Below are 51529 nucleotides of genomic sequence, written 5' to 3'. Positions count from 1 at the left end.
GCCTGCCTTGTCTCGGGGGCTCGGAGTGGTGTATAAGACACCGCCCCGGAGCCCGCCCCTCCCCCATGCCGCCGTTGACCAGGTCCTGCCAGACAAGCATGCCCAGCCGGTCGCAGTGGTGGTACCAGCGCAGCGGCTCGATCTTGATGTGCTTGCGCAGCATGGTGAAGCCGAGATCCTTGGCGGTCTGGATGTCGGACACCATCGCCTCATCCGACGGAGCCGTGTAGAGCCCGTCCGGCCAGTAGCCCTGGTCCAGCAGGCCCAGGTGCAGGTATGGCTTGCCGTTCAGCAGGAGCCGCCGGTGGCCGGCGGAATCAGTCCCGGTGCCAAAGGTGCGCAGCCCGAAGTACGTCTGGACTTCATCGGTTCCGAGCCGCACACGGACGTCATACAGGAACGGATCCTCTGGGCTCCACAGCCGCGGCGCGGGAAGGCCAATCCGGGTTGGTTCGCCCGGAACGGGCGCGGCCGCTGCCACTTCCGCGCCGTCTGCGAAGACCGTTACATCAGCCCGCAGGCCCCCGCCGGCGGCGTCGCCGCCGCTGGCAGCACCACCGGGTACTACGGTAATTTCGACGCCGTCGAGGGAGTCCAGCGGTGTCAGCACCACATTCCCGATCCAGGTTTCAGGAACCCGCTCCAGCCAGACGGTCTGCCAGATGCCGGACTGCGCCGTGTACCAAATGCCGCCGCGTTCAAGCTTCTGCTTGCCCCGGGATGCCCCGTTGGTGTCGGTCGCATCCAGCACCCGGACCACAAGTTCCTGCTCTGCCGAACCGGCGTCCAGCAGCGCGGTGATGTCCAGGGTAAAGGGTAGGTAGCCGCCGTCGTGCGTTCCTGCCGGCCGCCCGTTGACCGTCACGGTGCAGGATTGGTCCACTGCCCCAAAGTGCAGCAGCACGCGTCCTTCCGGTCCGTCCGGAACCGGAAAGGTGCGCCGGTAAAAGAGTGCCTGGTCCGGCTGCAGCTGGCGTTCGACGCCGGAGAGCGGCGCCTCGGGTGAGAACGGCACCAGGATCCGGCCGTCCCAGGACTCCGGCGGATCAGGTTGGCTGGCGGAGGTGATGGCGTAGTCCCAGTATCCGTTGAGGTTCAGCCAGTTCCGGCGGACCAGCTGCGGCCGGGGGTATTCGGGCAGGACGTTGTCCGGGTCCAGGGCTTCGCCCCAGGCTGTCAGCAGTGCCATGAAGGCGTCAGTCTCCAATTCCGATGGCGGATCCGAACAGGGCGAACCCCACGAACCCGGCGATGTCCACGAGGGCATGGGCAATAACCAGCGGCATCACACGCTTGGTCTTGTAATAGGCGTAGCCGAACAGCAGGCCCATCAGGAAGTTCCCGATCCCGGGGCCGATCCCCTGGTACAGGTGGTAGCTGGCCCGGATGAGGGCGCTGGTGAGAATCATGGCCGGCACGGACCAGCCCAGCGCACGCAGCCTGGTGAAGAGGTAGCCCACCACGATGACCTCTTCCAGGACCGCGTGCCGCATCGCAGAGAGCACCAGGACGGGAAGGGTCCACCAGTAGGTATCCAGGGCGGCCGGAACAATTGCGGTGGTAATGCCCATCGCGCGGCCCGCAGCGTAGACGCCGAGCGTCCCCACGCCGATCACGGCGGCCAGGGCAAAACCGAGCCCGAAGTCCAGCGCCGGCCGGGAGAACGTAAAGCCAATGCGGCGGAACGCCGACCGGCCCGGCTCGGTGAGCAGGAAAAGCACCAGCGCCACCGGGACAAGGGAGAAGAAAATGCCCAGCAGCTGGTACACCAGGTCAAAGACGGGACTCTCGTCCAGCACCGGGTTCAGCGTGGTGGTCTGGCCCTGCAGCGGCCCCTGGGTCATCTTGTCGAGCAGGCGGACGACGGCGTACACGCCTGACTGCCCCAGGGAGAGTCCCAGCACGATGAGGATTTCGGCTATCAGCCTGCGCCGGGTTCCGGCATCAGGGGCGGAGGCGGCGGAAGCGGAGCGCATGTGCCTATTGTGCCTGATCAGGCTCCCCGGGCGGGTTGTCGCCACTTGCCAATAAGCGTCCGGTGCATTTCACTGGTTGAAATGCCGATACCACTGTGCGGCATTCACAGTGCGCCGGCAGGTCAGCGCGGACAGCGAACAGACAGGATGACGGTCTTGGTTCTTTCTTCTCAGGGTTCCACCTCGGTTTTGACGGTAGAGGTGGGCACAGGCCCCCTGGAACCGGAAGCGGTCCTGGCCGTCGCACGGTCAGGCGCCCCGGTGGCCCTGGCCGCAGGTTCCGTGGACGCCATGCAGGCCTCCCGTGCCGTCATCGAATCGCTGGCCGCTGATTCCAAGCCCCACTACGGTGTCTCCACCGGATTCGGGGCCCTGGCAACCAAACAGATTCCGCCCAGCCAGCGGACCGTGCTGCAGCGTTCACTGGTGCGCAGCCACGCGGCGTCGTCCGGGCAGGAAGTGGACCGCGAGGTGATCCGCGCCCTGATGCTCAACCGGCTCTCCACTCTGGCCACCGGCCGCACCGGCGTGCGTCCGGCCGTCGCCTCGGCCTACGCAGCACTGCTCAACGCGGGCATCACGCCGGTGGTCGGCGAGTACGGCTCACTCGGCTGTTCCGGTGACCTGGCTCCGCTCTCCCACTGTGCCCTGGCCCTGATGGGTGAAGGCCGGGTGCGCGACGCTGCGGGCCGGGAACAGGACGCGGCCACGGCCCTCGCAGCAGCGGGCCTGGAACCCCTGGAGCTGCAGGAGAAAGAAGGACTCGCCCTCATCAACGGGACGGACGGCATGCTGGGAATGCTGACCCTGGCCATTGCCGACCTGCACCGGCTGCTGACCACCGCGGACGTTGCAGCGGCCATGAGCGTTGAAGGCCTGCTGGGGACCGACGCCGTGTTTGCAGCAGACCTGCAGGCCCTGCGCCCGCAGCCGGGTCAGGCTGAGTCGGCGGAGAACATCCGAACAGTCCTGCACGGATCTGTCCTGGTGGAGGAGCAGAAAACCGGTGCGTTCACCCGCGTCCAGGACGCATACTCGCTGCGCTGCGCCCCTCAGGTCCACGGTGCCGCCCGGTCAACACTGGCGCATGCGGAGCACGTAGCGGCCTGCGAGCTGGCGTCCGCCGTAGACAATCCCGTGGTGACCCCTGACGGCAGGGTTGAATCCAACGGCAACTTCCATGGGGCGCCGGTCGGGTATGTCCTGGATTTCCTGGCCATCGCCGTCGCGGATGTCGCGTCCATGAGTGAGCGCCGCACCGACCGGTTCCTGGACCGCAACCGCAGCCACGGGCTGAACGCATTCCTCGCCGATGATCCGGGAGTGGACTCCGGCCACATGATTGCCCAGTACACCCAGGCGGGCATTGTCTCCGAGCTGAAGCGGCTGGCGGTTCCGGCTTCGGTGGATTCGATTCCGTCCTCGGCAATGCAGGAAGACCACGTGTCAATGGGCTGGGCGGCCGGGCTGAAGCTGCGCCGGGCCCTGGACGGACTGGCCCGGGTACTGGCAGTGGAAGTGCTTACCTCGGCGCGGGCCCTGGATATGCGCGACGGCGGCCTGGCCACCGCCCGCAGTGCGCCGGTCTCCACGGCCGTCCGCTCGGCGGTCCGTTCCGTGGTGCAGGGGCCTGGGCCGGACCGGTACCTGGCACCGGAAATCGAGGCCGTTTACCGGCTGGTCTCCGGCGGTGAGCTGATTGCGGCGGCCAACAGTGTGCTGGATAAACCCCTGCATTAGGCTGCAGGCATGAATTCGCCCAGCCAGCATGCCGGATCAGCCGGCAGGTCCGGAGAAGATGTCCGCGTTACGGCCGTGGTCCGCGGGGTGGTGCAGGGTGTTGGGTTCCGCTACCGGGTCCTGCGCCAGGCGCTGAAGCTGAACCTGACCGGCTCGGTAGTCAATATGCCGGACGGATCCGTGGTGATCACCGCTGAAGGGCTGCCGTCGGCACTGGACGGGCTGCTTGAATGGGTGCGCTCTCCCTCGGCGCCGGGCGTCGTGGAAAGCGTGGAAGAACACCACTCCCCTGCCACCGGCGAATTCAGCGGCTTCGACGCCGGCTAGGTTCCCGTCGCACCACCGGCGAGCCCGGCACCACTGGCGTTCCCGACACCACCGGCGAGCCCATGCGGCGGAAGCCGGCCCGGGGAGCCAGCACGCGAAAAGGCGCCAGCACGCAAAAAGACCCCGGACATGAAGAACGCCGGCAGACTGTTTGGGTTGGTTGGGGGGAACAACCCTAGTCTGCCGGCGCCGGATAGTTCACTACGCTATCCATTCATCACTCGCACCCTTATGAGGTAGTAACTACGTTAGGACAGCGGTCTGGAAAGCTCCTGTCAGCAAGCTGGCAACTTCCTGAGAGTGAGGCTAGGCCGCGCGCTTCAAATTCTGGCCAGTCGGTCCTGGCTTGCCCTGCGTGGCAGACAGCTGCCCGGGCTTGCCGGTCTTCTTTTTCTTGGCGGACGCTTTCTTGTTGACCACCGATTTGGTCACGACGGGCTTTCCCGCTGACGGCTTGTTTGCTGCGTTTCCTGAAGCTGCAGGTGCACCGGCGGAGGACTTCGGTTTGCCGGTTGAGGTCAGCACGCCAGCCGGAGCAGATCCGGTCTGGCCCCCGCGAGCCGCCTTGTCTGCCGGAGCCGCCGGAGCCGCCGGAGCTGCGGGAGCTGCCGGAGCTGCCGGAGCCACCTTGGCTGCCGGGGCATCTCGAACGGGTTGCGGGGCTCCCGGCTCCCGGAGCACGGGGACCACAGCGGCACGCCGCTCAGCTCCGGCGGTCCAGGGTGATGAAACGGGAGCGCGTCCGGCACGCGCAGGACTCAGCGCGGCACGGATTTCTTCAGCCGCGAAGCGCGTGGCATCCACGAATGCCGCCGCTGCTGCGTCCTGGGGAGCAGACTCGATCCGACGCACAGCCGAACGCTTCACCAGCCGGTACAGGGCGGAGGCCACAACCAGAATCGCCATGCCGGTGCCGTACATCAGCGCGAGGGACAGTGCCAGGGACGTCGTGCCGCCGGAGAAGGACCCATACCCCGCCACCGCCAGGATCAGCCACAGAACACTGACGGCTGTGATGACGGAACGGGCTTTGACGTAGAAGGGACGCTGCTGCACACCGGCAAGCTGCGGCGGCATGATTTCTGGCACTGACGAGACCTCTCAAAAGCACAAAACAGCAGGCCTGGAATAGGAAGTTGGCCGGAGCCGGCCTGCCCTTCAACTCTAGGTTTACCGGGGAGTTCCTTCGACCATTCCCGCGCCGTTTGACCGATTCGTTACACCGCGGGGATGAGAGATTGGTCACAGCCCTGTGCGGGCGGGTGAAAGGGCTTCAGAGACGTCCAGTACGGGCCGTGTTCCGAGCAGCTGGGCAGCGGCCAGCTCGGCAATTCCGGAGGATGTCTGGAACCCGTATCCGCCCTGTCCGGCGAGCCAGAAGAAGCCGGGAACGGCGTCGTCGAACCCCACCACCGGCACCCCGTCCGCTGCCTGCGTCCGCAGTCCCGTCCAGGCGCGCAGGGTACGGCCCAGCTCGAGGCTGGTCAGTGAATTGACCAGCGCCACCAGCTCAGCCACATCCTCCGGCCGGTGCCGTGCATCCTCGGCCGGGCTGGGAACGGCCTCCGACGGGGAGATCAGGACACCTTCCAGGTCCGGCCGGTAGTAGAAGTTGTCCAGGGCTCCGGCCACCATGGGTCCGTCCGCTGCGGGCGGGTTCCCTGCCTCCACGATGGCTGCTGTCCGGCGGTAAGGCTGCAGCCCCCGGGGGCGTGCGCCGAACAGGCCGGCAACGGGGTCAGCCCAGGCACCGGCGGCGTTGACCACTGTCCCGGCGCTCCAGGTTTCGCCTCCCGCGGTCAGGGCCCAGCGTCCTTCGGGGGTGCGGGCCGCGGAATCCACCCGTCGTCCGGTGAGGATGCGGCCGCCGTCTGCTTCGATCCGGGCCCGGTGCCAGCTCATCAGGATGTCCGTGTTGCAGGAGACCGAGGTGGTGTCCAGCCCGGCGGCTTCAAAGTCCCCCGCTGCCAGTTCAGGTGCCAGGCCTACGGCCTCAGCCATGGTGATCGGGTGCATGTGTCCGCTGGCGCGGTCCCGGACGTCTTCCTCCCGGCCCACGAGCATAAAGGACCGCGGAACCAGGATCGGCTCTGGAAGGCCGGCTTCGAGTTCCCGGATCAGGGCCAGGGTTCGCACCGTGAGGTCCTGGACCACGGGCGGACCGTAGCTGGGGATCAGCTGCCGCGCTGAGCGGGAGGACGTGTGGTAACCGAGTTCGTTCTCAGCTTCCAGGAGTACGACGCCGGTGTGCCCGGCCAGCCGGGAGGCCAGGGACAGTCCCGCGATGCCTCCGCCAATGATCAGGACGTCTGCTGCAGTCTCAGGCACCGGGCACCACCGTCAGGATGGTGGCGTCGTCGGCCTTTTCGCCGGCGGCTGCCTGCCGCTCCCGCAGTTCAAGGAGCAGCTGCTGCGCCCCAACGGGCGTGGACGCTGCCCGCAGGAAACTGCAGGGACTGTCCACCAGGCCCAGGTCCACGGCGCGCCACGCGCCGTCGGATGCAAGCACCACGCGCCGCGGCGCGGGCAGGCGCACCAGGTGGGCGTGCTCTACCGCTTCCGGCTCCCGCCGGGCCACCCACAGGCGGCCGGGGGTGTTGCGCAGTTCCCGGTCCCGGCGCAGCAGCTCCCGTGCCTGGTCCGGGTCTGCCGGGTGTTCACGGTGGACACGCAGGTCAGCGGGTTCACTAGTTACGTGCACGACGGATCCGTCCTCCAGTTCCACTGCCGCGTGGCAGTCGGCCAATACCAGCACTTCAACTCCGCCCGCAGTGAGCTGCGCCAGGGCAAGGACTGCACTGGGGAATCGGGTTCGTTCCGCACCGGCGCGTTCCTCTGCCACCCGGTCAACCCGGCGCAGCGCTTCGGCCAGCACACTGCCTGCCTCGGAATCCGTTTCCGGCAGGGCAGGGGCGCTGGCGCTCTCGGCGAGCAGCAGGTCCATCGTCCTGGCGTACCAGGACGGGTTGGAAGCTCCGGGCAGGTCCAGCTCCGGCAGCAGCGACGTGGCGCCGTCGATTACCCAGGCGCTGGCTGCTGCGAATCCGCAGCTGTCTTCGGTGACGTGCCCGTCCCCTTCGGTTTGTACGCGGACCGAGTGTCTCCAGGAGAAGGGCATAGCCCATTCTGGCATGCCGCCTAGAGCCAGGAGAGGTCATCGGTGAGGATCTCCATAAGTGTCTCCGAGCCCACCAGATACAGTCCGGGATGCCGCCGAGCACCGGCCAGCAGGTTCGAAGCCATGCACAGCGCCCAGCCGCGGGCCCGCAGCCAAAGGTATGGATCGGCGTCGTACCGGGTGTCCAGCGCACTGCGGAAGGCACGCCGCCCTGCCGGCTCGAACACCAGCCAGGCTGCGGCAAGGTCAGCGGCGGGGTCACCGGCGGTGAGGTCCCCAAAGTCGATGATGGCCTGGAGTGTCCCATTTCCGGCAATCAGGTTGGCCGGGTGCAGGTCCCCGTGCAGCCACACCGGCGCCGAGTTCCAGCCGGGCACTTCCACGGCCTCGGCCCAGAGCTCCCCTATCCGGGCCGCGTGGGGCACCATCCCGGCATGCAGCCGTTCCTGGACCGCCGGATCCCGTGCTGCCAGCGGCCCGCCCACCAGGGGGTTTGCCGGGTAATCTTCCGGCGCAGGTGTGTGGAAGGCGTTAAGGAACTGTGCAAGCGGCGCCGCCAGGGCCAGGTTCCGGCCCCTGGGCTGCAGGGAAACATCCAGTCCGTCATACCAGGCGCTGATGCTCCAGGGGTACGGGTAGGGCTCCTGCGGAAGCCCGCAGTACAGGGGGACCGAGGTTGCCGTGGGCAGCCCTGCAGTGAGCACGGGCAGCCACTGCTGTTCCTTGGCCATCAGCGCGGCGGCTTCCTCGCGCCGCGGCAGCCGGACGGCGTAGTCGCTGCCGAGCCGGAACACGCAGTTGACCCAGCCGTCACCGACCTCCACAAGCGTCTGGTACGCCAGCTGCGGCTGCTGGGCCTGCAGCAGGCCGCGCACCAGCTCCGCATCCACTCTGAGCTGGGACGGCACGCTAGCCATGCCTTGCACCCTACCCTGGCGCCAGGTGTTCGGGCAGGGCGGTTAATGCCGAACGGCCCCGGATCCGGCGCATCAGGTCAGTTGACCGTCAGCACCGGGTCCGGGGCCGGAGCAGGCTAAACGCAGCTAGGCGGAGACGCCCAGGCGTTCCAGGATCAGCTCGCGCACGCGTCCGGCGTCGGCCTGTCCGCGGGTCGCCTTCATAACGCCGCCGACGATCGCGCCCACGGCCTGGATCTTGCCGCCGCGGATCTTGTCCGCAACGTCCGGCGCTGCAGCCAGTGCGGCGTCGATGGCTTCGAGCAGGGCTCCGTCGTCGGAAACCACAGCGAGGCCGCGCTTCTCGATGACTTCCTCCGGAGAGCCTTCGCCGGCGAGCACGCCGTCGAGCACCTGGCGGGCCAGCTTGTCGTTGATCTTGCCGGCCTGGACCAGACGGTCCAGTTCAACGATCAGTTCCGGGGTGACGCCGGTATCCACCGGATCCACTTCGGCTTCCTTGGCGCGGCGGGCAACTTCACCCATCCACCACTTGCGTGCCACCTGCGCGGAGGCACCGGCTGCGATGGTCTCCTCGATGGCTTCCATCACGCCGGCGTTGACCACATCGCGGAACTCGGCGTCGGAGTAGCCCCAGTCTGCCTTCAGGCGCTTGCGGCGCTCGGCCGGCGGCTCGGGCAGGCGGGAGCGCAGCTCCTCGATCCACTCTTCCGTGGTGACCACGGGCAGCAGATCCGGTTCCGGGAAGTACCGGTAGTCATCGGCGTCGGACTTGGGCCGGCCCGAGGTGGTGGACCGGGTGTCCTCGTGCCAGTGACGGGTTTCCTGGACAACCTTCTCACCCGAGTCCAGCACCGCAGCGTGCCGCTGGATTTCGAAGCGGACGGCGCGTTCGACGGCGCGCAGCGAGTTCACGTTCTTGGTTTCCGAACGTGTGCCGAACTTTTCCTGGCCGTGCGGGCGCAGGGATACGTTGGCATCGCAGCGGACGTTGCCGCGCTCCATCTTCGCGTCGGAGACACCCAGGTTCTTCACGATTTCCCGGATGGCTGCCACGTAGGCCTTGGCGAGTTCGGGCGCACGGGAACCGGCGCCCTCGATCGGCTTGGTGACGATTTCCACCAGCGGAACACCGGCACGGTTGTAGTCCACCAGGGAGAAGTCGGCACCCTGGATACGTCCGGCAGCGCCGCCCATGTGGGTCAGCTTTCCGGCGTCCTCTTCCATGTGCGCGCGTTCGATCTCGACGCGGAACACGGTTCCGTCTTCCAGCTCAACGTCCAGCCAGCCGTCGTACGCAATGGGGTCTTCGTACTGGGAGGTCTGGAAGTTCTTGGGGGTGTCCGGGTAGAAGTACTGCTTCCGGGCAAAGGTGCAGGATTCGGCGATCTTGCAGTTCAGCGCCAGGCCGATCAGGATCGAGTACTCCACTGCCTTCTTGTTCACGACCGGCAGCACACCGGGCAGGCCAAGGTCCACGGGGGTGACGTTGGTGTTCGGCACATCACCGAACTCGTTCGGGGCGTCGGAGAACATCTTGGTCTTGGTGTTGAGCTCCACATGGACCTCGAACCCGAGTACCGGATCGTACTTCTCCATGGCCTCGTCAAAAGGCACGGTTTCTTCCATGGTGTGCACGGACATTACTTCACTCCTCCGAGTACGGGTGCCGAGGCCAGCAGCGGGCCGCCCCACTTCTGCTCCAGCAGGCCTTCAAGTGCCGCGCCGGCACGGTAGAGGCGCACATCTTCACGGGCAGGTGCCAGGAACTGGATGCCCACCGGCAGACCGTCGGCCAGGCCGCCGGGGATGGAGATGCCGGGGACGCCGGCCATGTTGGCCGGGATGGTGGCGACGTCATTCAGGTACATGGCCAGCGGATCGTCCAGCTTCTCGCCCAGCTTGAACGCGGTGTTCGGCGAGGTCGGGGAGATCAGCACGTCAGCCTGCGCAAACGCGGCGTTGAAGTCGCGCTGGATCAGGGTGCGGACCTTCTGGGCCGAGCCGTAGTAGGCGTCGTAGTAGCCGGCGGAGAGGGCGTAGGTGCCCAGGATGATGCGGCGCTTGACCTCGTCGCCGAAGCCGGCGGCGCGGGTGGCACCCATAACGCGCTCAATGGTGAGCGGCGGGTCGGCGGGCAGGCGGCGCATGCCGTAACGGACGCCGTCGTACTTCGCCAGGTTGGAGGAGGCCTCCGAGGGCATGATCAGGTAGTAGGCGCCCAGCGCGTACTTGAAGTTGGGGCAGGAGACCTCAACGATTTCCGCTCCCGCGTCCTTGAGCAGTTCCAGCGACTCGTCAAAGCGGGCCTGCACGCCGGGCTGGTAACCCTCGCCCTGCAGTTCCTTGATGACGCCGATGCGCATCCCTGCGACGCTGCCGTTGCGGGCGGCTTCGGCGAGGTTGCCCACGGGGTCGGTCAGGGAAGTTGAGTCGCGGGGGTCGTGTCCGCCGATGACTTCCTGGAGCAGCGCAGCGTCCAGCACGGTGCGGGAGACCGGGCCGATCTGATCCAGCGAAGAGGCCATGGCGATCGCGCCGTAGCGGGAGACGCCGCCGTAGGTGGGCTTCACACCCACGGAACCGGTGACGGAGGCGGGCTGGCGGATTGAACCGCCGGTGTCGGTACCAAGGGCCAGCGGTGCTTCGAAAGCGGCAACGGCTGCTGCCGAACCGCCGCCGGAGCCGCCGGGAATGCGGTCCAGGTCCCACGGGTTGCGGGTGGGGCCGTAGGCGGAGTGCTCGGTGGAGGAACCCATGGCGAATTCGTCCAGGTTGGTCTTGCCGAGCATCGGCATGCGGGCGGCACGGATCCGGGAGATCACGGTCGCGTCGTACGGGCTCATCCAGCCTTCGAGCATCTTGGACCCGGCGGTGGTGGGCTGGCCCACCGTCACAATGAGGTCCTTGATGGCGATGGGAACGCCGGCCAGGGTGTGCAGCTCTTCGCCGGCAGCGCGGGCCTTGTCCACGCCGGCGGCAACTTCGAGCGCTTCATCGGTGTTGACGTGCAGGAAGGCGTTGATGTCCCCGTCCACGTCGGCGATCCGGTCCAGGTGCGCCTGGGTGACTTCGACTGCGGAGACTTCGCGGGAGGCCAGCTTGTCTGCCAATTCGGCAGCGCTGGAGGTAATCAGTTCACTCATGGAAGTCTTTACTCCTCATCCAGGATGGCAGGGACCTTGAAGCGGCCTTCGGCGTTGTCCGGCGCACCGGACAGGGCCTGCTCATTGGTCAGCGTCTGCCCCACAACGTCCTCGCGGAACACATTCGCCAGCGGGATCGGGTGGGAGGTGGCCGGGATATCCTCACCGGCAACTTCGCTTACGGATTTGATCGAATCCACGATGACATCCAGCTCGCCGGCCATTTTGTCCAGCTCGTCATCGGTCATCTCAATGTGGGCCAGCCGCGCCAGATGCGCCACAGCCTCACGATTGATCTCAGACATGAGTCTCCCATGCGTCTTATGCAGTATTTTCGGCGTACGCCGGTATCCGTACCAGTCTACGGCGTTTGGGCTCCCGGTTCGGGTGGCCGGGACATACAGCGCACGACTGCCGCACTGCCGCTCCGGGAGCAGAGTCCGACGCCGGTGTGCGCCTTCCTCCGGCAGCTAGAGTTCCAGCCGGAAGACCCACAGCACGTAGTCCTCGCCGGGAACCGTCCAGTCCCGTTCGGGGACCCGTTCAAAGCCCAGGGAAAGGTACATGCTGTGCGCCCCGAGCATGCTGGTCATGCTGGTAAGGGACACGGCATGGATTCCCTCCAGGCTGCGCGCATGCTCAACGATCGCGCTGACCAGGGCCCGGCCCACTCCCCCGCGCTGGACGGCAGGATCAACGGCCAGCATGCGGAATTCGAGCTCACCTTCGACGGCGATGTCCGTGTAGGGCTGGCCGGCGAACGTCACTGCCGCGGAGCCTGCGACCACGCCGTCCTTCTCCGCCACCCAGAGCTCGGCGTGCTGGTCACGGTGTTCGACGTTTTCAAGTTCCTGCACATAGGGATTGTCAGCCTCAATGAACCCGGCCTTCAGGTACGCGTCACGGGTGATCCGGCGGATGTCTTCATAGTCAGCCGGTGTTGCCCGCCGGACGGTGATGCTCATTGGTGTTACGAATCCTTACGTGGGGGTTGATTTCCACGCTCGATTCTAGCCGCGTCGCACCCTGCCGGGACGCCATGGGTGACGGCGGGCACGTTCGGATTCCTGCGCGGTGCAGCCGTGGCCGCCGGGCCGCCTCAGCGGCGGCGGGCCGCTGCGGCGCAGGCGACGCAGAAACGGGCTTCCGGCCGAATTTCCAGCCGTGCCTCTGGGATGGGATCCCCGCAGCGCTCGCAGATTCCGTAAGCGCCGTCGTCGAGCCTCACCCGTGCGTCCAGGAGTTCCACGAGCGAAGCCTCCAGCGTTGCCAGCATGGAGACCTCATTGGCGCGTTCAGCGGAGACTGTGGTGCCTTCCGGGTCATGCTCGTCGTCAGCGGGAGTGTCCTTCGCGGCGGCCGTCACTTCCCGGATATCCGCCAGGACCGTGTCGATTTTCGCGCGGGCCTCATCAATGTGCTCATCAATAAGGGCGGCAAAGCGGGCGGTATCCAGGTCTTTGGGCGTTTCCGGCTTCGGTTCCCGGACACGTGCTGTAACGACGGGGGCCAGCTTGCGCGATGCCGCTGTGACTTTACGTGGCATGGTGCGTCCTTCCGGGTCCATGAATCTCGCTCAGTTCCACCAATTATCCGCGCGGCACCCGCGAAAAACTGCACCCGCAGAGCGCGCTTTCCTCAGGGCTTAAAGGTCCCGCTACGCACGTGGACCATGGGAACAGAGGTGCCCGTGGGCTTTGCGGTACTGCCCCGGGCAGACCCGCCGCCGGGTCAGTGGCCCGACGGCGGCACCAGCCACGCCGTGGTCACGGCGGCCAGCCGCTCGGCGTCGTCCATTCTGCGGTCCGGCGAGCCGGGACGGCGAACCGTTAGGCCCGCTTCCTCGGCGATAAGCGCGCCGGCGGCGAAGTCGTGCTCGTTCAGTCCCCGCTCCACATAGGCGTCCAGCGTTCCGTCAGCCACCATGCACAGGTCCAGTGCCGCCGAGCCGAGCCGGCGCACGTCAGCGTAGCCGTCCATCAGGTCCGCGAGCGCTGCGTACTGTTCGGTGCGGACCTCCGGTTCGTAGGAGAAGCCCGTTCCCAGCAGCTTGCCCGTCCGGTCGGGGTCCGGGCCGTGGAGCCGGCGCAGGCTGCCGTGCTCGGCCAGCCACGCGCCATGGCCCTTCGCTGCCCAGTAGACGCGCACCAGCGCCGGTGCGTGGACTACCCCGGCCAGCCACTCGCCGTCGGCGTTTACCGCGGCCACCGACGTGGCGTAGAAGGGAATGTTGCGGATGAAGTTGGTGGTCCCGTCCAGCGGGTCCACCGACCAGCGGATGCCGGAGGGATCCTCGGGAACGCTGGTTTCCAGCTCCTCGCCGGTGACCGCGTCAAAGGGACGCATCCGGTTGATCACGTCCCGGACGGCGTACTCGGCCTCGGTGTCATAGGCGGTAACCCAGTCTCCGGAGGCTCCCTTGTTCTCGACGTGCAGCCCCGCCTCCGAACGTTTGGCCAGCACAGCGGCTCCGGCGGCGGCAGCCTGCCGGGCGACGTCGAGCAGTTCCAGCGGATCAGGGGCGGGTGCTTCGGTCATGGCGTGGTTTCCTCGTCCTCTGCGTTGTCCGCTGAATCGGTGTCCGCCGAATCTGGCTCCAGCGGCCCGTTTTCCAGCAGCCGGCGGAACCCGTCTTCGTCGAGTACGGGAACTCCCAGCGACTCAGCCTTGTCCAGCTTGGTGCCGGCGTTCTCCCCCGCCACCAGGTAGTCGGTCTTCTTCGAAACGGAGCCGGAGGCCTTGCCGCCGCGGGTGATGATCGCTTCCTTGGCTTCGTCGCGGCTGAAGTTCGGCAGGGTGCCGGTGACGACGATTGTGAGGCCTTCCAGGGTGCGGGGCTGGGATTCGTCGCGCTCGTCGGCCATGCGGACGCCGGCACGTGCCCAGGAGTCGACAATTTCAACGTGCCAGTCTTCGGCGAACCATTCCTCCAGCGCCGCGGCGATGGTCGGGCCGACGCCGTCCACGTGCGCGAGCTGCTCTTCGGTGGCTGCCCGGATGTTCTCCATGGAGCCGAACGCCGTGGCAAGGGCGCGTGCCGCCGTCGGGCCCACATGCCGGATGGACAGTGCCACCAGGACCCGCCAAAGCGGCTGGGACTTGGCCTTTTCAAGTTCTTCGAAGAGCTTACGGGTGTTGGCAGAGGGTTCGGAGGGCTTCTTGGCGGTGCCCTTGGTGTAGAAGTACGGAACCAGTTCAGTACCGACCACTACCCCCTTGGAACGTTTGGGCCGTTCGATCCGGACCTCGGCCAGGTCTTCGACCCTGAGATCGAACAGACCGGCCTCGCTGGTCAGCGGCGGGTTTTCGGGTTCGGCGGGCGAGGTCAGTGCTATGGCCGCTTCCCAGCCGAGGGCTTCAATATCGAACGCGCCGCGGCCGGCCAGGTGGAACACACGCTCGCGCAGCTGTGACGGGCAGGAGCGGGCGTTGGGGCAGCGGATGTCGACGTCGCCCTCCTTCGCCGGCTTCAGCTCGGTGCCGCAGGAGGGGCAGTGGGTGGGCATCACGAAGTCGCGTTCGGAACCGTCGCGGAGTGCGGCGACGGGTCCCACGATTTCGGGGATGACGTCACCGGCCTTGCGCAGGACCACGGTGTCGCCGATCTTGACGCCCTTGGCCTTCACCACGTCCTGGTTGTGCAGCGTGGCCATCTCCACGGTGGACCCGGCTACCTTGACCGGCTCCATGATGCCGTACGGCGTGACCCGGCCGGTGCGGCCCACGTTGACCCGGATGTCCAGCAGCTTGGTGTTCACTTCCTCCGGCGGGTACTTGTACGCCACGGACCAGCGCGGCACCCGGGAGGTGTGGCCGAGCGCGCGCTGCAGCGCGAAGTCGTCCACCTTGACCACAATGCCGTCGATCTCGTGGGCCAGGCTGTGCCGGTGCTCGCCATTGGTGGCAATGAACTCTAGCACCTCGTCATAGGTGTCCAGCACCTTGTAATACGGCGAGGTGGGCAGGCCCCAGGCCTTGAGCAGCTCGTAGGTCTCCGACTGGCTGGCGGCTCCCAGACCTTCCCGGGCGCCGATGCCGTGCACGTACATGCTCAGCGGGCGTTCCGCGGTGACCTTCGGGTCTTTCTGCCGCAGCGACCCGGCGGCAGCGTTGCGCGGATTCGCGAACGGCGCCTTCCCGGCGTCGACCATTTTCTCGTTGAGGCGGGTGAACTCCTTGGATGGAATGAACACCTCGCCGCGGATCTCGACCTCGGCGGGAAGGTTCTCGCCCTGGAGGCGGCGCGGGATGGAGTCAATCGTGAGCACGTTGTGGGTGATGTCCTCACCGGTGCTGCCGTCGCCGCGGGTTGCCGCGCGGACCAGTTCCCCGTTGCGGTACAGCAGGTTCACCGCCAGACCGTCGATCTTCAGTTCGGTCAGCCACCGGACCTTCGACCCCGGCGCGATGGACGCGATGGAGGCTTCGGCGCGCTTCACCCAGGCGTCGAGTTCGTCGAGTGAGAACACGTCTTCCAGGCTGTACATCCGGGACAGGTGTTCCACCGGCGCGAACGCCGCGGACACCTCTCCCCCGACCTCCTGGGTAGGGGAATCGTTCGTCACCAGTTCCGGGTGGAGTGCCTCGAGCTTCTCAAGCCGGCGGTACAGCTCATCGAACTCGGCGTCGGAGACCAGCGGGGCGTCCTCGTTGTAGTACGCGAAGCGGTACTTACGCACCTGGTCGGAGAGAGTCTCATACTCTTCACGCAGGCTGTCGCTGGGCGGTGTGTCCGTGCTGACGGCGTCGACGGCTTCTTCGGGGGATGTCTTGGCTGTGCTCACCTACCCAATCTTGCCGTATGTACGACGGCGGCGGGAGCTATGCGGGACCTGCCGGCTGCCGCGCGTCCCCGGCTCGGGAAAAAATTCCCAATGGCTGTCGATCTCCGTGCGGCCCGTTCGACGGCATAGTAGGAGGCGCACCGAGCGCTCCCCCTAGAGATCAGGAGAATGCCATGAAGTACATGATGATTATGCGGACCACTGATTCGGCCGTTGAAGCTTCCAAGGACATGCCGTTTGAAGAAATCATCAACGCCATGGGCGCCTACAACGAGTCGATGATCAACGCCGGCGTCCTGCTGGCTGGCGAAGGGCTGGCTGAAGCGACGGAGGACGCCAACTTCCTGGTGGACTTCGTCCAGGACCCGCCGCTGATCACCGACGGCCCGTACGGCGAGACACACGAACTCTTCAACGGATTCTGGATCATTCAGGCTTCCTCAAAGGAGGAAGCTGTGGAGTGGGCCAGCCGGTGCCCGCTTGGCCCCGGATCGAAGCTGGAAGTCCGGCGGGTAACCGATGCCTCCGACTTCGAGGATTTCGCGGACAACGAGTACATCCAGAAGGAAGAAGGCTGGCGCGAGCAGGAAGAAAAGCTCCGGGCCGAGAACCCCTAGCGTCATGGCGTCCATGGACTGGGCTGGTGAGGACACCGCCGCGGCGGTCCGCCACCGGATAGACGCCATGTGGCGGATTGACGGTGCGCGGATTGTCGCGGCGCTGGCCCGTGCCACCGGGGATGTCGGGCTGGCGGAGGATGTTGCCCAAGAAGCGGTGGCTGAGGCCCTGGCCCAGTGGCCGGCCGAGGGAGTGCCGCGGAACCCGGCTGCGTGGTTGACCGCCGTCGCCAAGCGCCGCGCGATTGATGCCTGGCGGCGGGCGGAGCGTCTCGAGGAGCATTACGCGGACCTCGGCAGGGAGCTCCGGGACGCGGCCGCCCCGGCGTGGGATCCGCTGCCGGACGACGTCCTGAAGCTGATTTTTGTGGCCTGTCATCCGGTGCTGTCCCGTGAAGCGCAGGTGGCGTTGACCCTGCGGATTGTGGGCGGACTGTCCACTGGGGAGATCGCGCGGCTGTTCCTGCTTCCGGTGGCTGCGGTGCAGCAGCGGATTGTCCGGGCAAAGAAGACCCTGGCCGCCGCCCGGGTTCCTTTCGATGTACCGGAACCGAATGAGTGGCGCGACCGGCTAGGCGGGGTGCTCGCGGTGATCTACCTTCTGTTCACGGAGGGGTACGCTGCGTCCGCAGGGCAATCGTGGATGCGCCAGGACCTTGCTGCAGAGGCACTGAGGTTGGGCCGGCTGCTGTCCCGACTCGTTCCACGGGAGCCGGAGGCTCTCGCCCTGGTGGCGCTGATGGAGTTCCAGGCATCCAGGTTCCGCGGCAGAACGCGTGCGGATGGATCACCCGTGCTGCTGGCCGACCAGGACCGCACGCTGTGGGACCGCGCCCAGATTGAGCGCGGGCGGGCTGCCCTGGCTCAGGCTGATGCGCTGGGGCGGGGCAGGGGTAACTATGCGCTGCAGGCTGCGATTGCGCAGTGCCACACGGTTGCGCCGAGTGTCGAGGGCACGGACTGGCACCGTATCGTGCTGCTGTATGAGGCTTTGGGCCGGCTGGCACCGTCTCCTGTGGTGGAGCTAAACCGTGCCGTTGCGGTTTCCATGGAGACCGGTCCGGCGACGGCGCTGGAGATGGTGGACCGGCTTGCTGCCACGGGTGCGCTCCGCGGTTCATATCTGCTGCCCAGCGTGCGGGGTGAGCTGCTGTCCCGCCTCGGCCGGGTCGAAGAGGCACGGACTGAATTCAGTGCTGCTGCTGCGCTGGCGCGCAACGACCGGGAGCGGGAGGTTTTGGAGGGCCGCGCGGCTGGAATGCCTTAGCGCGTCAGCAGATCGTGCTCGGTCAGGACGACGTCGCTGAGGTCTTCCCAGCGCAGCTTTCCATGATATTCACCCCGTCCGGCAATCGTGATCTCCGGGATTTCGCCGCGGCGAATCTGTTCCTCCTTCGGACCGCCGTCGACAAAGGCATATACCGTTCCATCGATGTATTCCTGGATGCCCACATTGAGACTCCGCCATTTAGCGGACACGAGAACTCGCACCAACCGGTCCAGGTCGCTTTCAGCGACTTTCCTGGACCAGGACAAGGGCCTGCCCTCGTCGTCCGAATTGTCTGACGGATGCCATTGGCCCCCCGGAGATGCTTCGGCAGAAGTGTAAAGAAGCACCCGTCCGTGGCCCAACGGGTTGGCCAGATACCACTCCCGCTGCAAAACGCCATACATACCCGGGACTCGCATCCCGTTGGGCATGAAAAGTTCGAATCTCCTGGGGGTGGGAACGGCCCTGGCATCCCCACGTTCTGAATCAGGGAGAGGGGGCACCAACCGCAATCTAGTCAACGGTTTATCCCCGGAACGCCAGGGACGGCAACCGGTTCTGAACCACCTGAACATCCTGCACCTGCGACGCCGGCACCACAGTCCAATACACGCCGGCATCAGCCTTGTTCAGCCCCAACGCCTCAGCCCGGTCCGCGTTACGCCCGATATAGAACAACCGGTAGACTTGCCCGTCCTCGCCCTGGGCAACGTCGGTGATCCTGAACGGCTCCCCCTGCCACGAACACGTTGCCAGCAGCTCATAGAAGTCCTGGATCTCCCCCAGTCCCACCGTCCGGCGCCAAACCCCCTTCGGGGTCTGCTCAAAACCCTCCACCCCGGGATCCGACGTGGCCGCCACTTCAACGGAACGGCCTTCATCCACCAAATCAGCACGGAACAAGTCCTCCGGCGTCCGCGCATTCACCGCATCCCCGGCGTTCACCACAAACCCCGAAATCTTTCAGTTTTTTGATTAAAGGCTCCCACTAATACTTCGTTTCCGTCCCTGTCGATCCGCCACATTTCCGCACCTGATTCCATTATCACACCCCTGTCGACCTTGAGTTCCGGCACCACAGGCAAAGCGTCAACCCTGCTGCTCGTAAGGCCATGACCGGTGTTCGGCCATTCCGCGCGGTCAGCAAGTGTTCCTGCTCCCGATTCGGTATTCGCGTGTTCCCGGTAGGTTGCAATGTCCTGTTCCGTGAGCCGGATGTCTTCGGGCGTGAGCGTTCCGTCGGCCTCTCTGATCTGCTCTGCAACCCGGTCACGGCGCAGTTCCTCGACGCGGAGATGGTTGGAATAGTCCGGGATGTGGATAGGCGCCGCCTTTTGGGCGTGGAATCGGACCGCATAGACTGCTTCCGTTTCCCCCACCCGGTATGGCATTCCGGCATTGTTGGGAAGGACGTAGTCCAACCGCAGACCCAGGATAATCTCGTCTACTGTTCGCAATAAGGACGTGTCGGACGCCTGCGAGATGAACCCGCCCATGCTGCCTGCATAGAGGTCCTCATTGGCCAGGACAAGGCGGGCATCGTCAGCCCCCATGATCTTCTGGAACGGCTGGCTGATATCCCCACTGCCCAGCAGATGCCGGACGTCGTGGACCATGATCGCCTGCGCATCGATCAGGTCGTAGTAGTAGTAGTAGCGGTCGATTCCGCGCAGCATTCTCCAGCGGGCTGGCACCGAGACGATCCGGTCCGCGGGTCTCGCCGTCGAAAGCCTTCTCCAACAGACCGGCGACCTGCGTCTCCACCACATTCGGCGGCAGCTTGCCGTCCGGGCCGCGCAGCCCGTCCAGGGCCTGGAACTCAGACGGCGAGAGATGGGTCGCAAGGAAACCGTCAGTGTTCTTCCACGTCGCAGGATCCAGGGAACGCTGCAGCTGCGCAATCTGGTCATTCCGCGTCGACACAGTATGGGTGCGGTCCCCGAGGTCCACCTTCTCGACCCGGCCTTCAGCGTCGTAGTGCACAACAGGCTTGGGCGCCGGCGCATCCACGGCATCCAGTCCCTCAGCTGACGCGGGCGAATCAGCATCACCGTTCCGCGGTCCGCCGGCGGCATCGTCAACCGCGGCAGCACCAGCCGCACATCGTCGGCATCGCCTTTCACGCCCGGATGGGCGTCATCGAGGCGGAATCTTTAATCGAGTCCTCTACTACTTCAATAGATCATGCTCGGTCAGAATGATGTCGCTGAGGTCTTCCCAGCGGAACGCTCCGTGATACTCGCTTCGTCCGGCAATGGTGATCTCCGGGATTTCTCCGCGGCGAATCTGGTCCTCTTTCGGGGCGCCGTCGACAAAGGAGTACACCGTTCCGTCGATGTATTTGTGGATACCCAGCCCGAGCCCTTTCCACGTGGCCAGCACTGAGACGGCCACCAACCGGTCCAAGTCGCTTTGCGTGACCATTAGGTGCCATGACAATGGCCGGCCCGCCCCGTCCACTTCGGCTGACGGCTGCCAGTGCTCCCCAGGAGATTCTGTAGCCGGCGTAAAAAGAACCATACGTCCGTGGCCCAATGAGTTAGCCCTAAACCATTCACCTTGCAGCACACCGTACATTCCGGGGACGCGCATCCCGTTGGGCAAGTATCGCTGTGCGCGCCGGTACTCTGACTCGGGTGTCCTCTCCTCGCCTGTATCGGGAAGTGGTGGTACCAGCCGTAATCTAGGCACCGGGTCACCCCCGGAACGCCAGCGACGGCAACCGGTTCTGAACCACCTGAACATCCTGCACCTGCGACTCCGGCACCACCGTCCAATACACCCCGGCATCAGCCTTGTTCAGCCCCAACGCCTCAGCCCGGTCAGCGTTATGCCCCGTATAGAACAACCGGTACACCTGCCCGCCCTCACCAGTGGCGACATCCGTAATCCGGAACGGCTCACCCTGCCACGAACACGATGCCAGCAGCTCATAAAAGTCCTGGATCTCCCCCAGTCCCACCGTCCGGCGCCAAACCCCCTTCGGAGTCTGCTCAAAACCCTCTACCCCGGGATCCGACGTGGCCGCCACTTCAACGGAACGGCCCTCGTTCACCAAATCAGCACGGAACACCTGCCCCTGCCACACTGCGGACCAGCCCATAACGTGCGACGGGGTATGCGCACCAGGCCGGGAAATCCCCGAGGCATCGGCCACACCCCAGCCGGTCGCCACCTCAAAATAGACGGCAATCAGTTCCTCGGGCTGCCCGGCCCGGATACGCCACAGCTCCGCTCCCGGCGGAATGGCACACTCATCCAGGAAATACACCGGCACCACACCACCGGACCACGCCGCGAAACCAGTCCCCGTAAACGGCGGACGGTCCACGAACTCCGGACCCGCAGCATCGTGCACATAAACGGACAACGGCACACGGAACCGCAGCACATCAACGTACCCGGCACTCCGGTCCCACGGCGATCCCGGGAAATCCAGACCATGAACCTCAAACAAGTCTTCCGGGGTTCGCGCATTCACCGCATCCCCGGCATTCACCACAAACCCCGAAACCGTGTCCCCGTTCCCACCCACCAGGAACTCAACCTGCGCCGGACTCAAAGCCTTCTGCAAAAACGCCACAATTATGCCTTACTCCTTGAACGTAAAAGAAGGACGAGGTGCAGTATCAATTCGTGTCCTTACGCCAATAAATTTCAGACGTAACGTTGTTGATCTTTTCAGCAGAGAGCCAACCAAAAACTCCGCTTCTTTCCACGGGTTCGTTATGAAACGTATGGAATCCGTAGTCTTCGATCAAGTCCCATTTCTCCTCCGTCGCAAAGTCATCCCCGGCGACCACCGCAACTTTTCCTTCAGAATCCTCAGCGAGAATCTTCACCTGAAGCCCCGGCTTGAATTCGCCGGTCGCTCGGACAGCGTGGATGTTGGTTACTTCCTCGGCCGGAACTCTTCGCGTGTGCGAGAAGCGGGGCCCAGGGAACTGGCTCTTATGGTCGTGGGTCCGCCAGCCGGGTCCCGGCGCGTTACCCCCCTTCTTGACGAGAGTCAGGGTGCCGTCGTCATTGGGGTCGGTCCCTCGCAGTTCGAACTCCTGCCCTCCCCATGTGCCGTAGTCACCGCTTAGTTTCGTTCCATCCGTTCTCCACATGATTAGAGGCTAATCCATGCCGTGGCATCACGATCGTAGATCCCTACCAACACCTCATTGCCTTCTCGGTCGATCCTCCACATTTCAGCCCCATGGTGCAGCGGTATGCCCTTAGGAGCCTTCAGCTCAGGAATAACCGGGCTGTGGGCCACTCGGCTGCTGGGGAATCCCGAACCGGTGTTCGGCCAGGCTGCGGAGTCACGCCAAGGGTGCCCATCCTTATGAATGACTTCCGCTTCTCGTTTCCAGTCCGCGTCCTGCAGCTCCCAGTCCCGCGTCGTGGAGCTTCCAGCTGCCGCCCGTTGAGCTTCTCCAGCGCGGTCCCGCCGAAGCTCTTCCACGCGGGCATGATTCGAACCGTCCGGGATCACGATTCCGTCGGCATCTTTCCCCGTTGCCATAAAACGCACTGCGTATACTTCCTGTGTTTCACCTGCTTTGAACGGCATGTTTATGGGTTGAATGGCAACACCGTCTCTGTCCAAATTCATGTAGTCCAACCGGAGACCAAGGATGATTTCATCGACGGTGCGGAGGTCTGCTGCGTCGGAGGCCTGGGAGATAAAGCCACCGATACTGCCCGGGTATCTGTCGGTGCCGGCACGGACCATAGCAGCTTCGTCAGCGCTGAGAATCTTCTGGAACGGCTGGCTCGTGTCACCACTGCCCAGCAGATGCCGGACGTCGTGGACCATGATCGCCTGCGCATCGGTCAGGTCATAGTAATAGCGGGTCGGAATCCCCCGCAGCGCGTTCTCCAGCGGGCTGGCGCCGGGGCGAACCGGTCCGCGAATCTCTCCGTCGAAAGCCTTCTCCAGCAGGTCAGCAACTTGTGTCTCCACCACATGCGGCGGCAGCTTGCCGTCCGGGCTGCGCAGCCCGTCCAGGGCCTGGAACTCAGACGGCGAGAGATGGGCCGCTAGGAAACCGTCAGTGTTCTTCCACGTCGCAGGATCCAGGGAACGCTGCAGCTGCGCAATCTGGTCGTTCCGGGTCGAGACCGTATGGGTGCGGTCCCCGAGGTCCACCTTCTCGACCCGGCCTTCCGCGTCGTAGTGCACAACAGGCTTGGTCGCAGGTGCATCCATGGCATCCGGCCCCTCAGCTGACGCGGGCGAATCAGCATCACCGTTCCGCGGTCCGGCAGCATCGTCAACCGCTGCAGCACCAGGCCGCACATCGTCGGCATCGCCCTTTCCACCCGGGCGGGCGTCGTCGACATCCACATGGGTCGCTGGAGCGGCGGTGTCCGTGGTCTTGCCCGACGGCGTGCGGTCTTCCGGCACGGCGTGCCCGGGCTTACCCGACGGCGGCTCAGCACCAGAACCGTTACCCCGTACGGGGGCATCCGATGCAGATGACCGGCCATTACCGGAGGACTCGGGAGCATTCGTACGCACCGGGGCATCCGGCGTCGTAGTCGAATGGGGGACGGTGGACCCGGTACCGGAGCCGCCGCCGGTGCGGGCCGGCGTCGTATCCGGTGTAAAGGCCACGATCCGGGGGCTGCCCCCGCCAGCGCCGGCCAGCGCCGGAGTCCCGAACCGGCCGTGGCCGGCATTGGCCAGTGCGGCATCAACCTTGTTCAGGGCCGAGTTCAGTGCCGCCCGCCCGGAGTCCACCGCGGACTTGCTCGCATCGATCACGAACTGATCTGCTGCCTGCCACGCAGCGCCGACCTTCCCGACCGTCACGCGGGAGGTGTCCACCACCGTGGTGATCGCGTTGATCTTGAACGCCTGCGCGGCGTCGGTGACCTTCACCGTCACCCCGGCCACCTTGCCGATACCGGTGGCATTCACCACGGCCGAGACCTTGCCCGAGGCATTGGCTACATCGCCGATCTTCCCGGCCACAGAACCGACCTTCGCCGTTGCACCGGCACCGGCCGTCAGCAGGATCGAAGCCAGGTCGAACGACGTGGCACCGGCAGCGTATGCAGGATCTGTCTGCCACTCATCCCAGTGGATGGCAGCCTTGCCAACAGCCAGCAGTTCATCCCCCGCCTGCCGAACACGGTCACTGTTGCCGCTGGCGTGCAGGGCAATCTGGACCGCAGGGGTAGTCATGATCACCAGGTTGACCGCGAGGTTTCCCAGGCCCTTCCAGGTCTGTTCGAAGGCCTCCGCACCGCCGAGCCCAACCATGTTGCCGAGCCCCGTGACTGTGCCGGTAACGCCGCTCCAAACACCCTTGCCAAAGGAGGCAACGCCGTCCCAGGCGTCCCGGTACCAGGGTTTGTCCCATTCGGTGGGCTGTCCCCACGGAACGTTGCCCTCCACCGCTGCGGCGTCGAGCTGTTCCCCGCTGAAGCCGAACTCCACCTCGCCGCTCCCGGCGCCCTCTTCCGTTGTCAGGACGTAAGACGGGCCGCCGTAGATCGCGCTGATCGCGTTGGCGCAGACGCGCTGGGCTTCCTGCAGATCCGAATACAGCCGGTTCAGGTCGCCGATGATGTTCTGTTCGGCCTGGATCAGGCCTTCGTCGTCGTCCCAGTCGTCCTGGCTGCGGCCACGGGTGCGGGAAAAGAAGTTGGCAGCGTCGGCTTTAACAGCGTCCAGCCGCAGCTTTAGGGCATCCACGGTATCCGCGTAGGCAAGGACAGCTGTATCGACGGTGCCAACGTCCGAATCGAGATCTGCGGCGGAGGAGGTCACCGGGCGGAAAGCGTTGAACACCACTTCGGAACCGGCGATGTCATACACGTCCGGTGACTGCAGGTGTCCCCACGCGACGGCCGATTCCTCCGCGGTGTCCACGACCTCGCCGACGGCGCTCACCAGCGCCGCGGCCGCTGCGCGGATCACTTCCGGATCCGGCAGCACAGCCTCGAACGCTGCGATGTCGATGCTCAATGGTTTCCCCCGGTTTGAACTGGATACGAGTGCTGCTGGGCCTGCGGCTGGCCTAGACGGCCTGCGGTCCAGGCCCGTAGTGGGCTGCAGGTTCCGGCGCCGGCGGCGGATCGTCCGCCGCAGACTGTGCGGCACGCATGGACGCTTCGCGGGCATCGCCGGCCATCTGCGCGTCGGATTCGAGCAGGATGGCCAACACGTTGTTGACCGCGTTCACGGCGTTCGAGGAGCGCCCGGCAATGTTGGTGAAGGCCGGGTTGATCAGCTTCTCGGTGAGGGCTCCCAGTTCCGCGGCCACCGGCTCAGCCATGCAGGCCGTGGCCAGCTCGCTGATCTTCTCCCCCACCGCAGCGAACTCGGCACCGTATTCCTCCAGCAGGGGTGCTACCTGCTGGAGGACCCCGGAGACGGCACCCGGGTTGACGTTGTAACTCACCTGCTAGCCAATGTTCTGGACAGCGCTCCTGGCGCGGGAGCCGGCGCTGGAAGCGGTCTGGTCGTTGAGGTTCAGCGTCTGCTTGACCAGGGCAATGATGTTGCGGGTCTCGTTGGCGGCGTTGCGGAAGCGGTTCTCCACCGCCTGGTACTCCTCGGAGACTCCGTCGGCCTGGAAGTCGGACATGGCCGCGTTCACGGCCTTCTCCCGTTCCCCGATCAGGGACTCAAGGCGGGCAACAATGGCCTGGATGTCTCCCTGTACGGCAGCGGAAGTATCGGTGTCATAGCTCAAACGGTCCTGGGACATGGCAATTTCCTTCTCTAAGACTGTGTAAAAGGGCGGGAGTTAGCGTGAGGAGCCGAAGCGTGCGGCATCAAAGCTGGCCGCGCCCTGCTGCTGGGCTGCGTTGTCCGCTGACTCCTGGTCGCCCATCTGGAAGGAACGGTCCATTTCCGACTGGCCCATCAGGATCGCCGACAGCGAGCTGTTGAGCTCGTTGGCGATCTCATCGGTGCGGGCCTTGAACTCATCGAAGCGGACCCGGCCCTGGCCGTTGAACTTGCCCTGGAGCGGGGTCACGGCGTCCATGAGGTTGCGGACCAGCTGGCCCAGGTCCTCATTGGAGTGTCCCGTCTGCTGCGTCAGTGTGCCGAGGGTCGAGGACCCCATATCGAATTTCATTCGTCTACCACCTCCGGCACCTGCGTGCCAATCGTCCGGTCATTCCCCCCGCTGCCGTCCTCCGGCCGCCCAAAGCGGCCCGGCTTCCGCGCGGTACCCCCTTATACAAGCCGCACTTCCCGGGGCCCGCAATGGGGAGAACTACCCATGTGGATAACCGCCCGGCCGCGCCGGGAATAGGGCCGGGGCATGTAAGGATATGTAGCGTACTTGTGATTGGGGGAACATGCATGGCAAGCGACTACGACAACCAGCTCATTGAGTCCGTTGCTGTCCGCCGCAACCGGCTGCTCACGGCCCTGCTCTACGGGGGGAACCCCAACGAACGCCGCTGGGCGGACACCGTGAAGCTGTTCCTGTTCAGCGTTGCCGTGGCGGCCCTAATCGCAGCCGTCTGCGTCGGCTACTCCTTTGTCACGAACCTGCTCGAGCAGAACCGGGCCAAGCAGCAACAGCAGCAGCAAAGCACCGCAGCAGGTCCCCTGAACGACGGCGGAAGCGCAGCAGGTGCCGCCGGCAGCAGTCCGGTCACCACACACACAAGCGTCACCGAACACACAATCATTGAACACCTGAGCCACGAGACAGGAGCCTGGCAGCCATGGCGCATGCCTACACACGGGTAACGCTGGTGGGCCGGCAGCGCCATCTGGATCTGCTGCTGCCCTCGGACCAGCCGGTGGCGGCGCTCATGCCGCAGGTGCTGGATCTCCTGGGCGATGAACCCGCCGCGGACGTGGCCGCCAAGGTCCTCGTCACCCCTGACGGATCCGAGCTCACTCCCACGGACACCCTTGCCCAGGCCGAGGTGCTCGATGGCACCGCACTTCAGCTCTGCAATGCTTCGGAGGCCCCGCCCGCTCCGGTCGTCTACGACGTCACCGACCTGGTGGTCGCCGAAACCGAGGCAGTTCGCGGCCGATGGACCAGGACCTGGAAAAACGCCACCGCCGGTATCTTTGCAGCAGCCGGTCTCTGGGCAGGTGCCCAACTGATCATCGCGGCGGTCGCTCCGGAGGCAGCCTGGTGGCTGCTCGCCGCGATCTCAGTGCTGGCCGCGGCCGCAGGCATCCTGGTCTGCCGCCGCAGCCCCTCCTCTCCCGCAGGGCCCGCCGCCATTGGGGCCGCCTGGCTGGCCGGACTGGGCTCCGCCCTCCATGCAGCCGGATTCCTCGGCGGGACCGACGGCGACTACGCGCGCGCCGGACTGCTTCTCGCCGGGTCCACCACGGTGACGCTCCTGGCCCTTGGTGCGGCGAACCGCCGGCCCAAGGCCATGTACACCGGCACACTGGCAACAGCTCTTACTGCAGCGGTCTGGAGTGCCTCGGTGGTTCTTACCGGCACAGCTGTCCAGGCAGCAGCCCTCGCCGGGATCGCCAGCGTACTGCTGCTCGGTCTGCTCCCCGGCCTGGCTCTCGCCGCTTCCGGCTTGGCGGCGCTGGATGACCGCAGGGCCAAGGGCGGCCAGGTGGGACGCCCGGACGCCCTCGAGGCCGTCGCCTCGGCGCACGGCGGACTGGTAGCCGGCACCGCGGCCGCCGCAGCTTCCGCAGCCCTCGCGCTGTGGACCCTCGGCACGGATACAGCCCAGCAGGCCTGGTCCCTTCCGCTGCTCGCCGTGCTCACCCTGGCGGTATTCCTGCGTGCCCGTGCCTTCCCGCTGGCCCCGGAACGGTTGGCACTCTACGCTGCCACCGCCGTCGGGCTGGCGGCACTCGTGGCCGGCAGCAGCCGCTGGTTCACGGACCAGCCCTGGGCCACCGGGGTGGTTGTGCTGGTGCTCACGTCCGCCGTCTGGATCGCATTGTCCCTGGACCTTCCGGACCATGCCCAGGCGAGGTTCCGGCTGGCGGCAAAGCGGCTGGAAACCCTCGCGATCCTCGCCTCCGTCCCGCTCGCGGCCGGACTGTTCGGTATCTTCGCGCAACTGCTGGAGAGCTTCTAGATGACACAGATAACTCCCGGGAACGGTTTCGGGGCGCCTGCCGCAGCCCAGGGCGACGGCTTTGAGTCCACGCCCCAGCGCCTGCGGCGCACGCTGCGCACCCGCCCGGCGGAAGGACCCGCACGCCGGCTGCTGCTGCAGGCGGCGGACATGTTCCGCGGGGACGACTACCCGCAGTCCCTCGCAGAAGCCGCTGCCGGTGTGCAGCGTCCAGTGACAACCGGCCGGCGGATCGCGGTGATGGGTTTCCGCGGCGGTGCCGGACGGACCACGGCCGCAGCCCTGCTGGCACGCACCTACGCTTCCCTGCGCACCGACGCCGCAGCAGCGGTTGACCTGGCTGAAGCCGGAACGCTCGCGCTCCGCCTTGCGGCACCGGAGGCCCCCTCCCTGGACGCCGCGGCAGCCCGCCTGGCACGCACCATCCCCGGTTCGCTCGCCGAGGTGCGGAACGTCGTGGCCTCCCCCGGGCCGGACAACCTGCTGGTTACCGGGCGGCGGTCCGCTGCGGGAACCCAAAAAGCCACGGACGACGACGCCACCCACCTCTCCCGGGTACTCTCCAGGTACTGCCCGGTCACCCTCTTTGACTGCCCGGCGGGTCTCGGAGCCGACGCCGCTCACTGGGCCCTGGCCGAATCCCATCTGGCCCTTTTCGTCACACCGGCCAGCGTGGCAGGAATCGACGATGCCGTGCAGGCCGCCGAGCTCTGGCGCACCAACCAGGCCCTGGCACAGGTGCCCCTGCTGGTGCTGCTCACCCGTTCCTCCCGCAGCCCGTTCAAGCCCGTGGCCGAAGCCCGCAGGCTCGCCCGTTCCGGGATAGACACCGCAGTGCTGGACTATGACGCCCATCTGGCCGCCGGCGTCGAAATCCAGCCCCGCCTGCTGTCCCGCGCCGCGCGCCTGCAGTCCGCCGAACTGGCTGCCCGGGTACTCGCGGCTGCGTCTTCGGCGCCCGGCCGGCCCGGAAAGCCCGCCGCCGCCAGGCAAGCCGAAACCGGTTCCGGGAGGAGGGCCCGGGTATGAGCGTGAAACTGCTGCACCGCCCCGCCCGCACCACTCCGCCGGCCCGCAGTATGGAAGCGTTCACCCTGGACGCGCCGCCCCAGATCGAGGGCGGCAAGGGCGGGATGAACATGATGTCCCTGGTGCCGCTGCTCGGCGCCGGCGTCTCCATGACCGTGATGATGCTCTTCCGCGGCTCGCCGCTCGCTGCCGTCGGCGCGCTCATGATGATCGTGACCATCCTCGCCTCGATCGTGATGATGGTCAGCCAGCGCGGGAAACAGGGACGCGCCCGCCGGGAACAGCGGGAGAACTACCTCGAGTACCTGGAGCGCTGCCGCACCACGCTCCGGGTCCAGGAACAGGAGGCAGCCGCCGTCGCGCGTGCGGCCAACCCGCCGCCCGAGGCGCTCTTCGACATTGTCCGCAACCACCGCCGGGTCTGGGAACGCCGCCGGCATAACGAGGACTTCCTCCGCACCAGGATTGGCACCGGCACCCGGAGCAACCGGGAGATCACGATCATGGATTCGGGGTCGGCGCTGGCCCGCGATGATACCTTCATGACCGCCGAGCTGCAGATCCTCAAGCGGCGCTACGAGGCCAGCCCCGACCTGCCGGTCACCGTTCCGCTGGACGGCGCCGGAACGGTCAGCGTGGTCGGCTCCCGGGAATTCGTGCTCCAGGTCTCGCGCCTGCTGCTGCTCCAGTCCGCGGCGTTCTCCTCACCCGAAGACCTGCACCTGGCGGTGGTCTCCCCCGAACAGACCCGCGCAGACTGGGAGTGGGCCACCTGGCTCCCGCACCTGGCGGACCAGGACAAACCCCACCGCACCGGTCCCGTCCGGCGGATTGCGCCCAGCATGGACACGCTGGCCGACCTGGTCCAGGACGATCTCGCCCGCCGCTCCAACATGGCCGCTGAGGCCCGAAAGAACTTCCTGCGCGGCGGAATCGGCTCAGCACTCCCGCGCCTGCTGGTGGTTTCGGACAGCTACGGGACGCTGCCGTCCGAACTGCCTTTGCCGGACCGGCAGGCCGCTCCGGGCCATCTGGGCATCACCACCCTCCACCTTGCTGCAGACAGAGGACAGGAGCCGGGGGAAGTAGCTGTCCGCATCTCTGAAACCGACTCCGGGTTCCTGCTGGAGAACTACCGCGAAGATCCGGTCCAGCCGCGCCTGGATACCGGCACACTGGATTCACTTCCCGTGGCGCTGGCCGAGTCACTCGCCCGGACCCTGGCTCCGCTGCGGCTCTCCCCCGATTCCCTGGAACACGAGAGCACCGGCAGCTCCGAAGGATTCCTGGACATGCTTGGCCTCTCCCCCCAGCTGGATGAAGCAGACATCCGCAGGCTCTGGCAGCCGCGCAGCGAGGTGGACTTCCTCCGGGTACCGCTCGGGGCTGACGACCGCGGCCGTCCCGCGCTGCTGGACCTGAAGGAATCCGCCCAGTTTGGCCACGGTCCGCACGGCCTCTGCGTCGGCGCCACCGGCTCCGGCAAGTCCGAAATGCTGCGTTCCCTGGTGGTCGGCCTGCTGGCCACACATCCACCGGAACTGCTGGCCATGGTCCTCGTGGACTACAAGGGCGGCGCCACATTCGCGCCGTTCGCCGACGCGCCGCAGGTCACCGGAGTCATCACCAACCTTTCCGACGACGTCAGCCTCATCGAACGCGTCTACGCCAGCCTGTCCGGCGAAATCCAGCGCCGCCAGGAAGTCCTCAAGGACGCCGGCAACCTGGCCAACATCACCGACTACCAGCTGCACCGCAAACACCGGCAGGGCCAGGGCGAAGAGCTCCCGCCGCTGCCGCACCTGGTGGTCATCATCGACGAGTTCGGTGAGCTGCTCACCGCGCGCCCGGACTTCATCGAACTCTTCCTTTCCATTGGCCGCATCGGGCGGTCCATCGGCGTGCACCTGCTGCTCTCCAGCCAGCGGATCGAGGGCGGCAAGCTACGCGGCCTGGACACCTACCTCTCCTACCGGATCGGCCTGCGGACCCTTTCCGAATCTGAATCACGGACTGTCCTGGACACTCCGGACGCCTTCCACCTGCCGCCCGTCCCGGGATTCGGATACCTGAAGGTGGACACCACCACCTACACCCGGTTCAAGGCCGGGTACGTCTCCGGTCCGCTGGAAGACGCAGCAGCCCCCGCAGAGCAGGACGTGGACGAACAGCCGCCGGTGCTTGAAGTTCCCCGCTACGCGGCGTCACTGGAGTCCTCCCGGGACGGCGGCGCTCCGGCACCGGCCTCGACGTCGTCATCCAAACGCACCACCGGACCCACCGTGCTGTCCACACTCATGGACACCCTGGCCCGCTTCCCGCGCGCCGTGGACCCGATCTGGCTGCCGCCGCTGCCCCGCGGCCTGGCCCTGGACACCGCGGCCGGCGGAGTGCTCACCACCAGCCAGGGACTGCGGCTGAACGCCGGCGGGAACCTCTCCATTCCCATTGGCCTGCTGGATGACCCGGCGAAGCAGTGGCAGGGCATCTGGAACCTGGACCTGGCTGCCAACGGCGGGAACGCCGCGATTGTGGGTGGACCCTCCACCGGCAAGAGCACCGCGCTGCGCACCATCGCGGCGTCGCTCGCCCTGACCCACACGCCGTCCGAAGCCGGTATCTACGCCGTGGACCTGCTCGGCAGCTCGCTGCTCCCGCTGGAAGGACTCCCCCACGTGGGCGGGGTGGCCGTGCGCACCAACCGGGAAGTTGTCCGACGGACCGTGGACGAGGTACTCGGCATGCTCACCCAGCGTGAACGGATCTTTGAGAAGCACCAGATCGATTCGCTCGGAACACTGCGCACCCTGCACGCCCAGGGCCGGATTCCCGAGCTTTCCAGCGCGGACATTGTGCTGCTGGTCGACGGATACGGGCAGCTCTCCGACGAGTTCGAGGACATCGAAAAGTCCGTCCACGCCTTGATCTCCCGCGGCGGCGGCTACGGCATCCACGTGGTGGTCACCTGCTCGCGCATGAATGAAATCCGGATTGCGCAGCAGAGCTTCTTTGGGAACCGGATCGAGCTGCGCCTGGCCGATCCCGGCGAATCCGCGCACGGCCGCAAGCTAGCCGAGGCCCTGAGTCCCGGCACGCCGGGCCGGGCGCTGACCGACCGCAAACTGCAGGGCCACATCGCCCTGCCGCGGATCGACGGCGACCCGGATGAGGGCTCCGCAATCCAGGGCACACGGGATCTGGTGGCCGCCGTCGCCGCCTCCACCGACGGCCGGGCGATGGCGGTCCGGGTGCTTCCTGCCGTCGCTCCTGCGGATCCCGCAGCGGTACCGTCCGTTCCGGGCCTGGTGCCGCTGGGACTGCGGGAAACCGATCTGGGCACCGAGAACCTGGATCTCCAGGGCCGCGAGCACCACCTGGTGGTCATGGGCGATGACGCCTCGGGCAAGTCCAACGTGCTTCGAAGCGTGGTTCGCACCCTTGCCGCCCAGCACACCGCCGAGAACATCGTTTTTGCCGTCTTCGACCCCCGCCGTGCCCTGGCCGGCGAGGTCCAGGAAGACTATCTGGGCGGCTACGCGACCAGCGCGGCACTGGCCGAGAAACTGGCCGCCGCCGTCGCCTCCGAACTGGAGAAACGGGTAGGAGCGTCCCCCGAGGAAGTCGCCGCCGCGCCGCGCGTGGTCCTGGTGATCGACGACTACGATGTGCTGACTGCGGGCGGTTCCTCACCGCTCGCGCGGCTGACCCCGTACCTGCCGCTGGCCCCGGAAATCGGACTGCACACTGTCCTCTCCCGCCGGGTCCGGGGCGCCAGCCGCGGCATGTACGAATCCTTCTTCACGGCGCTGCGGGACTCCGGCAGCGCCGCCCTGATCCTCTCCGGCGACCGGACCGAGGGCGGCCTCATCAACGGCGTCCGTGCCCGCACGCTGCCGCCCGGCCGCGCCCAGCTGATCCAGCCCGGACGTCCCGTGCAGATGCTGCAGCTGTTCCTCAATGATCCTGCCGACGCTGTTGCTTCCGTGGGGTCCGGGCAGTGAGTTCGCGGTGGGTAGTGGTGAGCACCGGTGAGCCGGACCGGCGCACCGTGGTCCACGCCCTAGCTGAGACGACGCCGGAGCTAAGCATGCGGGAAGCCGCTGCCGGGGAGGTCCTGGAAATACTGGACGGCGAGCGTGTGCCGCTGGCCATCGAACTCCCCCGCCTCATTCAGCTGCCGGGAGAGATCATGCGGCTGCACCCCGGCGCGGAGGTCAGCGCACCGGCCGGGTCCGCTATTCCGGAGTTCTTCACTGCCGAGGGAACCGGATCCGCTGCACCGTTGTGGTGGCTCGAGGTCTATGCCACCGGCGGGGTGCCCGACGGCGGCAGGCTGGCTGATGCGTTCAGCCACGCGTTGGCGCGGCTGACCGGCGGCGTGGTCCTCATGCCTGACGGGGTGCGGTCCTGATGCACGACTCTGCGTACGACTTCCTCACTCCATCCACCGCGATGGTCTTCTGCGACCAGCCGGTGGCCGGCCTGAGTCCCTGGCTGGCCCGCGCCCACGCCGGAGCGGTGGAGTCCGGCCGCCGGTTTGTGCTGCTGACTCCGTCCACGTCAGCCCTTACCCTCCCGCTGTCCGCCCTCTTCGACGGCGACTCCGCATCCTGGATGGCAACGGGTACCGACGGCGGGTTCTTTGACGCCGTGACCGGTCAGGTCCAGGTGTGGGACGGCGGCACCCTGCAGCCTGCAGGTTCCGTGGCGGACGATTTCCTCGCCGCGGAACGGAGCCCCGGCGCCTACTTCCACGTCCGCGCCAGCGTGCTGCACCCGGCGTCGCTCTCCACCCGGGCCGGAACGTTCACCGAACGTGTCTTTGAAGCCCTCACCGGATCTGCACCGCTGGGCTGGGGACTGTATGAGCCGGTGAGCGAAACGTGGCACACCGCTGCCTTCTCCGACTACTGCTACGGCCGTGCGCCGCTCCCCAGCCGTCTGGTTGTTCTTGGATCCGCACCCGGCGCGCCCGGCAGCCCGGGGTTGGCGGCAGGATCTATCGCCGTCGTCACCGTGGAGCGTACCCGTGCCGGTGTGGTGGAGAGCGTCGAATTGCTGGCCGGAGCACGGGCTCCTCTCGATGACGCTGGGCTGAACACCTTCCTGGCGGCCATGCACGGCGCCCGGGCACGGACGGCAGTGCTGGCCTACGGCCTCGGATACCGCGATCTGCTGCGCCCGGCCCGGTTCACCGGGACTGCTGTTCCCGGTGCAGCCCTCTTCGGTCCGGAAGCCCTAGCCGGACGGCAGGCTTCATCCGTACTGGCCTCAGCCGGTCCGCGGGCGGAGCTCATCGGCACGGTACCGGCCCAGTCCCTCGGCGTGCGCTACGCCCCCGAACCGGTTCCGGGCGAACCGCACCCGCTGGAGGCCTACGCCAGCCTAGCTGTGGAGCTGGCGCCGGGGCAGATTCCCTAGGCGGGGCGTTCCATGTAGCCCCGCATCGCCGAGCGAGGAACGAGCGAGGTAGTGGAAGATCCAGGGCCCCTCTCCGAGCTTGCGAGGAGGAGGGCAGGATCTGTAACGCTAAGGGGCGGCGAAGCGTCCCGTCAGGGACTAGCCGACAGTAAAGTGCCGGTCACCGAAGTAGACGGTACTGCCCGACGGCGCGAGCACGGGGCTGTGCGCGGCGAGGGCTTCGTGCCGGCCGTCCGGAGCCACGATCGAGCTGCCGTTGGTCGAATCGCGGTCTGTCACCCAGAGTCCCGCCGAGCCGTCGGACTGCAGATGCAGGTGGGTCTTGGACACGGACCGTCCCATGTCTGCGAAGTCGATCAGCTGGTTCACTTTTTCACCGATGGCCGGCGCGGGGTTGCGGCCCAGCAGTGCGGTGCCGGTGACCCGGACGGCGGCGCCGTCGTCGAACACCAGGCGGCAGCCTGTCCCCTGCCCCCGGGAGACAATACGGGTCAGCTCAACATCTTCTTCCTCGTCCGCTGCAGCACTGCTCACTGCGGTCTGAGTTGCGGCTGCGCCGACTCCGGGCACGCTGCTGATTGGAGCTGCGGGCGCAGCCGGTGCGGCAGGCGCCGGCGTCGGGGGTCCAGGCACCCACCCGGTGGCTGGCGCGGCGGCCGGGACCGGTGCCGGGGCTGCTGCACCTGCCCAGCGCCCGCCGGTGAGCAGGGGATCCCGGCCTGCGCGGATGTCCACCACGAGGGTGCGGGCGGCCTTGTCATGCCAGCACTGCCTGCGGGTGGGGTGGTCCCAGAGGTTGGAGACCGTCAGGATCCATGGCCCCACCACAGTTACGGCGGAGACGGCCAGCAGCAGGTTTCGAACCAGGACGGCCCCGAAGCCCGGCGCCAGGCCGTCTTCGTTTACGGTTCGCAGTCCGAGCACACGGTTCCCGGGAGTCTGTCCGCTGGCTGCTTCCCAGAGCCAGATCCAGGCAAGGTAGCCCGCAGCACCGGCGGCGCAGAGCAGAAGCGGCAGCTGTCCCGGCACAAGCAGCGCCACCAGCACCAGGGCAAGGAGGGGCACACTGTCCAGCGCACGGGCCGCAAGCCGCTGGCCGGCGGTGGCGTTCACAAGATTCGGGTTTGTTGCCATTACCTCTTCGTTCCTAGCTTCTTCTTCTCGCCGTATGACCGGTGTGCTGATGCCGCCCGGTGTCAGGCGTCGGAGTCCCCGGAAACCTGGTCCAGCAGGGCCAGATCAGCGGCCGTCACCAGCTGGGACGTGACGGCGTGCTCCACCAGCCGGGCCCTGCGGTTGACCGCAAGTTTGCCGGGTCCCCCGCGAAGGCCCGCCACCCCCACCCGGTCGAGCTTGTCGCACACGTTGTCCAGCTTGCGGTTGAACCTGGTCTGCGACCACCCCAGCCTCGCCGCAGCGTCGGCGGAAGTGGGCAGGGCGCTGTAACCCGTACCGTCCCGGCGCAGCATCGGTTCGGCGAGCGCCACGATCACGGCGCGCTGCGATTCGGTGAACACCACCGGCCCAATGGTGGTTTCCCCGGATCCTGAATCGTCCAGCGGATCCGGACGGAACGCCGGGGTCTTTAGGTGCACGTCAAATTCGTAGGTGGTGGGTCCGGCGGTGAAGACCACCCGGGTCTGCTCGAAGACCAGCGGTATCCTGGCCCCCGGCGCCACCCAGGCCTGCATGCCGCCCTTGGAATCGGAAATGGTTGCGGAGATCCGGCTGCCAATGTTGGTCAGCCACCAGATTCCGTGTTCCTGGGAGATGGTCAGGAATTGCCGGTGCAGATAGGGATTGTCATCAATGGCGAGGTCCCCCTCGCGCCCAATCCGGAACACCGTTCCATCTTCCGGCTCATACCACTCCCCGCTGAAATCAATCGCCAGATCCCCCAAGATCCCTCTCCTTCGTAGCGGCTCCGGCGCAACTGCGCAGCGGAACCTTGCCCAAGCAGCACCGCTCCGGCGCTCCCCCGAGGCTCATTATGTCCCATCCCTGCTTCTCCCCCATGCCCGGCGCTCTCTGCGCACCGGCGCGGCTCCTACCCGGTGCAGACAGCCGCAGGCTCCGACGCCCGTCCGTTGGCCCGCGCCACCTGCACCTCAATGCACGTCTGTGTGCCCGTGGCGGGCAGGACCGCCTCGGCCTGAGAGGTTCGCACCAGCTCCCCCTTGCTGGTAGCGGTCACGCTGCGCCAGAGGAAGATGTCCCCTTCCTGCGGTTCGGGGTTCTGCCAGGTGAACACCGCCTCACCGGCTTCCTGCACACCGGAAAGCTCCGACGGCGGCGCCACGGATCCTTCCAGGCCGCCCAGGGCGTTCGACGGCGGCTGGGACGGCGGGACTGCGTCCTGGCGCGGCGCCGGGTCCGGGGCCAGGACCAGCGCTGCGGCTGCGGCAGCCACCAGGGCTGCGCCGGCAGCCCCGGCCAGGATGCGCCCGCGGGGTACCGCTTTCCGTCCCGTGCCGGCCTGGTTCCCGGCCGCTGCTGCATTCTCCGGGACGGGTGCGTCCGGTTCGTTCCCGGGTGGAGCGCCGGTAGCCGGCCCGGGACCGGACTCGCCGGCCACGTAATGCACTGACGGGCTGTCTCCGCGTACAGGGCCGGCAGGCGCGGCCGCTGGCCGCAGCACCGTTCCCTCCGCCGTGTACTCCCCCGACGCCGCATCCGGGGAGACCATGCTCCTCCCGCTGCGGAGGGTGGGCGGGAACGTTGTTGCCGACGGATCAATCGAGACGATCCGTCTCACCCGGGTGCGGTCGCCGTCGTCGTCGGCTGCCTCCTGGCGGCCGGCTTCATCGAGCACCGCAAACTCGGTGACGGACAGGTTCAGCTCGGCCTGGATGCGCTGCAGTGCCAGGGCGAAGGCATAGGCAGAGGAGTACCGTGATTCGGGGCTTTTGGCCATCGCCGTGGCCAGTGCCAGTTCCAGGGATTCCGGCACGTCGCTGCGGCCGGTCGGTGTGAGCTGTTCGGACATGATCCGTGCCACCAGGTCCCGCTGGGCGTTGCTCCGTCCGGGACGCATAAACGGGGACCGCCCGGCGAGCAGTGTGTAGAGCGTGGCTCCCAGTGAATACACGTCGGCGCGGATGCCGTCCACGCGGGCACCGGCCAGGGCTTCAGGCGGCGACCAGGGAATGGACATCCCCACATCACCGTCTTCCTCACTGTCCATCGTGCCGGAGATGCCGAAGTCCGTCAGCGCAGGCCGGTTGTAGTCCGTGGTGAGGATGTTCGCCGGCTTAATGTCACGGTGGGCGATGCCCGCCCGGTGCGCGGTTTCCACGGCGGAGGCCACCTGGACCCCGACGGCGAGCACTTCCGCAAGCGGCAGGCCGCCCTGGCGGTACCGGGCGTCCAGGCTGGGCCGGGAGCAGTACTCCATGGCCAGGTAGGACCGGCCCTCCGCGGTGGTGTCCGCTTCATAGATCGTGACGATGTAGGGGTGGGTGGAGAGCTGCGCCATGAGGTTGGCTTCGGCTTCAAAGCTTGCCCGCGAGGCTTCCTCGCGCAGGTCGGAGAGCAGCACCTTGACCGCTACCCGGCGGCGGGGCCGGTCCTGTTCATAGAGATAGACGTCAGCGAAGCCGCCGGAACCCAGGTGTTCCAGGAAACTGAACCCTGGAATCCTAGGCGGCGGCGCGGGGGGCCGCTTTTTCATGCGAGTCCTTCAAACCGCAGCGTCACACCGTCGCCCAGTTCAGCGATGTCCCCGTCGAGGAGGATCGCAGCCTCGCCCTGCGCCAGGCGCCGCGGCAGGGACCCTTCGCGGATGAGCACCGTACCGTTTGTGGAGAACAGGTCCCGGAGCATCACGTGCCAGCCTTCCAGCCGCACCTCGGCGTGCGAGCGGGAGATGTCTCCGCTGTCGCTGGGAACCTGCACCATCCGGGGCAGGGCAGCTCCGGCCACGCGCGACGCCGAGGGCTGGCGGCCAATCACGATGTTCCGGTCCAGCTCATACACGGCACCGGTGGAGAGCCGCATCAGGCCCAGGCTGGGCCGGGACACGGGACGCGGCTCGCCGGACATTTCGGTGCCGCAGACCCGGCAGGAGGCTGCGGTGGGCGGATTGATGTGGCCCTGCGGGCAGGTGCGGGCCAGGACAGTGGGACCGGTGTCCGGGTTCGGGAGGGACCCCGTTGACGAGCCGCCGGGGGCAGGGACCGCCGGAGCGGAACGGATCGTCTCGCCGTCGTCCTCTTCCGGAGCGGCGTCCGGGACCGTGGGGGCGGGCGCCGAAGCCCCGGGCAGCGGTGTGCCCGGCAGCGCCGTTCCGGGCTGCGGGCGGAATCCCATGACGGTGTGGCCGTCGTGGTCCACCGGAGGAAGGGTCTCGGTGGGTTCACCGCCGTCCGGAAGGCGGTCTGGTTCCTCTTCCTCCGGGAGCGCGGTTTCCGGAGAGAGCGGCGGCGGTGTGAGGTTCAGCCAGGGTATTGCCGCGCTGAGGTCGGGGCCGGGGACAGCAGCAGGTTCGGCCAATTCCCCCGCAGGTTCGGAGACAGCGGCGAGGGGCTCTGCGGCGGGTTCCGCCGGTACCTCGGGAACAGGCGTCCCGGGGGCCGGTGCGGCCGGAGGCTCGCTGGGGACGGGGAGCTCAGCCGGATCCGGCGGAGCGGCGGCGGCAACGGTGTTGGTTTCCGGCAGGGCGGCGGCTTCAGGAACGGCGTCGGCTTCAGGAACGGCGTCGAGATCAATTTCGATGGCCTGAACCGCAGCCATCCCGTCGCGGAGGAACAGCAGCGGCGCGGACGCCGGACCCGACGGATCCGAGGAGCGCAGGGCCAGCCTGCCGGAGGCCGGGAACACCTGTTCGCTCCAGGTCCGCAGGTTCCGTCCGGATGCTGCCGGGGCACCGTCCAGTTCCAGTTCCAGCTCCCCGCGCAGCAGGACGTTGACCTGTCCGTCAACCGAGACCAGTCCGAAGGACGGCAGGCGGCTCAGCGACCCCGCGAGTCCGCCGGTGACGGCGTCGAACACGTCTTCCAGCGAGGGGCTGCCCTGCAGGGAGGTCCACACATCGTCCACCCGCTGCTGGCTGGTTTCTGCCGGCAGCAGCACCACCTTGGTGCCGCGAACCAGCACCAGCCAGTCAGCCCCGGGGCCCTGGCGGTACCGCAGTCCGTCCATCAGTCGATCACTGTCCGTTGTCTGCCGGTCCCGCCGCGTCGGGTCCGGGGCTGCTGCCGTTGGTGGTGTCCGCGGACCCGCCGGACGCGGGGGGAACTGCCAGTCCGGGCAGCGTGATGGCTCCCGAATCCGGGGTCGCGGACCCGGAGTGCGCATCGATCACCAGCACCGTGATGTTGTCGCGGCCGCCGGCGCGCAGTGCTGCCTGCACCAGGGCAGCGCAGGCATCCTGCGGATTGGGTACGGAGGAGAGGACCTGGAAGATGTGGCCGTCGCTCACCTCTCCGGTCAGCCCATCGGAGCAGACCATCAGCCGGTCGCCCGGCTCCACCGGAATCAGCCAGAAATCGGCGTTGGTGTCGTTGCCGGTGCCCAGGGCCCGGGTGACCACATGGCGCCTGGGATGGACCAGCGCCTCGTCAGGGGTGATCTGGCCAAGGTCGACCAGTTCCTGCACCTCGCTGTGGTCAACGGTGATCTGTTCCAGTGCGCCGCGGGACAGGCGGTAGGTCCGCGAGTCGCCCACGTTGAACACCAGCCAGTAGGGGCGGGATTCTTCCTGCACCAGCACGGCGCCGGTGAGCGTGGTGCCGGCACGCCCGCCCGTTGCTTCACGGATCTGCCGATCTGCCTTGGCGAGCAGCTCTTCGATTTCCGCTGCGGGGACCTCGGGCAGGTGCTCACCTACCAGCCGGGAGTCGCCCAGGGTGCGGACGCAGATGCTGCTGGCGATCTCGCCGGCTTCGTGCCCGCCCATGCCGTCGGCCACAGCAAATACCGGATCCGCCGCGATCAGCGAGTCCTCATTCAGTTCCCGCCGCAGGCCGCGGTCGGAGGCATAGCCAAAGACCGCTTCCAGTTCCAGGGGCTCAGATGTTGTTTCGTCGGAGTTCATTCACGCCCTATTCGGAAGCTGCTCACTGTAGTGATCTGTCTTACCTGTTCTCACCATTACCCTAACGGACCTTGCCGGTCTTGAGCAGCGCCGGTGCGGCGGGTCACTTTCGCACCTGCGCGCCGCATCCGCCGGCTTATTCCGGCGGCCCGGGGGCGGGGTTCGCGGGGCCGTGCCGAAAGCCGGTTTTCAAGCCGGAGTGAACGCAGCGAATACCGGGCGCGCTGGCGCTGCCAGAAGCCTGCGGTGCCGGTCAGGGAGACGCGGACGCTTTCCACGTCGTCCCAGTAGCTGCGGACCTCTTCCTCGCTCGGGTCTCCGGGGCCGAAGATCCCGGCGTCGGCCCGGCGGGCCAAGGCGGCGGTGGCAACGGCGCCGACAGGGAAGGCGCGGCCCAGGGCGGCGGCGTCTTCGCGGCGGGTGCGGCGTCCGCTCACGGCAACTCCCAGGTCAGCGGCGGCACCGAGCACTTCGCGCCAGCCGCCGGCAACCCGCTGCGCCGTGCCTCCGGCAGTACGGCGTTTTTTCCGCAGCCGGCGCTTGAGCAGCAGAATGAGCAGCAGCGGCCCGAACAGGACCAGCAGCGGCAGCGAGGCCAGTCCAAGGATGCGCAGGAACCCGGAGACGCTCTCCCAGAGATCCTCCTCCTTCTCGTCCGCGTCCTGCGGGTCGGCGGCAGTGTCCGGCGGCAGCTCCGCGGGTTCCTGCGGCGGTGGTGGAGGCTGCAGCACCTGCGGTTTGGGGGTGGACTTGGGCTGCTGCTGCGGCGGAACCGGCTCGTTGTCCTCATCGGGGGTGGGGAAAAACGGCACCCAGCCAACGCGTTCAAACTCCACTTCCACCCAGGCATGGACGTCGTCACCGGTGATGTCGATCTTCCCCGGAGCTCCTCCCAGCTCATCCCAGTCCGGGTAGAACCCCATCACCACGCGTGCCGGGATCCCCAGCTTGCGGGCCATCAGGGCCATCGCCACCGCGTACTGTTCGTCGTCGCCCACCATCTGCTCGGCGTCGAGCAGGCTGACCATGCGGGCGGCACCGTGCCCGGGCATGGACGGTGTCTGCCCGTCCTTGCCGTTGCTGAAGTAGCCTTCCGTGGCCAGGATCTGCTGCAGCTGGCGCACCCGCTGAATCGGGGTGGTTGCCTCACCGGCGAATTCGGCTGCCTTGGCCCCGATGATCGGCGGATCCTGCTGCAGCCGGGGCATCGCCGTCCGGGCAAACCCGTACTGTGCCAGCTGCGCGTCGTCGTACTCCTCAGGGAAGACGACTGCCGTTTCATAACTGTCCCCGGAGCGCACACCGGACGTGGACAGCAGGGTGCCGCTGCCGGCGTCGTGATACAGCCCGCCGGCGATCTCGCGGGCGCGTTCCCCCGCCGGGCGCAGGGCCCGGACCTCGCCGCCCGAGGGCAGCCAGGCACCGTTGTAGTCCTGGATCTGGAACTGCAGGGTCGCTTCAGTTCCGCTTTCCCCGCCCGCCCCCAGTGTGCCGGCGTCACCCACCCGGGCGAACCCGCCCGCGGCCTGTCCGCTGACGTTGTAGACCACTCCGTCGTAGGCGTCCATGACTGCCAGACGGACCCGCTGGCCTTCCGGCAGCCCCTGAACCGTGAACAGGGTGGTGTCCGCGTTGTCCTTCACGTAGCGGCGGAAGTCGGTGAGCGGGCTGGGAAAGTTGAACAGGTCAACGGGAGGTTCGACGGCGTCGCGGAGCACCTTGCGCTCCGTGTCCGCGCCCAGGAGCGGAGAGACGGCCAGGGACAGGGCTGCGGCCGCAGCGACCACGGCACCGCCATAGAGCCGGCGGCGCAGCCGGGCCGCCTTGGCAGGCGCCGAACTCAATGCTGCCTGGGGTGCGGCAAGCGCTGCCTGCGCCTGGTTCGGGCGGTAGGAGAGGAACACCAGCAGCCCGGCGGCGAGCAGCAGTGCGCGCAGGCCGGGCAGCGGCACCTCCTTGGTCCCAAAGGCAATGCCCGCAGCGAACAGCGCCAGCACCGGCAGGGCCGGCCAGTACGCTCCGCGCGCCCGCCAGCAGAGCAGGCCCGCGGCGAGACCGGCCAGCAGGCTGAGCAGGAACGGAACCACCAGCATTCCGCCTGCGGTGCCCACCGGCGGGGCAACTGTCAGCAGGTCCTTCCAGGCGAAGACCACACCCAGCACCAGGACCCGCAGGGAGGAGAAGGTAGGAAGCACCCCGCCGGCGGCTTCCACCGGGGCGGCCAGCGCCGAGCCCAGGAGCAGGTACGTGCCGGCCATTGCTCCGGCGGTCGTCCACAGTCCCCAGTGGCGCGCCACGGCGGCTCCGGCCAGGAGCAGGCCCAGGACAACGCCGCCCAGGCCTGCGGCCAGGTAGCGGGGGTCACCGCCAAACCCCGGACCGAATCCCAGCACACCGGCTGCCAGCAGGACGGCCAGCGCGGCAGCTTCCAGGAGGCGCCGCAGCAGTGCCGGGCTGATGCCCGCCGGCCGGGTGCCGGGCTGCCGGTTCCGTTCCCGGGGTCGGAGCGGTGTTTCGGTACTCACGCTGTGCCCTTTCGGATCAGCGCGGGAAGGTCATCGAGGCTGCCGCAGGTCAGCACGGTCAGGTCGGCGATGTCCCGCCGGCCGGCCGGTTCGCCTTCGGCGCAGCGGACCGCCAGGGTGCGGATACCGGGCGGAATCGCGGCGGCGGCGGAGCGCAGTTCCGCCGCCGTGGGCACCGTCCCGGTGACCAGGATGACCACGGAGGCGTTGGGCACGGCGTCGGCGGTGAGTGCGGCCAGGTCCCGGGTGCCTTCCCTCCGGTCAGTGTTTTCCACGCGGGTGAGCCCGTCCAGCAGGATGGTTCCGCTGCCGCTGCGCAGCACGCCGTCCTGGGTCAGCATGCTCAGGTCCCGCTGTTCACGCAGGGCCTGCAGGCCCAGGGATCCGGCGGCTGAGACGGCCAGTTCAAAGTCTTCTCCGCTGAGGTAGTCGGACCGCCGGGTGGAAAGGGCTACGGCCAGGTGGGAGCGGCGGGTCTCCTCAAACTGGCGGACCATCATGGTGCCGGTCCGGGCGGTGGTTTTCCAGTGAATGTGCCGGCGGTCATCGCCGGGCACGTATTCGCGGAGCGCGTGGAAGGACACATCCGCTGTGCTGAGGTCCCGGGTGGGCAGCCCTTCGAGGTCCTTAATGAATCCGGTGGCCGATCCCTGCAGGTTCACCGTTCGCGGATGCACAAACAGGTCCACCGGGTCCGTCCACCGCAGCCGCCGTCCCAGCAGGGCAAAGGGATCCCGGCGCACCGATTCGACCGGTCCCACGACAATCACGGCACGCTTGGCGGTCGGAATCCGGAACAGTTCCTCGTGTTCGGACCCCGGTGCCATGCGCGGGAGTTCAAAGACGGCGGTGGCAGCTCCTACCGGAAGTTCCAGCAGCGCCGGCAGCAGCAGCCGCGCGCCGGGGTTGCGGACGGTCAGGGATCCGACGGCGTCGTCCCCCACGGCCACCCGGGTGCGGCTGAGATCCAGGCGAACGGCGTAGGCCTGGCGGCCCAGGACGAACGCGACGGCGGCTGCCAGCACCAGCGTCAGCGTGAGTGCTGCGATCAGCGCCTCGCGCCAGCCCAGCAGTCCCCCGGCCAGCCAGCACACGCCGGCCAGCCCTGCCACGGTCCAGCCCAGCGGCGTGACGGCACGGAAGGCAGCCGCCGGGACACGGCGGAACGCAGCAGGTATTGGGGGTAAACCGGGCACGGGTGCAGTCCTAGGCGTTCACGCGCTGCTGCGGCGCTGCGGTGGAAGCCAGCACCGTCTCGAGTACGGCGGAGGCGGTGGCACCGGAGAATTCTGCTTCCGGGTCCATGACCAGGCGGTGGGTGAACACACTGGGGGCGAGCGTCAGCACGTCGTCGGGCAGCACGTAGTTCCGGCCCTCGGAGGCAGCCCACACCTTGGCGGCCCGGACCATGGCCAGGGCGCCGCGGACGCTGACGCCGAGCCTGGTTTCGGGTGCCTCGCGGGTGGCGGCGGTCAGGTGCGCGATGTATTCAAGCACGGACGTGTCGGTGTGCACGGTGGCGGCGAGGTCTGCCATGTCCCGCACGGCGGCGGAGGTGATGACGGCGCTCAGCGCTGCCGACCGGTCCCGGGTGGCTGACCCGGCCAGCAGCTCCACCGTGGCGGCGTGGTCCGGGTAGCCCATGGAGGTCTTGATCAGGAACCGGTCCAGCTGTGCTTCGGGCAGCCGGTAGGTGCCGGCCTGCTCGATTGGGTTCTGGGTGGCGATGACCATAAACGGGCGTTCCTGCGTGTAGGTGGTGCCGTCCACGGTGACGCGGGATTCTTCCATGACTTCCAGCAGTGCGGACTGGGTCTTGGGCGAGGCACGGTTGATTTCGTCCGCCAGGACCACGTTCGCGAAGATCGGGCCGCGGTGGAATTCGAAGGCCTGGGTTTTCTGGTCATAGATGGTGATGCCGGTGACGTCGGAGGGCAGCAGGTCCGGGGTGAACTGGATGCGGGACGTGGTTCCCTGCACGGTGGCGGCCAGGGCACGGGCCAGCATGGTCTTGCCCGTGCCGGGGGCATCCTCGAGCAGCACGTGGCCCTCGGCGAGCATGGACGTGAGGATCAGCCGGACGGCCTGGGGCTTGCCCAGGACCGCCTTGCCGACGTTGGTGACCAGCTGGGCGAAGGTCTCAGCGAACCAGGCGGCCTGTTCTTCGGTCATGGACATGGTGGTGTTTCCCCTAGGTGGTGCGGACGAGGTGCGGTGAGGCTGGTTCAGCATCGGCCCATCCCGCTGGGCGGGTTGTTGCCGAAGCTGGTGTGGGTGCCCTTAATGTGCAGGCCGTCGTTGATGGCGTCACGGTTGGGCCCGGAGAACTGCCGGTACCAGATCGCGCCGCCGCCGCGCACGATGTAGCAGCGGGTGGTGATCCGCTCACCGATGTAGGCCCAGTGGTTGCCGATGCAGCGGGAACCGGTGTAGTTTGTGCGGTCCGCCGGGTCCATGCAGGTGCGCCTGTCGGACTCATCGAGCTGGTTGCCCACCGTGAGGGTCCAGCTGGACGGCGGCGGGGGCGGCGGTGGCGGCGGCTCGGCGCCGGTGCGGGCCGAGGCTCTGGCATACGACTGCTCGGGGGTAGGCGTCCCCTGCGAGTTCAGCACCCGAACCCGGATACTGTGCGACTCGTCGTATCCGTTGCCGACGCTGCGGCTGCCGGAGACTCCCACGTTCTCCCAGCCTCCGCCGTTGACCGAGATCTGGACCTGCGCGACGTCGTGCGCGTTCTGGTTGGGCGCTGACCAGGACAGTGTGGCGGTGCGGCTGCCCTGTCCGCCGCTGGAGCCCGACGCCGACGGCGTGCCGGGGCTGCCGAACACTTTCACGGCGCTCGAGGCCGCTGAGGCAGGGCTGTCATAGGCGGAACCGTCGGAGTTGACCACGGCTGTGAGCTGTGCGGTGATGTTGGCTCCGTTGCTGAACCCGGTGATTTCCTGGCCGCTGCTGACCATCATGGACCGTCCGTCGCTGAAGCTGGCGCGGTAGCTGATTTCCTCGGCCCGCGCACCGTTGCGGGCGCTGGCGGACAGCGGCGTGAACGTAATGGTCACTGCACGTCCTTCGGCGCCGGTGCGGGAAGCGGACAGGGACGGGGCTGCCGGAGCATCCGGAACGCCGACGGCGCGGCGCGGCGCCGATGCCGGCCCCCATTCGCTCCAGCCGGCCTTGTTCCGGGCCCGGACCGAGTAGGAGTAGTTCTGTTCGGAGTTATCCACCCGGACCGTCATGTTGGAGGCCTTGCCTGCCTCGTGGGTCCGGACGAGGGTGGAGCCGCGGTACTCGCGCAGCTCGTACATGCTGATCTCCGCACCGTTCGGGGCGGCGTCGGGCCAATCCACGGTGAGCTGGCTCTGGACGCCCACCGAGTTGGCCTTCGCCGTGGTGGGGGTTCCGGGCACATCCGGCACACCGGCGGGGATTTCCGGGGAGGAGTAGTCGCTGAACCCGGACGGTTCCGGGGCAGCGTTGCGGGCCTGGACCCGGACCCGGTAACTGGTGCCGTTGGAAAGCCCGGTCCAGGTGGTGCGTGTCATCGACGCCGGAACACTCTTCTGCGCTTCGCCGCCGGGTGGTGCCGGGGAGATCTGCAGGTCGTAGGTCTCGATCGGAGAGCCGTCATTTTCAGGTGCGGTCCAGGTGATGTCCAGCTGGCGGTCGCCGAAGGCCAGGTTCGGCGGTGCGGGCTGTGCCGGCTGCGTGTCCGGGCGGGCGGCGGCGGACTGCGGGGACGGGTCGGAGGTGCCGTTGGCGTTCGTTGCCGTGACAGCGAAGGTGTACTCAACGTTGTTCGTCAGCCCGGTCAGGGTGCAGGTGGTGGCCGGGCATTCCTGGCTGAAGCCGCTGGAGCCGGTGACCGTGTAGCCCGTGATCGGTGATCCGTTGGCGGCGGGCGGATCCCAGGCCAGCACCACCGTGCGGCTCCGGGTACTTTCAACCACCGGGGTAGACGGCGCATCCGGGCGGCCCTGCACGGAAAGCCGGATCTGGGCCGAGGCCTGGCGGTCTGCCTGGCCTGTCTTGTCCTCCACCCGGTACTGCACGCTCATGCTGCCCACAAACTCGGCGTCGGGGGTGACCACCACCGAATCGCCCTGCACTTCCGCGGTGCCGTTGCCGTCAGCGGTGGCTTCCAGGATCCGCAGCGGGCTGTCCGGGAAGGGGTTGTCATCATTGGCCAGCACGTCCACGGTGACCGGGCGGCCCTGCACGGCGTCGTCCACTGAATCGTCCGCGGCGACCGGCAGCGGACGGGTGGATGCGAGCACCGTGAGGTCGACGCGGCCCGGCACGGGGTCGCTGCGGCCGTCGGTGACCGTGACGGCGAGCTGGCCCAGAGTGCCGACGGCGGCGTCGTCGGCGGCGGAGACCTCCAGCACGGTGCCGGAAAGCCGGGCTTCGAACCCTTCCGGCACCGGTCCGGCCAGCGCGAAGCTCAGGCGTCCGTCGTCCTCCGGGTTGGGGTCGGCGGCCAGCGGCGCCAGGTCCAGCGTCACGGCGTCTTCGCCCTTGGCGGCCTCGAGCGAACCGGGGCTCATGGCCGGCGGGAGGTTCTGTTCCGGCAGCGGGGTGACGTTGACCAGCACGGTGAGGGTGGCTTTGAGTCCTTCGGGATCATCGGGGCCGGACCCGTCGGTGACCTCGAACGTGATGGAGCCCAGGCCGGCGTAGTCCTCATCCGCGGTGTAGGCCAGTGTGTCTTCGTCCGCGACCCAGGTGTCCCGGTTGGACGAGCCGATGGCGCTCACCTTCGCGGTCTCGGTGATCCGCGGCGTCCTGCCTTCGCGGACCTCCACCAGATCGCCCAGCTCCAGGTCCAGGGTGTCCCCGGCCTGGACTTCCTGGACGGCGTTGCTGAGCAGCGTCGGGTACTGGGCGCTCAGGCCCGGCACCCAGAGCACGGCGGTGGCCGTTCCGCCGTCCATGTCTTCGACCGTGTAGGGAATGGCCTGCGCCTCGTCGGTTAGTTCCACCCGCACACTGTCCCCCACCACGGAGGCGGTGGTGCGGGAGGGGTCCACGGAGACCTGCAGATCCTCTGCGACGCCGTCCGGGTCCTCATCGTTCTCCAGTACTGCTGCATCCACTGCGGTGCGGCCGCGGATCTCGGAGACTTCCACCCGGTCATCCCGGGCGATCGGTGCCAGCAGTTCGGCGTTGGGATCGGAGACGACGGCGACGTTGCCGTTCGCTGCGCCGCCGCGGTTGTCCTTCACGGAGTACCGGACGTTGTAGGTGCCGGCTTCCGCGGGCACGGTGAAGCGCACCCGCGGCCCGTCAGCACGGGCGTCCATGGACGGTTCCTGGCTGGTCACGCCGTCGGGGTCCAGGGACAGCGGATCGCCGTCGGGGTCTGAGTCGTTCGCCAGGACCGGCACGGCGACTTCGCGTCCCGGACGCACGCTCACGGCGTCGTTCACTGCCACGGGTTTCTGGTTCGCTTCGGCAGCCGGGGCGATGCCCACCCGCACGGTGCCGGTGTTGACCAGGCCCAGCCGGTCCCGGACCGTGTAGGTAAAAGAGTCGGTTCCTGCCCCGGAGGCAGAAGCGGTGTAATCGATGTAGTCGGGGCCCGGAACGGCAGCGCCCTGTACCGGGGCGGCGGCGATGCCGTCCAGGAACACTGAGTCGCCGTCGGCGTCGAGTCCGTTCAGGGGCACCGGAATCCGGACCGTGGTCCCTGCGATGGCGCGGCCCTCCAGGTTCCGGGGAACCGGCGGAGTGTTCTTCTCGTCATCGCGGGGCCGGATGTTGATCCGCACCTGCGCCGAGTCGCTCTGGCCGGTGGAGTCGCGGACCTCGTAGATGGCGTAAACGGTCTTCGCGGTCTCGCCCGCGACGAAGCGCAGCGTGTTTTCGGAGACGAACAGCTGCCCGTCGGCCGGGTCGACACCCTGAGCCAGCACTGGATTCAGCGTCAGTTCATCTCCGGCGGGTGAGGTGTCATTTTCAAGGACCTGGATGTCCACGACGTCGCCCACGCGGACGGTGGCGGTGTCAGCCAAGGCGGAGGGCGGCAGCAGGGTTTCCGGAGGTTCCACGGGCAGCACGCTGACTTCGCCGCTGGCGCTGGCCGTGCCGTTGGAGACGGTGTAGCGGATCGCGCCCTGCTGCTGCATGCCCCGCACGTCATGGATCTGCAGGATGTTGTGGTCCAGTACCTCCACGTCCAGCGGTGAGCCGGCACCGGCGTTGACCGACTGGACCACCAGCACTCCGCCTGTGGGGTCGGTGTCGTTGCCCAGCACGTCCACCAGCACACTGCCGCCGCGCGGAAGGAGTGCGACGTCGCGGACGGCCACCGGGGCTCCCTGGCGGCCGGATTCGGCGGCGTCCACCCGGATCAGTCCGGCGGCGCTCTGCGGCCCGTTGGTCACCAGGTACTCGAGGTAATAGGTCGATGCCGCAGCCGGGGTGAAGGACACCGCACCTGTTTCGTAGTTCGGGACCAGCTCAGAGCCGTCGTCATCCTCAGGATCCACCCGGGCCAGGCTGAGCTGGCCGCCGGCGGGGTCCAGGTCATTCTGCAGCGGATAAAGTGTGACCGCCTCTCCGACCGTGGCCGTGAAGTGGTCGAAGTTGGTGACCGGCGGGAGCACGCCGGACGGACGGACATCGAAGGTGACGGTGCCGGTGGCGGTTTCCGTGCCGTCGGAAACGGTGACCGCCACGTCCTTCACGCCCTGCGTCTTGCCGATATCGCGGAAGGTCAGCAGCCCGTCGGAGCGGGTACGCACCTGGTCGCCGTCGGCGGTCTGCTCGGCGGAGACCAGGACCAGGTCATCGCCGTCGGGGTCCATCCAGTCGTTGAGGATGTTCTGGCTGACAGACTTGCCCTGTTCCACCAGGATCCGGGTGGAACGGCGGGGTTCGGGCGGGGCGTTCTCCCCCGCGGGGCGCACCTGGACTGTGGCAGTGGCCGACGCGGTTCCGCCCCGGCCGTCGCGGACCTCGTAGCTGAACGTGCTGGTTCCCGCGGCCTCGGCCGGCACCACGACCTGCAGCCCGGCACCGTTGTAGATTTCCTGGACCGTTCCTGCCCCGGGCTGTTCCCCGGTGGGCTGGACGGTGAGCAGGTCGCCGTCGGGATCGGTGTCATTGTCCAGGACGTTCAGGATGGTGGTGCGGCCGGCCCGCACTCCGAAGCTGTCGTCGGAGGCAACCGGCGGCCGGTTTTCCCCGGTGCGGTCCGGGAGGGTGTTGACCGGGTTCTCGCTGGCGGATTCCTCTTCGTCGTCGCTGGAGTCCTGCTTGGGCGGAATTACGTCGCCCCAGTTGTCCACGAGCTGCATGTTTTCAAGCACCAGCCACACGTTGCCGCCGTTGATGTCATTGAGGACCACAACGGAGCGGTTAACGCGAAACACCAGGTCGGAGGATGCGCCGATGCCCTGGATCTCTTCGCGCAGGTTGTCCGATTCCCCGGCGCAGTTCCGCAGGTACGTTCCGGCGCCGGCCCAGGCCGCATGCACGCAGCCGTCAACCAGCACCGGCGGTGCGGGGGTGCCGGTGCTGCCGATTTCGGTGACCGTGGCTTCGGAACCGTTCAGCGGCTGCTCGACCAGGGAAGTCGCCGTAGCCAGGGCCACAAAGTCCGCATCCGGTCCGGATTCCTGCAGCCGGGCACCGCGGGTGTCCTCAAGCGTCACGGTGCGTCCGCCGGGGAGCACCAGGGTGCCCGATTCGGCGTCGAACACCACCGGTTTGCTGCCCACCGCGGCGACCTGCACGTCACCGAATCCCGTCAGCTCTTGGGACTCGGTGGTCTCCGGCTCGCCGTAGCTGCCGTCCGGGGCCACCTGGTAGGTATGGATCCGGCCACCGCGAGGGTCGGCGATCACCGCGGTGCCGTCCGGGGAAACACCGGCGGCGGCGCCCGGTGAGTTGTCCAGTGCGGGTTCCAGTTCGGTGTCGCTGAAGAAGGGCAGGGAGCCGGTGCTGGTCAGCCAGACGCTGCCGCCGGCGGGGTCGGTGATGGCCACGGCGGTGCCGCCCTGGCTGAGCACGGCCGACGCCGGCAGCTGCACTTCGGTGCCGCGGGCTACGTTGGCCACGTCCACCGGGGAAACCTTGGACTGGTCCGTGTTGGCGTGGAAGACGGTGCCTTCGTGCTGGGTGATGTCGAAGCGGTCGCTGTTGGCGGCGTAGGCGCCGTCGAGCATCCGGGATGGGTAGTTCAGGTGCCCAACCATGCCCTGGGTCTGGTTGGTGACCCAGACGCCGCCGTCGTTGAGGTCCACGTCCGCGCTGGCGAATCCGGGATACAGGATGGCGGTGGCGACGAGCGCGCCTGCGGCTGCCACGGCGGAGCCGGCCGAGATGGCTTTTCGGTGCGCGCGCAGCCGCGCGGGCACAACCCCCCTCAATGCTGGCACGTGCTTCCCCCTGTTGCGTTCCCCAAAAACTGTGCCGGTTCTCCGCGCCCCTGGTGTGCGGTGTCCAGTCGCACGGCGGCAGCGAACGGCAGGCAGACGGACTTAGTCTCGCATATTGCTAAGCTTCCTGCCCAAACCGTTACTGGTGGCTTCGCTGGGCTGCCGGTCCGGGTGTGTGGCGCGGGTGGGGCCGGGGCGCGGGTGTGGCG

At 67.4% G+C, this 51529-nt stretch carries 43 protein-coding genes; 11 read left to right on the top strand and 32 right to left on the bottom strand.

The window, feature by feature from the left end:
* Positions 1 to 1189, bottom strand: a 1189-nt coding sequence (locus tag TVC13_RS08625) for a glycoside hydrolase family 2 protein (RefSeq protein WP_422400806.1), incomplete at its 3' end; no start/stop codon positions are given.
* Positions 1190 to 1196: 7 nt separating this feature from the next.
* Positions 1197 to 1976, bottom strand: a complete 780-nt coding sequence (locus tag TVC13_RS08620) for a CPBP family intramembrane glutamic endopeptidase (protein ID WP_422400805.1) — start codon at positions 1974 to 1976, stop codon at positions 1197 to 1199.
* A gap of 147 nt (positions 1977 to 2123) precedes the next feature.
* Between TVC13_RS08620 and hutH the strand changes: the two genes are divergently transcribed.
* The gene (gene hutH / locus TVC13_RS08615) at positions 2124 to 3716 is read left to right on the top strand and encodes a histidine ammonia-lyase (RefSeq protein WP_422400804.1); all 1593 of its coding nucleotides are present in this window, start codon (positions 2124 to 2126) and stop codon (positions 3714 to 3716) included.
* Between the two features lie 9 nt (positions 3717 to 3725).
* The gene (locus TVC13_RS08610; RefSeq protein WP_422400803.1) at positions 3726 to 4043 is read left to right on the top strand and encodes an acylphosphatase; all 318 of its coding nucleotides are present in this window, start codon (positions 3726 to 3728) and stop codon (positions 4041 to 4043) included.
* Between the two features lie 306 nt (positions 4044 to 4349).
* Here TVC13_RS08610 and TVC13_RS08605 read toward each other — a convergent pair whose 3' ends face one another.
* The 11 genes from TVC13_RS08605 to ligA all read right to left on the bottom strand — a co-directional run bounded on the left by TVC13_RS08605 (position 4350) and on the right by ligA (position 16008).
* A complete protein-coding gene (locus TVC13_RS08605; RefSeq protein WP_422400802.1) occupies positions 4350 to 5132 on the bottom strand; it encodes a hypothetical protein in 783 nt (260 codons plus the stop codon).
* 153 nt (positions 5133 to 5285) lie between these two features.
* A complete protein-coding gene (locus TVC13_RS08600) occupies positions 5286 to 6371 on the bottom strand; it encodes an NAD(P)/FAD-dependent oxidoreductase (RefSeq protein ID WP_422400801.1) in 1086 nt (361 codons plus the stop codon).
* Positions 6364 to 7176 carry a hypothetical protein gene (locus TVC13_RS08595; protein WP_422400800.1) on the bottom strand — a complete coding sequence of 271 codons (813 nt, stop codon included), beginning with the start codon at positions 7174 to 7176 and terminating at the stop codon, positions 6364 to 6366. The genes TVC13_RS08600 and TVC13_RS08595 overlap by 8 nt, the downstream gene beginning before the upstream one ends.
* Before the next feature lie 5 nt (positions 7177 to 7181).
* Positions 7182 to 8078, bottom strand: coding sequence for an aminoglycoside phosphotransferase family protein (locus tag TVC13_RS08590; protein ID WP_422400799.1), 897 nt, complete (start codon positions 8076 to 8078; stop codon positions 7182 to 7184).
* Between the two features lie 126 nt (positions 8079 to 8204).
* Positions 8205 to 9722: an Asp-tRNA(Asn)/Glu-tRNA(Gln) amidotransferase subunit GatB gene (gene gatB, locus TVC13_RS08585; protein WP_422400798.1), complete on the bottom strand. Its 1518-nt coding sequence runs from the start codon at positions 9720 to 9722 to the stop codon at positions 8205 to 8207.
* Positions 9722 to 11224 carry an Asp-tRNA(Asn)/Glu-tRNA(Gln) amidotransferase subunit GatA gene (gene gatA, locus TVC13_RS08580; protein WP_422400797.1) on the bottom strand — a complete coding sequence of 501 codons (1503 nt, stop codon included), beginning with the start codon at positions 11222 to 11224 and terminating at the stop codon, positions 9722 to 9724. The genes gatB and gatA overlap by 1 nt, the downstream gene beginning before the upstream one ends.
* 8 nt (positions 11225 to 11232) lie before the next feature.
* Positions 11233 to 11529, bottom strand: a complete 297-nt coding sequence (gene gatC / locus TVC13_RS08575) for an Asp-tRNA(Asn)/Glu-tRNA(Gln) amidotransferase subunit GatC (protein ID WP_091606413.1) — start codon at positions 11527 to 11529, stop codon at positions 11233 to 11235.
* A 165-nt stretch (positions 11530 to 11694) separates the two neighbouring features.
* Entirely contained in the window at positions 11695 to 12189 is a 495-nt protein-coding gene (locus TVC13_RS08570; RefSeq protein ID WP_422400796.1) for a GNAT family N-acetyltransferase, read from the bottom strand.
* Positions 12190 to 12323: 134 nt separating this feature from the next.
* On the bottom strand, positions 12324 to 12770 hold the full coding sequence (locus TVC13_RS08565) for a TraR/DksA family transcriptional regulator (RefSeq protein ID WP_422400795.1): 447 nt from the start codon (positions 12768 to 12770) through the stop codon (positions 12324 to 12326).
* A 185-nt stretch (positions 12771 to 12955) separates the two neighbouring features.
* Positions 12956 to 13762 (bottom strand): inositol monophosphatase family protein, encoded by an 807-nt coding sequence (locus TVC13_RS08560; RefSeq protein WP_422400794.1) that lies wholly within the window; start codon positions 13760 to 13762, stop codon positions 12956 to 12958.
* The gene (gene ligA / locus TVC13_RS08555) at positions 13759 to 16008 is read right to left on the bottom strand and encodes an NAD-dependent DNA ligase LigA (protein WP_422400793.1); all 2250 of its coding nucleotides are present in this window, start codon (positions 16006 to 16008) and stop codon (positions 13759 to 13761) included. The genes TVC13_RS08560 and ligA overlap by 4 nt, the downstream gene beginning before the upstream one ends.
* Positions 16009 to 16181: 173 nt before the next feature.
* Here ligA and TVC13_RS08550 point away from each other — a divergent pair, with 173 nt between their 5' ends.
* Positions 16182 to 16625 carry a YciI family protein gene (locus TVC13_RS08550; protein ID WP_422400792.1) on the top strand — a complete coding sequence of 148 codons (444 nt, stop codon included), beginning with the start codon at positions 16182 to 16184 and terminating at the stop codon, positions 16623 to 16625.
* A gap of 13 nt (positions 16626 to 16638) precedes the next feature.
* Positions 16639 to 17892 carry an RNA polymerase sigma factor gene (locus TVC13_RS08545; RefSeq protein WP_422400791.1) on the top strand — a complete coding sequence of 418 codons (1254 nt, stop codon included), beginning with the start codon at positions 16639 to 16641 and terminating at the stop codon, positions 17890 to 17892.
* Here the strand turns inward: TVC13_RS08545 and TVC13_RS08540 are convergent.
* The 3 genes from TVC13_RS08540 to TVC13_RS08530 form a co-directional block, all read right to left on the bottom strand.
* Positions 17889 to 18077, bottom strand: coding sequence for a hypothetical protein (locus tag TVC13_RS08540; RefSeq protein WP_422400790.1), 189 nt, complete (start codon positions 18075 to 18077; stop codon positions 17889 to 17891). The two genes, TVC13_RS08545 and TVC13_RS08540, sit on opposite strands and share 4 nt — an antisense overlap.
* A gap of 343 nt (positions 18078 to 18420) precedes the next feature.
* Positions 18421 to 18843, bottom strand: a complete 423-nt coding sequence (locus TVC13_RS08535) for a hypothetical protein (RefSeq protein ID WP_422400789.1) — start codon at positions 18841 to 18843, stop codon at positions 18421 to 18423.
* Positions 18837 to 19571, bottom strand: a complete 735-nt coding sequence (locus tag TVC13_RS08530) for a hypothetical protein (RefSeq protein ID WP_422400788.1) — start codon at positions 19569 to 19571, stop codon at positions 18837 to 18839. The genes TVC13_RS08535 and TVC13_RS08530 overlap by 7 nt, the downstream gene beginning before the upstream one ends.
* Before the next feature lie 157 nt (positions 19572 to 19728).
* Here TVC13_RS08530 and TVC13_RS08525 point away from each other — a divergent pair, with 157 nt between their 5' ends.
* Positions 19729 to 19926: a hypothetical protein gene (locus tag TVC13_RS08525; RefSeq protein WP_422400787.1), complete on the top strand. Its 198-nt coding sequence runs from the start codon at positions 19729 to 19731 to the stop codon at positions 19924 to 19926.
* 138 nt (positions 19927 to 20064) lie between these two features.
* Here the strand turns inward: TVC13_RS08525 and TVC13_RS08520 are convergent, their stop codons facing one another.
* The 7 genes from TVC13_RS08520 to TVC13_RS08490 form a co-directional block, all read right to left on the bottom strand.
* Complete coding sequence (locus TVC13_RS08520; RefSeq protein ID WP_422400786.1) at positions 20065 to 20319, bottom strand: hypothetical protein; 255 nt, start codon at positions 20317 to 20319, stop codon at positions 20065 to 20067.
* Positions 20320 to 20590: 271 nt separating this feature from the next.
* Entirely contained in the window at positions 20591 to 21478 is an 888-nt protein-coding gene (locus tag TVC13_RS08515; protein ID WP_422400785.1) for a hypothetical protein, read from the bottom strand.
* Between the two features lie 46 nt (positions 21479 to 21524).
* A complete protein-coding gene (locus tag TVC13_RS08510; protein ID WP_422400784.1) occupies positions 21525 to 22007 on the bottom strand; it encodes a hypothetical protein in 483 nt (160 codons plus the stop codon).
* A gap of 2 nt (positions 22008 to 22009) precedes the next feature.
* Positions 22010 to 24862, bottom strand: coding sequence for a hypothetical protein (locus TVC13_RS08505; RefSeq protein WP_422400783.1), 2853 nt, complete (start codon positions 24860 to 24862; stop codon positions 22010 to 22012).
* A 52-nt stretch (positions 24863 to 24914) separates the two neighbouring features.
* Entirely contained in the window at positions 24915 to 25298 is a 384-nt protein-coding gene (locus TVC13_RS08500) for a DUF6507 family protein (RefSeq protein WP_422400782.1), read from the bottom strand.
* 3 nt (positions 25299 to 25301) lie between these two features.
* Positions 25302 to 25607 (bottom strand): pore-forming ESAT-6 family protein, encoded by a 306-nt coding sequence (locus tag TVC13_RS08495; RefSeq protein WP_055240354.1) that lies wholly within the window; start codon positions 25605 to 25607, stop codon positions 25302 to 25304.
* 39 nt (positions 25608 to 25646) lie between these two features.
* A complete protein-coding gene (locus TVC13_RS08490; protein WP_055240353.1) occupies positions 25647 to 25982 on the bottom strand; it encodes a hypothetical protein in 336 nt (111 codons plus the stop codon).
* Between the two features lie 230 nt (positions 25983 to 26212).
* On the opposite strand from TVC13_RS08490, the gene TVC13_RS08485 reads away from it, so the two are divergent.
* From TVC13_RS08485 to TVC13_RS08460, 6 genes are read left to right on the top strand one after another with little or no spacing between them, the layout of a single operon-like run.
* Positions 26213 to 26608, top strand: a complete 396-nt coding sequence (locus tag TVC13_RS08485) for a hypothetical protein (RefSeq protein WP_422400781.1) — start codon at positions 26213 to 26215, stop codon at positions 26606 to 26608.
* The gene (gene eccD / locus TVC13_RS08480; RefSeq protein WP_422400780.1) at positions 26584 to 27930 is read left to right on the top strand and encodes a type VII secretion integral membrane protein EccD; all 1347 of its coding nucleotides are present in this window, start codon (positions 26584 to 26586) and stop codon (positions 27928 to 27930) included. Before TVC13_RS08485 ends, eccD begins: the two co-directional genes overlap by 25 nt.
* Positions 27931 to 28959, top strand: a complete 1029-nt coding sequence (locus TVC13_RS08475; RefSeq protein ID WP_422400779.1) for a MinD/ParA family ATP-binding protein — start codon at positions 27931 to 27933, stop codon at positions 28957 to 28959.
* Positions 28956 to 32960, top strand: a complete 4005-nt coding sequence (gene eccCa, locus TVC13_RS08470; RefSeq protein WP_422400778.1) for a type VII secretion protein EccCa — start codon at positions 28956 to 28958, stop codon at positions 32958 to 32960. Before TVC13_RS08475 ends, eccCa begins: the two co-directional genes overlap by 4 nt.
* Positions 32957 to 33370 carry a hypothetical protein gene (locus TVC13_RS08465; RefSeq protein ID WP_422400777.1) on the top strand — a complete coding sequence of 138 codons (414 nt, stop codon included), beginning with the start codon at positions 32957 to 32959 and terminating at the stop codon, positions 33368 to 33370. The genes eccCa and TVC13_RS08465 overlap by 4 nt, the downstream gene beginning before the upstream one ends.
* Positions 33370 to 34380, top strand: a complete 1011-nt coding sequence (locus TVC13_RS08460) for a DUF6177 family protein (RefSeq protein ID WP_422400776.1) — start codon at positions 33370 to 33372, stop codon at positions 34378 to 34380. The genes TVC13_RS08465 and TVC13_RS08460 overlap by 1 nt, the downstream gene beginning before the upstream one ends.
* A gap of 138 nt (positions 34381 to 34518) precedes the next feature.
* On the opposite strand, the gene TVC13_RS08455 is transcribed toward TVC13_RS08460, so the two are convergent.
* The 9 genes from TVC13_RS08455 to TVC13_RS08415 form a co-directional block, all read right to left on the bottom strand.
* Positions 34519 to 35514 (bottom strand): RDD family protein, encoded by a 996-nt coding sequence (locus TVC13_RS08455; RefSeq protein WP_422400775.1) that lies wholly within the window; start codon positions 35512 to 35514, stop codon positions 34519 to 34521.
* A gap of 62 nt (positions 35515 to 35576) precedes the next feature.
* Complete coding sequence (locus TVC13_RS08450; RefSeq protein ID WP_422400774.1) at positions 35577 to 36281, bottom strand: hypothetical protein; 705 nt, start codon at positions 36279 to 36281, stop codon at positions 35577 to 35579.
* A gap of 146 nt (positions 36282 to 36427) precedes the next feature.
* On the bottom strand, positions 36428 to 38050 hold the full coding sequence (locus tag TVC13_RS08445; RefSeq protein WP_422400773.1) for a serine/threonine-protein kinase: 1623 nt from the start codon (positions 38048 to 38050) through the stop codon (positions 36428 to 36430).
* A complete protein-coding gene (locus tag TVC13_RS08440; RefSeq protein WP_422400772.1) occupies positions 38047 to 39519 on the bottom strand; it encodes an FHA domain-containing protein in 1473 nt (490 codons plus the stop codon). Before TVC13_RS08440 ends, TVC13_RS08445 begins: the two co-directional genes overlap by 4 nt.
* 7 nt (positions 39520 to 39526) lie before the next feature.
* Complete coding sequence (locus TVC13_RS08435; RefSeq protein ID WP_422400771.1) at positions 39527 to 40414, bottom strand: PP2C family protein-serine/threonine phosphatase; 888 nt, start codon at positions 40412 to 40414, stop codon at positions 39527 to 39529.
* Positions 40415 to 40470: 56 nt separating this feature from the next.
* The gene (locus TVC13_RS08430) at positions 40471 to 42939 is read right to left on the bottom strand and encodes a transglutaminase-like domain-containing protein (protein ID WP_422400770.1); all 2469 of its coding nucleotides are present in this window, start codon (positions 42937 to 42939) and stop codon (positions 40471 to 40473) included.
* Entirely contained in the window at positions 42936 to 44135 is a 1200-nt protein-coding gene (locus TVC13_RS08425) for a DUF58 domain-containing protein (RefSeq protein ID WP_422400769.1), read from the bottom strand. The genes TVC13_RS08430 and TVC13_RS08425 overlap by 4 nt, the downstream gene beginning before the upstream one ends.
* Positions 44136 to 44145: 10 nt before the next feature.
* Positions 44146 to 45117, bottom strand: coding sequence for an AAA family ATPase (locus TVC13_RS08420; RefSeq protein WP_422400768.1), 972 nt, complete (start codon positions 45115 to 45117; stop codon positions 44146 to 44148).
* A gap of 47 nt (positions 45118 to 45164) precedes the next feature.
* Positions 45165 to 51320: an Ig-like domain-containing protein gene (locus TVC13_RS08415; RefSeq protein ID WP_422400767.1), complete on the bottom strand. Its 6156-nt coding sequence runs from the start codon at positions 51318 to 51320 to the stop codon at positions 45165 to 45167.
* Positions 51321 to 51529 lie beyond the last annotated feature (209 nt).

The organism is Arthrobacter sp. 3Tela_A (assembly GCF_049311025.1).
Lineage (GTDB): Bacteria > Actinomycetota > Actinomycetes > Actinomycetales > Micrococcaceae > Arthrobacter_B.
This window is presented reverse-complemented; position numbering and strand designations above follow the sequence as displayed.

Coding starts and splice junctions, on each gene's coding strand:
- TVC13_RS08620 (WP_422400805.1), bottom strand. CDS start 1,976: ATGCGCTCCGCTTCCGCCGCCTCCGCCCCTGATGCCGGAACCCGGCGC.
- hutH (WP_422400804.1), top strand. CDS start 2,124: ATGACGGTCTTGGTTCTTTCTTCTCAGGGTTCCACCTCGGTTTTGACG.
- TVC13_RS08610 (WP_422400803.1), top strand. CDS start 3,726: ATGAATTCGCCCAGCCAGCATGCCGGATCAGCCGGCAGGTCCGGAGAA.
- TVC13_RS08595 (WP_422400800.1), bottom strand. CDS start 7,176: ATGCCAGAATGGGCTATGCCCTTCTCCTGGAGACACTCGGTCCGCGTA.
- TVC13_RS08590 (WP_422400799.1), bottom strand. CDS start 8,078: ATGGCTAGCGTGCCGTCCCAGCTCAGAGTGGATGCGGAGCTGGTGCGC.
- gatB (WP_422400798.1), bottom strand. CDS start 9,722: ATGTCCGTGCACACCATGGAAGAAACCGTGCCTTTTGACGAGGCCATG.
- gatA (WP_422400797.1), bottom strand. CDS start 11,224: ATGAGTGAACTGATTACCTCCAGCGCTGCCGAATTGGCAGACAAGCTG.
- gatC (WP_091606413.1), bottom strand. CDS start 11,529: ATGTCTGAGATCAATCGTGAGGCTGTGGCGCATCTGGCGCGGCTGGCC.
- TVC13_RS08570 (WP_422400796.1), bottom strand. CDS start 12,189: ATGAGCATCACCGTCCGGCGGGCAACACCGGCTGACTATGAAGACATC.
- TVC13_RS08565 (WP_422400795.1), bottom strand. CDS start 12,770: ATGCCACGTAAAGTCACAGCGGCATCGCGCAAGCTGGCCCCCGTCGTT.
- TVC13_RS08560 (WP_422400794.1), bottom strand. CDS start 13,762: ATGACCGAAGCACCCGCCCCTGATCCGCTGGAACTGCTCGACGTCGCC.
- TVC13_RS08550 (WP_422400792.1), top strand. CDS start 16,182: ATGAAGTACATGATGATTATGCGGACCACTGATTCGGCCGTTGAAGCT.
- TVC13_RS08545 (WP_422400791.1), top strand. CDS start 16,639: ATGGACTGGGCTGGTGAGGACACCGCCGCGGCGGTCCGCCACCGGATA.
- TVC13_RS08530 (WP_422400788.1), bottom strand. CDS start 19,571: ATGCTGCGCGGAATCGACCGCTACTACTACTACTACGACCTGATCGAT.
- TVC13_RS08525 (WP_422400787.1), top strand. CDS start 19,729: ATGGGTCGCAAGGAAACCGTCAGTGTTCTTCCACGTCGCAGGATCCAG.
- TVC13_RS08520 (WP_422400786.1), bottom strand. CDS start 20,319: ATGGTCACGCAAAGCGACTTGGACCGGTTGGTGGCCGTCTCAGTGCTG.
- TVC13_RS08510 (WP_422400784.1), bottom strand. CDS start 22,007: ATGTGGAGAACGGATGGAACGAAACTAAGCGGTGACTACGGCACATGG.
- TVC13_RS08495 (WP_055240354.1), bottom strand. CDS start 25,607: ATGTCCCAGGACCGTTTGAGCTATGACACCGATACTTCCGCTGCCGTA.
- TVC13_RS08490 (WP_055240353.1), bottom strand. CDS start 25,982: ATGAAATTCGATATGGGGTCCTCGACCCTCGGCACACTGACGCAGCAG.
- TVC13_RS08485 (WP_422400781.1), top strand. CDS start 26,213: ATGGCAAGCGACTACGACAACCAGCTCATTGAGTCCGTTGCTGTCCGC.
- eccD (WP_422400780.1), top strand. CDS start 26,584: ATGGCGCATGCCTACACACGGGTAACGCTGGTGGGCCGGCAGCGCCAT.
- TVC13_RS08475 (WP_422400779.1), top strand. CDS start 27,931: ATGACACAGATAACTCCCGGGAACGGTTTCGGGGCGCCTGCCGCAGCC.
- eccCa (WP_422400778.1), top strand. CDS start 28,956: ATGAGCGTGAAACTGCTGCACCGCCCCGCCCGCACCACTCCGCCGGCC.
- TVC13_RS08460 (WP_422400776.1), top strand. CDS start 33,370: ATGCACGACTCTGCGTACGACTTCCTCACTCCATCCACCGCGATGGTC.
- TVC13_RS08455 (WP_422400775.1), bottom strand. CDS start 35,514: ATGGCAACAAACCCGAATCTTGTGAACGCCACCGCCGGCCAGCGGCTT.
- TVC13_RS08445 (WP_422400773.1), bottom strand. CDS start 38,050: ATGAAAAAGCGGCCCCCCGCGCCGCCGCCTAGGATTCCAGGGTTCAGT.
- TVC13_RS08440 (WP_422400772.1), bottom strand. CDS start 39,519: ATGGACGGACTGCGGTACCGCCAGGGCCCCGGGGCTGACTGGCTGGTG.
- TVC13_RS08435 (WP_422400771.1), bottom strand. CDS start 40,414: ATGAACTCCGACGAAACAACATCTGAGCCCCTGGAACTGGAAGCGGTC.
- TVC13_RS08420 (WP_422400768.1), bottom strand. CDS start 45,117: ATGTCCATGACCGAAGAACAGGCCGCCTGGTTCGCTGAGACCTTCGCC.